The organism is Pontimicrobium aquaticum, from assembly GCF_005047595.1.
Taxonomy (GTDB): domain Bacteria; phylum Bacteroidota; class Bacteroidia; order Flavobacteriales; family Flavobacteriaceae; genus Pontimicrobium; species Pontimicrobium aquaticum.
The window spans coordinates 346,030-403,700 of record NZ_SUPL01000003.1; the positions used below are offsets into that span (position 1 = coordinate 346,030).

Sequence of the window (57,671 nt, forward strand, 5' to 3'; positions counted from 1 at the left end):
TCTAAAATGCGAATCGATAGACACTTCTTCATTTCTATTTATTTTAGAAATAATAGAATTAGCTTGATACGTGGACATTGATTTGTTGACAATGTAAAACAACTTATCAAACTGCTCCTGAAAATTAATTTCAGATTCTGGTGCTTCAAATTGTATGGTATAGGTCGTCCCGAAAACACTTCCTGTAAGGCGTTTATTTTGCACCTCATCTTTACATGACGTTATTACCAATATTATTAATAAATATTTAAATATATTCTTCATCTTAATTAAGATTAGTTTCAATAAACTGTATGCCATTATATTCACACAAATACTCTTCGTTTAAATAAATTGGTAGCTCTTCTCCGTCAGGATTTCCTAAACCTACTCCAGCGTATAACACTTTTGCATCTTTATCTCTAGCATGCTCTTTAAATGTTTCCATCCAAACAACATCATAGTTATTAGGGTTTTCAGGGAGTTTTACAGCACGTACAATGACAAAAAAATATTGGTTTGTTTTATCAATACACACAAATTGTGGATGTTTTTTAAGTTTACTGTTTACTGCAATAAACTCAAAGCCACGTTTTTCTAAGTCTTTCCCTACAAGATTCATTGCCAAATTATGTAATTCTTGCTCATTAAGTGGTTTGCTCATATTGCAAAATTACTATTATTATTTTCTAAGATAAAATTGTTTAACTTTAAATGCTTTAACCAACCAAACTACTCGTTAACAAAACACTGCTTACAATTTTTGTAAGTATATAAATAAGTGCTTTTCAAGCCTTATCAAATCACTGCTTATATTATTAAGGTAAAAATATTTAAATCATGGGCATATTTTGGGATTTAATACAACAAGACAAGCTACAAAAACAAGAAGACAAAGCCAATAGCTTGGAAGATCGTGTTGAACAAATAGAACAAGAATTAGCAATACAAGAACACTACTAAGAAAAACCTTAGTAGCCTTGAAAACTCATCTCACACAAAACATTGATGGTGACGGTAAAAAGGGATAAACAAAAATAAATTATAACAAACAACTAAAATAACAAATGAAAAAACTAGCATTATTATTAACGCTTACTTGCGTTTTTACTCTTACAGGGCAAACCGAAATTGAAAAAGTAACCGAAACAGTTAGCAAAAGTGATATTGAAGGACATATTTACTTTCTAGCAGACGATTTACTTAAAGGACGAGAAACTGGCACACCTGAGCTTAAAATTGCAGCTTCATATCTAGCAAACACCCTTAGAAGCTATGGAGTAAAACCAAACCCTAAAACTGGAAACTATTATCAGGATGTAACATTAAAACAGGTGTCACCTCCAGCAAATGTATCAATGACATTAAATAACACAAAATTAGAAAACCACATACTTATCTCGTCTTCTAAACTTAAAACAGAAGGTGATGCCGTCTTTTTAAACTATGGCATGGCTGAAGACTATGCAGAAAAAAATGTAAAAGGAAAAGTTATTGTAATTCAAGCTGGTAGTGCTAGTGGCAGTGATTTTAGAGCTGCTTACCGCTTACGAAATCAAAAACAAAAATTAGCTAAGGACAATGGAGCACTTGCAATTATAGAGTTAATGGATATGGAGAATCAAATGTGGGAGAATATTAGTCATAATTTTAATGGTTCCAGGCTCTCTGTTGTAACTGGTCAAGAAGACTCTAATAGACAAAATAATGATATGATTCATGCTTGGGTATTAGATAAAGATAATAGCATGCTTAATACCTTTAAAGCATCTAAAACTATAAGTACAAATATTTCTGTAAGTAAAAAACAAGAAGAAATAATAACATCACAAAACATTATTGGTATTGTTGAAGGTACAGATCCTGTTCTTAAAAACGAATACATTATCTATTCGGCACATTACGATCATGTTGGTATTGGCAGTCCAGACGAAACAGGTGATGTTATTTATAATGGTGCTAGAGATAATGCCGTTGGTACGACTACAGTATTAGCAATGGCAGAGAATTTAGCTAAGTATCCAACAAAGCGCTCAGCATTATTTATACTATTTACAGGTGAAGAAAAAGGACTTTTAGGAAGTCGTTACTATGTTGAAAACCCAGTACTCCCTTTAGAGCAAATGGTATATTGCTTTAATAGTGATAATGGAGGTTATAACGACACCTCTTTAGCAACCATAATTGGACTTACTAGAACTACTGCCGAAAAACATATTTTTGATGCTGTAAAAACATTTGGATTGACTGCTATTGAAGATCCTGCTAAAGAACAAGGTTTATTTGATAGAAGTGATAATGTAAACTTTGCAAAAAAGGGCATTCCAGCACCAACATTCTCATTAGGATTTAGATCTTTTGATGGTGAAGTTACCAAGTACTATCACAGACCAGGAGACGAAGCACATACTTTAGATTACGATTATTTATTAAAATTCTTTAGATCATATGTGCTATCTGGCAGAAACATTGCTAACGATTTAGCAACTCCTGTTTGGAATGCTGGTGATAAATATGAAGAAGCATCTAAAAAACTCTATAAAAGAGAAACCATAAAAAACTAAATTCATTTAGAACAATACCAACCAATGAAACATATTTTATTCATCCTTAGCATCAGTTTTTTAACCTTTAGCTGTAATACACAAGAAAAAGGAAATAAACAAAACAACACAGAAACACAAAACTTTACCACAAGTAGTTATGACGACTTAATCGCGCTATTTAAAGGATGGCGAACTTTTGAAAACCCTCCAAAACTAGATGGTGCACCAGATTATACCAAGGCAACTTTCGAAAAACGTTGGCCACAATTTAAAGAACTTCAAAACAAACTAAAAGCTATTGACACCTCTAATTGGACAATTGAAAATCAGGTAGATTGGATGATTGTTTGGGTAGAAATGAATGGCTACGATTTTAACCATAACATATTAAAACCTTGGGCACGCGATCCTGCCTATTACAAAACTATATGGATGAATAGAAGCGATGTACCAGCACACGAAGGACCAACAAATCATGGTATAACAGAAGTGTGGATGTATAACTTTCCGTTATCTCCAGAAGAAAGAGCTAAGTTTATTACTGATTTAAAAGTAATTCGTCCATTAAACACACAGGCAAAACAAAACTTAACTGGCAATGCAAAGGACTTATGGATTGCTGGCATTAGAGATATTAAAAACCAAAGTAATGCATTAAACAGACTTAAAGAAAAAAAAGGCATTAAAGACGATGCTGAAATTGTTTTAATTATTGATGATGCCATTGCTTCAACCAACGACTTTGCTAAGTGGTTAGAAGCTGAATCTAAATCTAAAACTGGTCCATCAGGAATTGGTAAAGACAACTACTCATGGTATATGCATAATGTACATCTTGTGCCATTAACCTGGGAAGACGAAGTGATGATTTTAAAGCGTGAATTAGCACGTGCTTGGACCGCTTTAAAATTAATAGAACATAGAAATAGAAACCTTCCTGAGTTAGTGGACGCTAATTCACCAGAAGCATATAATAAAATGGCTGAAGTTTCTGCTGTTAGCCTCATGAACTTTTTAGAAGACCAAGATATTGTTACAGTAAAACCTTATTTTGATCCAGCATTACGTGAACACTTAGGCTCGTATATTCCAAAAGAGAAACGTAACTTCTTTTCCATTGGACAACATTACGATGCTAGACCTTTGTACTCTCATTTTTATCATTGGTTTGAATTAGCTAGAATGGACAATGAACCTCACAAAAGCGAGATACGCCGTGAACCACTACTCTACAATATTTTTGATTCGCGAAACGAAGGCACTGCTACAGCAGTTGAAGAAATGTTTATGCAAGCTGGTTTATATGATGATAGTCCACGAGTTAAAGAAATTGTCTATATCATGATTGCGCAACGTGCTGCAAGAGGTCTAGGCTCCTTATATGCACATTCTAATGATATGACCATGGAAGAAGCTGGTGGCATACATAGCGAATACACGCCTCGTGGTTGGATGAAAACCGAAAAAGAACTCCTTATTTTCGAGCAGCATTTGTATTTACGTCAACCAGGTTATGGTACAAGTTACATTACTGGAAAATATTTATTAGAAGCGGCTTTAGCTGATTATGCACGCATACAAGAACTAGAAGGAAACGACTTTAAAACTAAAGATTTTTTCGATACGCTAAATAGTATAGGTAGCATACCAACATCGCTTGGTCATTGGCAAATGACAGGAGAAAAGAAGCATTTAGAATCTATAATCAATGATTAAATTCTTTAGAAATATCCAACTTGTCATGTCGAGCGTAGTCGAGAGATCTCAATTAGGTCTCGACCTTACAACAATTTACTATGACTAAATTATTTAGTAAACTAAAAAATAAACAATGAAATTAAAACTAACCATAATTACTATTCTATGCTGTGTATTGCATTTACAAGCCCAAGACTTCTCACAGCAAGTACAACGCTTTATTACTGTAGATGACACACTATTTGCCATAACCAACATTACTGTTATTGATGGCACAGGTAATGCTGCAAAAAGCAATCAAACCATTTTAGTTTCTGAAGGAAACATTATTGCTTTAGCGAATAATAACGAGATTGACTTGTCTCCAAATACAAAAACCATAGATGGTTCAGGTAAAACAATTATGCCTGGTTTAGTAATGTTACATGAGCATATGTTCTACACCATGCCTTTCGAAAATTGGTTTAGTGTAAGTCAAATGACGTTCACCTTTCCTCGCCTTTATTTAGCTGGTGGTGTTACATCCATGCGAACTGGCGGAAGCATACAACCACAAACCGATTTAAATGTGCAAAAATGGATTAACGAAGGAAAAATGACAGGTCCAAAGATGCACGTTACAGGACCTTTTATTGAGCGAGAAGGTCCAAAAGTACCAGAACTTGGCTTTATAGGTAACACTGATGAAGTCGCTAAAATTGTAAATTATTGGGCAGATAAAGGTGTTACCTCTTTTAAAGTATATAATAATATTACTAAAGAAGATTTAAAAATTTGTGTAGAAGAAGCACACAAGCGTGGTCTTAAAGTCACTGGACACTTATGTTCTTTAACCTATAAAGAAGCTTCTAATATTGGTATTGATAATTTAGAACATGGTTTTATGGCAGCTAGTGATTTTGCCAAAAACAAAGAGGAAAACATTTGCAATCCATTTGCTGCTCGCCAAGGATTAACCAATGAAGATGTAGATGGAGAGACTATAAACGCTCTAATAGATTTGCTAATAAAAAACAAAACTACCATTACTACAACACCTAATGTATTTGAACCTTACACAGATAGGGAAATTGTTCCTGGCGGAGGCTTGAATGCTTTAGCACCACAGATACAAGAACGTTTAAAAGCGAGTCACGAGCGTTCACAAGGAAAAGATGCTAGCACACTAGCTCGATTTAATAAAAATCTTACTTGGATTAAACGTTTTTATGACAAAGGAGGTTTACTGGTTGCTGGAACCGATCCTACAGGAGCAGGTAGAACTGTTGCTGGTTTTTCCAACCAACGTACTGTTGAAATTTTAGTGGAAGCAGGTTTTTCTGTAGAAGAAGCTATTAAAGTATGTACTTTAAATGGTGCAATATTTCTTGAACAAGATAAACAGATTGGATCACTTGAAATTGGCAAAAAAGCAGACTTTTTATTTATCAATGGTGACTTAAAAAACAACATTAAAAATATAAGGAATTTGGAATTAGTATTTAAAGATGGTATTGGTTTTAACTCTCAAAAGTTATTCGAATCGGTTAAAGGACAAGTTGGTTTAAACTAAACATCAATGATTAAATTCTTCCGACTTTTACGCAAATCACTCCTTATGGAAAACAAAACTGGTAAATACTTTAAATACGCCATCGGAGAAATTGTACTCGTAGTTATCGGTATTTTGATTGCTTTGCAGATAAATAACTGGAATGAGCAAAGAAAAAATAATAAAAGTAGAAAACAACTCGTACAAGGTTTAATCTCTGAGTTTGAAGCAAATTATAATCAATTAGAAATTGCTATCAAGAAAGACAGTATAAATCTTAAAGCTGGCTTAAAATTGCAACAACTCATGAAAAGTCCCAGAGAAGTTATTCAAGATTCAATCATTATCAACTTATTGACAAAATTAGAAAACTATACATTCAACCCTACAAATGGTGCTTTAAAAAGTGGGATTTCGTCTGGTCATATTCACTTTATCAAAAATAACATCTTAAAAGAAAAGTTATTCGCTTGGGATGATATTGTAAAAGATGCACAAGAAGAAGAGCTCTTATATCGAGCTGATTATATAAATAGGGTAAGTCCTTTTTTGGAAACACACACACAAACTGCCGATCAAATTGAACTCTACAAAAAATATATACCAAAAAGTAAATTTAAATCTAACTTTTTTGAATTAATGAGCAATCCTCAATTTGAAAATCTTTTAGTAAATCGATCTATATTATTATTAGACGCTTTGGTAGAATTAAAACCCATAAGGGAAAGTAATAAATTAATAATCGAACTATTAAAACAAGAACTTACCGATAATTAAATTCTTTCGAAAAATACGCAATTGGTGAAATTATACTTGTAGTTATTGGGATACTTATTGCTTTACAATATTAATAATGAAACTAAAAGGAAAAATTTCTTCATAGACTTTTTATAAACGAAAAAACCCAACACTTTCGTATTGGGTTTAAATTTATTGTAAGATACTGAAACATGTTCAGTATAACTATTTTACTAAATGTCGCTTAGCGACCGACTAACCACCAAAGTCATCAAATCTAATGTGTTCATCAGGAATTCCGAAATCTTCTCCCATTTTTTGAACCGCTTTGTTCATTAATGGAGGCCCACAGAAATATAATTCAATATCTTCTGGTGTTTCATGATGATTTAAATAGTTATCTATTACACAATTATGAATAAAGCCTACAAAACCATCGCCTTCTTCATCATTAATATCTTTCTTTACTTTCCAATTATCTTCTGGTAATGGTTCAGACAAGGCCAAGTAAAACTTAAAGTTAGGGAAATCTCTTTCTAATTCACGGAAATGCTCAATGTAGAACAACTCACGTTTAGAACGTCCTCCATACCAATACGTTACTTTACGACCAGTTTTAATTGTTTTAAATAAGTGGTATAAATGCGAACGCATTGGTGCCATACCAGCTCCACCACCTACATATAACATTTCACTGTCTGACTCATTAATGAAAAATTCTCCATAAGGTCCAGAAATGGTTACTTTGTCTCCTGGTTTTTGAGCAAATATATACGACGATGCTACACCTGGATTTACATCCATCCAGCCATTTTTATTACGATCCCATGGTGGTGTTGCAATACGAACATTTAGCATGATTTCGCGTCCTTCAGCAGGATAAGAAGCCATAGAATAAGCTCTTTCAACCGTGTCGTCATTCTTCATTACTAAAGGCCAAAGACCAAATTTATCCCACTCTGCTTGAAACTTATCTGGTGTTTCGTGTTCTTCAGGATGTGCTGTAATATCAATATCGGAATACTTAATCTCACAAGGTGGAATTTCAATTTGAATATATCCTCCAGCTTTATAACCCATGTCTTCAGGAATTTCTACTACAAACTCCTTAATAAATGAGGCCACATTATAATTACGTACAACGGTAGCCTCCCATTTTTTAATTCCGAAGACTTCTTCAGGAATTGTAATTTCCATGTCTTGCTTTACTTTAACTTGGCAAGACAAACGTGCGCCATGTTGCAACTCTTTTCTAGTAAAATGAGGGGTTTCTGTAGGTAATGCTTCTCCACCACCAGACAATACATGACATTCGCATTGTATACAAGTCCCTCCACCACCACAAGCTGATGGTAAAAATATCTTCTGACTACTTAAAGTCGTTAATAACGTTCCTCCAGAGGCTACTTCAATTTCTTTTTCACCATTAATCTTTATTTTAACAGGACCAGAAGGTGATAATTTTTGTTTTACAAATAATAGCAACCCAACTAACCCTAATGTAAGCACTAAAAATGCGACTACAGTTGCTAAAATTGTTCCTAATGTACTTGCGGCTAATATCATGTTATTCTACTGCTTTTATTGTGTTATCAGCAATTTCTTTTGCATTTTCTTTCTCTATCTCTTCAACTTTCTCTTCGATTACTGCTGCTTTTTTTTCTTCTTGTTTAGGTTCTTCGTCACCTCCTGTTAACATGCCTCCAAAACTCATAAAGCCTATAGCCATAAGTCCTGTTATAATAAATGTTATTCCTAATCCTCTTAAAGCAGGTGGTACGTTTGAGTATCTAATTTTTTCGCGAATGGCAGCTATTGCTAGAATAGCTAAAAACCATCCAATACCAGATCCTAAACCATAAGTTGTTGCTAACCCTAAGGTTGGTATTTCACGAGATTGCATAAATAAAGACCCTCCTAAAATAGCACAGTTTACAGCAATAAGTGGTAAGAAAATACCAAGAGAGTTATATAATGATGGTGAAAACTTTTCAACCACAATTTCTACCAATTGTACCATGGTTGCAATAGTTGCAATAAACATGATAAATGATAAGAAACTTAAATCGTATGAGGCGTACTCTTCACCTAACCATCTTCCTAAAGCCCCAGGTTGTAAAATATATTGGTCCAACAACCAGTTTAATGGTACAGTTACCAATAATACAAAGATTACTGCAGCTCCAAGACCAACTGCTGTCGATACCTTTTTAGATACAGCAAGGTAAGAACACATTCCTAAGAACGTGGCAAATACCATGTTATCTATAAATATTGATTTAAAAAATAATTCTATATGTTCCATAGTTTATCTTATTCTAGTGGTCTTCAACTAATGCTGGGTTTTTACTACGTTGTACCCAAATTATAATTCCTACAACAATCAATGCCATTGGTGCTAACAACATAAATCCGTTGTTTTCATATCCAGTAGCATATAATCCTGTTTTTTCAATTGGGTCTCCAAGAACTTTATATCCTAATAAGGTTCCAGATCCTAATAACTCTCTAAAGAATCCTACAATAATTAATATGATTCCGTATCCTAATGCGTTTCCAATACCATCTAAAAATGAGCGCCATACGCCATTGCCTAAAGCAAAAGCCTCAAAACGTCCCATAATGATACAGTTGGTAATAATTAAACCAATAAAGGCTCCTAATTCTTTACTTAACTGATATGAATATGCTTTTAATACTTGATCTACAATAATTACTAAAGATGCTACTACAGTTAACTGAACTATAATTCTGATTTTTGAAGGAATTATATTTCTAATTAACGACATTACCACGTTACCAACTCCCATTACAAAAATTACAGAAATTGTCATTACAATTGAAGCTTTTAATTGTGCTGTAATTGCTAATGCCGAACAAATACCAAGTACTTGTATGGTAATTGGATTATTATCTGCTAATGGATCTAATATTAACTTACTGTCTTTTTTTGATAATAGTCCCATAAATTAATTCGTTTTTAAAGTGTTAAAATAAGGCACATATAGTCTCAACTCCGACTTAATCATGGCTGCAACACCATCGCCAGTAATTGTTGCTCCTGCAATAGCATCTACCTCATTATCGGTTTTATCATTATTTAATGGATCGCCATTACTTTTCGAAATTGCTATTCCAGTAAAGTTTCCTGAAGCATCTTTTAGGTGCTCTCCAATAAAATCGTCCATAAAATAACGCTCTTTAATGTTGGCTCCTAAACCAGCTGTTTCACCTTTATGGTCAAAGTAAGCACCTTGAACAACCATATTAGCGTCCATTGCTACGTAAGCCCAAACAGCATCCCAAAGCCCTTTACCTCTAATTGGAGCTACATAAAATGTTTTACCATCCTTTTCACCAATAAACAAAGGCAAGCGTCTTTCTTTTCCTTCTTTAGCGTTTGATTGTTCTTTTTTAATATCTATTAAATATGCTTGGTCATCTTCTACTACATTAGTTTCATTAGTAATTATTAATTGCTTAGTAATGTACTTTTGAAACTCTGCGCCTACTTTATCATCAGCAATAAAAACCGCGCTACTTTCTTCGTTTTCGTTAACTCCCATGGCGTATAGAATATTTTGTTGTTTTTCTATACGTTTATTCTCATCAATAGTAGGTTTTAATGTTTGTGCTACAAAGGCTAAAAGAGAACCAACAACTACTACCATGCCTATGGCAAATAGTATTGTGTATATATTTGAATCTGTTTTATTACTCATGACTTAGGCAGTTTTAGCTTTTAAACGTTTCATTCTTCTTTTAACATTACCTTGAACCACATAATGGTCTATCGTTGGTGCAAATACATTCATTAATAGAATAGCTAACATGACACCTTCTGGATACGCAGGGTTAAACACACGAATCATGATTGAAATAAACCCAATAAAGAATCCGTAAATCCATTTTCCTTTATTTGTTTGTGAGGCTGTAACTGGATCGGTTGCCATATACACAGCACCAAAGGCAAATCCACCAATTAATAGGTGATGCCAGAAAGTAGTACTCATTAATCCGTAGAATTTACTGCTCTCAGTAATCCAACCAGAATCAACAACAAAGTTGAAAATTAATCCCATTACTAATGCACCTACAACAGATGACAGCATAATTCTCCAGCTACCAATTTTGGTAAAGATTAAGAATAAGCCTCCTAATAAAATTAATAGTGTTGATGTTTCACCAACAGATCCTGGAATGAATCCGTAGAACATATCCATGATACTATAGCTTACCTCATTATTTTGAGCTAAACTACCTAACATGGTTTCGCCTGAAATAGCATCAGGTGTTCCTGCTCTTTCAACAGCTCCATGCACCCAAACTTTATCACCACTCATCCAAGTTGGATAGGCAAAGAATAAAAAGGCTCTAATTGTTAATGCTGGATTTAAGATGTTCATTCCTGTTCCACCAAACACTTCTTTACCAATTACTACTCCAAATACGACTGCTACTGCTAGCATCCATAATGGTATATCAATAGGTACAATTAATGGCACTAACATCCCTGTTACCAAGTAACCTTCTTCAACTTCGTGACCTTTAATAATTGCGAATATAAATTCAATCCCTAAACCAACACCATATGATACTATTACTAATGGTAATATTTTCCAGAAACCAAGGGTGAAGTTATCTAGTGTCCAAAACTCTGGACTAAAGAATGACATTCCCTCAGTAAAACCATTAATTGCAGCATGATGTTGATAACCTGCATTAAACATACCAAAGATTAAACATGGTATTAATGCCATGATAACCGTATTCATGGTACGCTTTAAATCGTCGGCTGCTTTTATATGAGTTCCACCATGTGTGGTCTCATTTGGCAAAAACAAAAACGTATGGATCGCTGAAAATGCTGGCAACCATTTTTTGTCTTTATTTTTTTCTTTAAAATTATGTAAGTTTTGTTTTAAGCCCATTATCCTATCTCTTTAAGCATTAAGTCTAAACCTTCTCTTATAATTTTTTGATGTGGTTGTTTAGACACACATACAAATTCTGTTAACGCAAAATCTTCAGGAGCTACTTCATACATACCTAGTGCTTCCATTTCATCTAAATCTTTATACATACATGCTTTTAAGATTTGCATTGGAAAAATATCTAATGGAAACACTTCTTCGTAAGTTCCTGTAGTAACAAAAGCACGATGCTCTCCATTAGTATTAGTATTTAAATCGTATTCTTTTTTTGGTGTTAACCAAGAGAATGTTAAAGCTCTAGACGTAGAAATTTTATTAAAAACAGGCTTGTTCCAACCAAAAAATTCGTAATCGTCACCTTCAGGGATGATTGTAATGGTATTACTGTAATAATCTAAATAACCATCTGGCTTAATATGTTTACCACTTAATACATCGCCTGAAATAATTCTAACATTAGCGTCTTTTTCAATACCATAATCATAAATCATTGTTGCTACTTCACTTCCCAACTTAGTTACAAAATATCTTGGTTTTTGAACTGAAGAACCAACAAGTGCTACAACACGTTCTGCATTAAATTTACCCGTTAACAATAACTCTCCAATAATAACAAGATCTTGTGCATTTACTGTCCAAGCAACTTCACCTTTATTAATAGGATCTACCTTGTTAATTAGAGTGCCAACATTTCCTGATGGATGTGGCCCTGACACTTTATGAATTATTGCACCAGACACATTTGCTAAAGGCGAGTTTGTATTTTTTCCAACTGAAATATGAACTGTACCTCCTGTTAGTTTTCCTAGTGCAGTAACTGCTGCTTGTAATTCTTTTTCTTTTCCTTGAAGTGTAAAATCTAAATCAGCCGCCAAAGGTGCACTAGCATACCCAGAAACAAAAATAGCTTTAGGCGATTTGCTAGGTTTTGCAATTACATCGTAAGGACGTTGTTTCACAAAAGCCCAACAACCAGATTCCAGTAATCTAGCTTTTATGGCATCGGCTGTAGCATTATCTAAATTTACAGTTCCAAAGTCTTGGTACGTTTGCTCCTTATCTGCTTGAATTTTAATGGCTAAAATTCTACGTTTTTCTCCACGAGCAATCTCAATGATTTCTCCAGAAACTGGTGATGCAAATTTCACATCTTCATTGGCTTTATCATAAAAAACAGGTTCTCCTGCTTTTACTTTAACACCAACTTTCACTAACATTTTAGGAATAACACCGTGGAAATCTTCTGGTCTAATAGTATAAAAGTTACTAACGATAGCATTTTCTTTTGCTTTTTCGGCAGCTCCTTTAAGTTTTATATCTAGACCTTTTTTAATACGAATGTCGTTTGACATATGTTTGAATATTGAAATTAGTTGTCTAAAAATCCGTGCAAATTTACGGATTTAATCCACAATTTTCATAATAAATCAATTATATTTTTAAGGTCACAATTGTGCAATAAAATTTGGGTATGAAATTTGCTTATCTTTACCCAGATAATTTAATTTTATGAATAAATACACGCTTTTTGCTCTACTTTTAATAGCTTCATTTGCAGGGTTTTCTCAAGCTGAAGATGAGATTAACCCTCCTACTCACATAAAAACTATAAATTTTAAAGGACACACAAAAGAAAGTGAATTGCCTATCATTAAGCTCAACGAAAGGTTGCAATTATCGTTTGATGCTTTAAATGGAAATGAAGACGATTTTTATTACATCATTGATCATTATAATTTCGATTGGACGCCATCACAATTGATGAAATCGGAATATTTGCAAGGTTTCGACAATATTAGAATTACCAATTACGAAAATTCGTTTAACACCTACCAAATTTATTCGCATTACAGGCTTCAAATTCCAAATCAGCAAACCAGAATAAAAAAATCCGGGAACTATATCATTAAAATATTGGATGATTATGGTAATCTCGTTTTTAGCAGAAAATTTATGGTTTACGAACCTTTGGCTAATGTTGGCGTATCAATTAAACGCTCAAGAAATGTAAAGTATATTCAGCAAAAACAGTCGGTTGATTTTAAAATATCATCTCCTACCATATTATTTAACAACCCTAACCAAACGGTAAAGGTAGCAGTTATTCAAAATAACAATTTAAACACAGCCATTACAAACCTAAAACCTCAATACACACTGGGTCGCGAGCTTATTTATAAATACGATAACGAATCTAGTTTTTGGGGAGGCAACGAATACTTATACTTTGAGAATAAAAACGTTAGAGCTGCCAATATTGGTGTGCAATACATAGACCTAAAGGACATCTACGAACATTATTTATTTACAGATATTATTAGAGCAGATAGACCTTACACTTATGCTCCTGATATCAATGGTAATTATTTAATAACCGCTGTTGATACAGATAATTTAGATATTGAAGCCGATTATACAGTTATTCATTTTTCGTTACAGCATCCAGAAATGTTAGAAAACAAGAACATTCATGTGTATGGTAGTTTCAATAATTACGCCATAACAGATGAAACAAAAATGGTTTTTAATCCAGATTCTGGGTTTTATGAAACATCGTTAATTTTAAAACAAGGGTTTTACAATTATAAGTACGTAATGATTGATAGCGATGGAAATTTAGATGAAGGCGCTATAAGCGGAAACTTTGATGTTACCGAAAATAATTATAAAGTTTTAGTTTATTACCGAAATCTTGGTGCACGATACGACCGACTTGTTGGTGTTGGCGAGGGTTCATCAACGACTATTACTAACTGATTATCTATTAAATTGTTAAAATTATATTAGAAACAAGAATTTTGAAGTTTAAAAGCAAATATTTAGTATTTTTGGAATAAGAGAGACATATTTCTCAATCAAAAAAAAGAATGGTACAACAAGTAACAAAAGGTATAAAAATTTCGGTTGAAACAAATTTTGAAGGTACGTTTTATAAAAATTATAAAGTGCATTTTGCGTTTGGCTACAAAGTTACCATTGAAAATCAAAGCAAAGATTCTGTACAGTTAAATTCCAGACACTGGAAAATTTTAGACGCTTTAAACAATGACGAAATTATAGAAGGCGAAGGGGTTATTGGAAAAAAACCAATAATTAAACCTGGAGAGTCACATACTTATAATTCTGGTTGTTTGTTAGCTTCACCTTTTGGTGCTATGCAAGGTCACTACAACATGGTTAATTTTACTGATACTAAAAAATTTAGAGTGGTAATTCCTACTTTTAAACTAAGTGCTCCTTTTGCACTTAACTAAGCCTTTTAATTAAATCAAATCTATAAATTGTTTCTTGCTGTTTTATATGGTAGAATGCGCAATTTGAGTAATGAACAAAGCTGTAATCGTCTTCATATTTAAAACACTCCTTATTTACTTTATACAATCCATCAACATCAATATTCCCATAGGGAGATACTCGTTTAAACCTATACTCATGTACAACATCTGTTACATGTATTTCAAACCAAGCTCCCGCTGCAATACCTTCTAACCATTGAGCATGATGACTTTTTATATCTACATGTTTAGGCTCTAATGTTCCGATGAAATTTGGTGAATAATCTTTTAATCGATCTAAAAAATAACGCCTATTATCCTTTTTTACTGAAGATTGATAGTTTGATATATCTCCTTGCTTACTTACTTCGTAAACACAATCCTCAGTATCTGCAATTACTACGCTTCCAATAGTGCTAGGTGTAAACCATTTTGATTGTTTTAAACGCTTTTTAATCTTATAATTAGTTACCGAAGCAATTAAGCTATCCGTGACAAATCGAGCACAATTACAACCATCTTTTACAAAAGCTGCGTAACGAATAAAATGGCGATTTTGCATTCTGGTAATATGACTTCTGGCTTTATCATAATCTACAGCTTTACAAACCGAAGCTATTAGTTTTCCATCACCATGAGTTAATTTTGGATGCGTTGAAAGAAACTCTAAAATCTCATTTAGATTTTTTATTGCATCATCCTGTATAATAGCTTTAATGGGAAAATTCAGTTCATGATCCGTATCTCTTCCTCTTACACGTCCATTAGGGATAGGTGTAATATAGCGTCCAAAATCGTGGTATTCTAAAACTCCTGTGGTTTTGTCAATCAACACAAGTGCAGCATGACCAGCTCTCACATAATTCTTTGTACCAATACCAAAATATCTCATATATGGTGAGTACCATTCATCAGCTACCATGACAATAGTTTCAGGATATGCTAAAGTTAAAATGATACCAGAATTAGTCATTTACAAATATTTAAAATTTAAATAATTGTTCTGAAAAAGATTTTGTTTGAAGGTTTTCAAAGCTCATATTTATGTCATTATTAGTCTTTATAATTTGTGTAATACTCGTAGTTTTTACAAAAAAACGATCCATAATTACTCCAAAATCTTCATTTTCATTTCCGGCTGTTTTGTGAAACTTCATGATAGAATTTAATGAAAAGTCATCTTTTTCCTTAAAATCATCAAACCATTGCAAGCGTTCTTGTTTCATTTCAGCATTATATAATGAAGAGGACGACCAAATTTTGGGTTCTAAAGGCAAGTTACTAAAATGCTTTGTTGTTCCATCCCAAACCAATTCTTTAAATTCCATTTTAGAATTCCATTCAACGATAACCAAGGTAAAAGGTTCAATATCTTCTAAATTATAATCTTCAATAGCTTTATTTAAATTATCAGCAACCAGCAAGTCCTTTAAAACTATTCCTCTACTCAATCTATAAGACGCTTTACGTTCATGTGCTTTAAATCCGCCATTTAGCACACACAACACCCTTTGTTTGTTGCTTAGACCAATCCATGACCCTCCAGCAACCTCATCCTTAGGGTAAAGCAGTTTGATCTTATTAACTTGGTAAAACTTTGGAGGCAACGTAGTTCTGTTTGGTGCTTCGTCTCTATTTGAAGTGAGCACAAAATCGTTTAATCCTTTTGGAATAAGGGTTACTGTACACATGAATTTTAAAGTCTGTAAACCATTGAGCAACTTACAAAATATCACCAAAAAAATCGTAACTTTGCAGTCATTTTTAATAATTACAAAAAATAAAATATATTATGGGAAAAGGTTTCTTTAACGTACCAATTGCAGTCAACGAACCTGTAAAAGGCTATGCTCCGGGATCTCCAGAACGCAACGCTGTTTTAAAAGCATACAAAGACATGTTTAACAGTAAAACGGATGTACCAATGTACATTAATGGTAAAGATGTAACAACTGGAAATACTAGAACGATGTCTCCTCCTCATGACCACAAACATATTGTTGGTCAATACCATGTAGCAGAACAATCACATATAGAAGAAGCTATTGCTACTGCCTTAGAAGCAAGAAAAGCTTGGTCACAGATGCCTTGGGAACAGCGAGCAGGAATCTTTTTAAAAGCAGCTGAATTAATTGCTGGACCATACAGAGCAAAAATAAATGCTGCAACCATGATTGCACAATCTAAAACAGTTCATCAAGCTGAAATTGATGCTGCTTGTGAGCTGATTGATTTTTTACGTTTCAATGTTCAGTTTATGACTGACATTTACATGGAACAACCTGAAAGCACAAGTGATGCTTGGAATCGTATTGAATACAGACCACTTGAAGGTTTTACCTATGCAGTAACACCATTTAACTTTACTGCTATTGCTGGAAACCTTCCTGCGTGTATGGCATTAATGGGAAATGTAGTAATTTGGAAACCAAGTGACAGTCAAGTATATTCTGCTAAAATCATTATGGATGTATTTAAGGAAGCTGGCGTTCCTGCAGGTGTGATTAACGTTGTGTTTGGTGATCCAGTAATGATTACTAATACTGTGATGTCTAGCCCAGATTTTTCAGGGTTACATTTTACAGGTTCAACATTTGTTTTTAAAGAACTTTGGAAACAAATAGGAAATAACATTCATAATTATAAAACCTACCCAAGAATTGTTGGTGAAACTGGTGGAAAAGATTTCATCGTTGCTCACAAAACAGCAAATGCCAAACAAGTAGCTACTGCTATTTCTAGAGGTGCTTTTGAGTTTCAAGGACAAAAATGTAGTGCAGCTTCAAGAGCTTATATTCCAACAAACTTATGGGCTGATGTCAAGAACTATCTTTTAGAAGACATCAAGTCTTTTAAAATGGGATCTCCAGAAGATTTAAGCAACTTTATTACTGCTGTGATTCACGAAGGTTCTTTTGATAAATTAGCTAAATATATTGACCAAGCTAAAGCTGATAATGATGCTGAAATTATTGCTGGTGGAAATTACGATAAAAGCAAAGGTTACTTTATTGAACCTACAGTTATTGTAACTAAAGATCCTAAATACACAACGATGTGTACTGAGTTATTTGGTCCTGTAATTACGATTTATGTGTATGACGAGAATGACTACTCTGAAACCTTAAAACTTGTTGATGAAACTAGTGAGTATGCTTTAACTGGAGCCATTTTAGCAACTGATAGATATGCAATAGTTGAGGCTACCAAAACACTTCAAAACAGTGCTGGTAACTTCTATATTAACGATAAACCAACAGGAGCAGTTGTAGGTCAGCAACCGTTTGGAGGCGCTAGAGCTTCAGGAACAAACGATAAAGCAGGTTCTGCACAAAATTTATTACGTTGGGTATCTCCAAGAATGATCAAGGAAACGTTTGTAACACCAACCGATTATAGATATCCTTTTTTAGGAGAATAATAAATAACATCTAAGAAAAAAACCTGCAATTACATTGCAGGTTTTTTTACGCTTAATCTAGCCTTTATATTTAATAGGTAAATACACTACTTTTTTGGTGTCGAAAAATTCTTCATTAAAATAATCGCTAAGGTTATATTGAGTTGCTTTAGGAAAATCTTGCAACTCTTCGGTTAGATCGCCTCCTTTTAAGTATAGAATCCCGTTTTTTAATTCATGCCTACTTTTTTTATTTACTTTGTTCTTTACCCAATTAACAAAATTAGGCATTGCAGTAACTGCTCGACTCACAATAAAATCAAACGTTTCATTAATATCTTCAGCACGCTTATGAGATGTCCTTACGTTTGTTAAGCCTAAACTTTCGGCTACACCATTAACCACCTTTAATTTTTTATTAATACTATCAACTAAGTGAAAATCACAGTTTGGATATAATATTGCTAACGGAATTCCTGGAAAACCACCTCCTGTACCTACATCTAATATTGTTGTTCCGTCTTTAAAATCTATCACTTTTGCAATACCAAGAGAATGTAATACGTGGCGTAAATACAACTCATCAATATCTTTTCTAGAAATGACATTGATTTTTGAGTTCCAATTTGAATAAAGCTCAAAAAGCTGACTAAATTTTTCTTTCTGAACATCAGAAAGTTGAGGAAAATATTTTTGTATTAATTTCATTAAATACTATTTTTAAGGCAAAATTAATTATTTAAGAGAATAATAACTCTTTTGTAAAAGATTATCGTTTTAATAATTAATATATTTGCAGCTTATTATATAAAAACGACTAATAATGCGTTATTATATGGATAATAAAACACACATGAATAAACAAGCACTTACTTTCTCAAGAACTGACTCAGCCAAATTTTTCAGAACTTTAAACAAGCGAGTAAATAACTATTTTAAAGAGAACAACATTAAAAAAACAGGTAACTGGAAGCTTTATATTAAAGCCATTGTAATGTTTACTTTGCTCTTAGGCCCTTTAGTACTTCTTTTAACTGTTACCTTACCTACTTGGGCACAAATTTTATGCATGATTACCATAGGTATTGGTATGGCAGGCGTTGGTATGAATGTGATGCACGATGCAAATCATGGATCATTTTCTAGCAAAAAATGGGTTAACAAATTAATGGGAAGTAGCATACATATACTTGCTGGTAATGATTATAATTGGAAAGTTCAGCATAATGTATTACACCATACTTATACAAATATTCAAGGACACGACGAGGATATTGATGCAGGTAGAATTATTCGTTTCTCAAAGCATTCAAAATGGTTAAAAATTCATAAGTACCAAAAATATTACGCTTTCTTTTTGTATGGATTGTTAACTGTTAATTGGGCAATCACTACAGACTTCAAACAAACTTACCAATACTTAAAAAGAAAATTATCGTATGGTAAAATGCCACATCCAGCAACGCAATGGACCAAGCTAATTATTGGCAAAATATTGTATTATACTATTTGGGTTGTTTTACCATTATCATTAGGATATACTTGGTATCAGGTACTAATAGGGTTCTTAATAATGCATTATACTGCTGGAATTATTTTAAGTGTTATTTTCCAATTGGCTCATGTTATGCCAAATACCGAAATGCCTTTACCTGATGAAGAAGGAAATATGAAAAATACTTGGGCAGTTCACCAATTATTCACAACTTCTAATTTTTCTCCTAAGAGTTGGTTAGTCGAATTTTATACAGGTGGACTAAACAGGCAAGTTGAGCATCATTTATTTTCGCATATTAGTCATATTCACTATAAAAACATTGCAAAAATTGTTAAACAAACTGCTAATGAATGTAGTTTACCTTATAATGAATATAATACCATATGGAAAGCTATTGCAGAACACTATAGACAGTTAAAAGTGTTAGGTCAAAAGCCTGCATTAGCTTAGTTCTTTTTTACACTATTTAACAATACATAATAATGAGCCTACTTTCCGAGAGAGTATTAAAAATGTCCACTTCTGCTACTTTAGCCATGGCTGCTAAAGCAAGAGAATTAAAAGCTGAAGGAAAAGATATTATTAGCTTAAGTTTAGGTGAACCAGATTTTAATACACCAGACTTTATTAAGGATGCTGCTATAAAAGCTATTAACGACAACTACAACTCCTACACTCCTGTGGATGGGTATGTAGAACTAAAAGAAGCCATCATTACAAAGTTTAAACGCGATAATAACCTTACTTATACCTTACCTCAAATTGTTGTTTCTACAGGTGCTAAACAATGTTTAGCTAACATAGCTGCAACAATGATTAATCCTGGTGACGAAGTAATTTTACCTTGTCCTTATTGGGTAAGTTACAACGATATTGTAAAGCTGAATGAAGGTGTTCCTGTAGAAGTAAAAACCACTATTGAAAATGATTTTAAAATGACTGCTAGCCAGCTTGAAGCAGCCATTACACCAAAAACGAAAATGCTTTGGTACAGTTCTCCATGCAACCCTAGTGGCTCTGTATATAGCGAACAAGAGTTAAGAGATTTAGCAGACGTACTACAGAAGCATCCAAATATTTATGTTGTTTCAGATGAAATTTATGAACACATTAATTTTGGAGAAGGACATGCAAGTATGGCGCAGTTTGAAGATATGTACAATAGAACCATAACTGTAAATGGTGTTTCTAAAGCATTTGCTATGACTGGTTGGAGAATTGGCTTTATTGGCGCGCCTACCGAAATTGCTAGAGCTTGCAATAAAATGCAAGGGCAAGTTACTAGTGGTGCTAATTGTATTGCTCAACGTGCTGTAATTACAGCTATGGAAGCAGATCCAAGTACCATAAAATATATGGTAGATGAGTTTAAAGTACGTCGCGATTTAGTACTTAATCTTCTAAAAGACATTGAAGGCTTTAAAACCAATACACCAGAAGGCGCTTTTTACGTTTTACCAGATATTTCAAGTTATTTTGGAAAAACATTACGCGGTAAAACCATTAACAATGCTACCGATTTCTCTTTATATTTATTAGAAGAAACACTTGTTGCCACTGTTACAGGTGAAGCCTTTGGCAACGCAAATACTATTAGAATATCCTATGCGGCCTCACAAGAAGAATTAATTGAAGCGATAAAGCGAATAAAGGAAGCTGTAAGTTAAATATTTATTTTACTCTTCAAAAATAAAAAGCCACATACTTATAAAGATGTGGCTTCTTAGCATAACCAACCAAGGTTACTAAACTAACTAAATTAAAATTTATGTTGATGTTGTGATTCTTAACTAAAAACGACAACCATTGCAATTACAAATACCGACAGTTTTAAAATTGCATCAACACCAGAAGTGTATTGGTATTGAAAACTTTTAATGCGTTGCTTTACTCCAAATACTGATTTTGGGTTTGATTGAAAGAAATTATTCTTTATTTCTTCTTTATAAGCCGAACTCAAAATACCTTCGTTATTAAATACAAAAGGTTCTCTTTTTTGTCTGGGTAATGGTTCAAATTCTTGATGTGATAATACTAATTCCATGATTTGATTTTTTTTGATTGATTTACATATATATGACGATAATCAAATAATATTGTTACAAATTATTTTCTGAATTTTATTAAAAACGAATATGAAAAACTCTGAAAAACTCTGAAAAACATTGTAAATATTGAGAAAAACAAACCTTATAAAAAATTTAAAAACTATCTATTCCTCCAGAAAAAAGGTGTTAACAGGATCAATACCGTAAATAATTCTAAACGACCAATAAGCATTAAAAAGGACGCCCACCATTTACCAATAGCTGGCATATCGTAAAAGTTATTTACTGGTCCAAAATCGCCCAATGCTGGGCCTACATTTCCTAAACTTGATGCAGCTACACCTATGGCAGATTTAAAATCAAGTCCTAACATAGAAAACACTAATGCACCTATTATAAACGATAACATATACAGTATAAAAAAAGCCAATATGTTAAATACAATTTTTTCATTAATTGACTTCTTATTATAGCGCACAGGAAGAATGGCATTAGGATGAAGCGTACGTTTAAATTCTATAAATCCATTACGTATCATCAATAAATGGCGTACTACTTTTACACCTCCTGATGTACTTCCAGCAGAACCACCTAAAAACATCAGTCCGAAAAAGAAAACAGTTAAAAATGGCGTCCAAAGTGTAAAATCGGCAGTAACAAAACCTGTAGTTGTTACTATTGCTAACACCTGGAATAATGCATGCCTTAAAGCACTCTCTGCTTCTCCCCAAACCATTGGATGTGTAATTGAAGATAATGTTAAATCGGCTCTAAAATAAATAATTAAAGAAGCTACAACAGTAAAAATGAAAATAAACCGGAAGTACAATTTAAACTCTTCGTCTTGTATAATTTTTTGAACTCGTCCTTTAAACGCAAAGTAACTAAGTACAAAGTTAGTACCAGCCAAAAACATAAATAAAATGACAATGTATTGTATTACTGGTTCATTATTCCAATACGCTAAACTTGCATTTTTTGTAGAAAAACCTCCTGTTGATAATGTACACATGGAATGATTAATAGCATCAAAAAAGGTCATTCCGGCTACCTGAAGCAAAATAGTTTCGGCTGCTGTATAACCAAAATAAATAAGCCATAAACGTTTTGCGGTATCTGTTATTCTTGGATGCAATTTGTCGGCACTTGGCCCAGGAGCTTCAGCAGCAAACAACTGCATACCTCCTATTCCTAATAAAGGGAGAATTGCAATAGCCAAAACAATAATTCCCATACCACCAATCCAATGGGTTAAGCTTCTCCAAAACAAAATACCCTCAGGCAAGGATTCTATATCATTTAAAATTGTTGAACCTGTAGTAGTATAACCAGAAATCGTTTCGAAAAAAGCATTAGTAAAACTAGGAATAGAGTCGGTTAACACGTATGGTAAGGTTCCTGAAAGTGCCATAATAATCCACCCAAAAGTAACAACAATGTAGCCTTCGCGTTTGCTCATTTCTTTTTCATGATTCTTTGTAATAATCATAAAAATAAGCCCAATGACTATTACTGAAATTCCTGAAAGTGTAATATTAAAAGTAGCATTGTCGTTGTAAGCATAACTCATTAAAGCTGCCAATAGCATAAAACCGCCATTAAACAATAATAGCAATCCAAAAAAATGAAAAATTATTTTGTAATTGAGTTTCATTAATTAATAGAAAAAACTTTCCACTTTTTTAATTGATTGGAGTAAAGAGCATACCACCACTCTATCGCCTGCTTCTACCTTAAAGCCTCCTAGTACAATCTTTCCTTCTCCATTTCTAATAACACCTGCTATTATTGCCGAACGCGGAAATTTAATATCTCTTATAAGTTTGTTACAAATTTTTGATTCAGGCTTTACAATAAACTCTAATAATTCGGCATCCATATTATTAAGCTTCGTCATAGCTACAACTTCGCCTTTACGTATATACCTGAAAATATTATTAGCTGCTAAAAGCTTTTTATTTATGAGCGTGTCTATACCTATTGATTGTGACAACTGAAAGTAATCCATATTTTCAACCAAAGCAATTGTTTTTTTAACACCTCTAGATTTGGCCACTAAACAAGACATAATATTAGTTTCGGAATTTCCTGTCACCGAAATAAAGGCATCCATATCTTGGATGTTTTCTTCCTCTAAAAGTTCTGTATTTCTTCCGTCTCCATGAATAATTAACGCTTTTGGTAATTCATCGGCTAAATCGAAGGCTGTTCTCTTATCGTTTTCAATAAGCTTTACATTAATTTTTTTAGCACACAAATCCTTGGTTGTTTTAAGCCCAATTTTACTTCCTCCTAAAATCATGATGTTTTTAACATCGGTTTTAACCTTTCCTGACAGTTTAAATAATTCCTTATCTCCTTCTTTACACGTAATAAATACTACTTTGTCTCCTTCTTTAAATAATGTATCTCCTCTTGGAATAATAGTAAATTGTGTTCCATATCGCTGAATAGCTATTGGTGTAAAATGTAATTCAGACAAAGCCTCAGCTGCTTCTTTTACAGTTTTATCTACAAACGCTGCTGTACGTGACAGTCTTAAACTTAGCATTGTTAAAGCACCTCCTTCAAACTCATAACTATCATTAAAAGCATATTGGTTTAGTAATAATTCAATTTCGGCTGCGGCTAATGCCTCAGGTGAAATTAACTCATCAATACCAAACTTTGTAAAACCAACCTCATCTTTAAAATCCATAAACTCTGTATTAGAAATTCGAGATATGGTTTTTTTTGCGCCTAATTGTTTAGCCAAAACACTAGCTGTAATGTTGGTGGTTTCAGAAGAAGTTACTGCAATAAACAAATCGGCATTGTCAACTCTACACTCTCTTAAAATAGCAATAGAGGTCGCATCGCCTTTAACAACCTTAATATCTAAATGCGTGTCTGCATAAACAAGGCTTTCTTTTTTTGAGTCTATTAATGTAATCTCCTGTGATTCGTAAGATAAAAGTTTCGCTAAATGAAACCCAACTTCGCCTGCTCCTGCAATAATAATCTTCATCTGATGTCTTAAATGTAAAGATGAAGCAAATATAATTTATTTTTAGGGATTTGTATGTGAATTGTATTTCTTTGCAATAAATAATAGATTTAGTAACTCATGTAATTATTTATGTCTAAAAAAATAAACCCATATAAAAACAGTGATTTAAGTAAGAAAGAGCAGGTTACTAAAATGTTTGATACCATTTCTAAGGAATACGATGGCTTAAATCGTGTTATCTCTTTTGGTATTGATGTTAAATGGCGAAAAAAAGTAGTTGCCATTGTTGCAAAAACACAACCAGACACCATACTTGACATCGCCACTGGAACAGGAGATTTAGCCATAAACCTTACAAAAACCAATGCCTCTAAAATAATTGGTTTAGATATTAGTGATGGTATGTTAGAGGTTGGAAGGCAAAAAATTAACAAAAAACAGCTTAATAAAACCATTGAAATGGTTTTAGGGGATTCAGAAAATTTACCATTCAACGACAATACTTTTGACGCCATTACCGTAGCTTTTGGTGTAAGGAATTTTGAAAATTTAGAAAAAGGACTTTCTGAAATTTTAAGAGTATTAAAACCTAATGGCACGTTTGTTATTTTAGAAACCTCAGTTCCTACAAAGTTTCCTTTTAAACAAGGCTACAATATATACACAAAAGGAATTATGCCACTTATTGGGAAACTATTTTCTAGAGATAAAGTTGCGTATTCTTATTTAAGCGAATCTGCCTCTGTTTTTCCTTATGGAGAAGCATTAAACAATATTTTACGGAAAATTGGGTTTATTAATGCGGAAGCATTGCCTCAAACTTTTGGAGTAGCTACCATTTATAAAGCAACAAAGAAATAACTATGAAGCACCTATTTTTTGTTTTAGCCCTTTTAATATGCACGCATACTGCCTCGGCACAATTATTTAGCAAAAATAAAATTCAGAATAACCAAAATATGGATAAGGCTAAATGGTCTTGGGGTTATTTTTTAGGGTTTAATAGCTACGACTTTAATTTTGATTATCACGAAGACTTACCAGATATTCAAACTTTAAAGTCAATAGGTTTTAGTGTTGGCCTAATTGGTAATATGCGAGTTAATGACTATATAGATGTACGTTTAGAACCTGGTTTATTTATAACCAAGAGAGAATTGCATTACCATACCAGTTATTTTAATGGCTTATCTTATAACGACTCGGATCTTTTACGTGAAGTAAATTCAACTTACATACATATTCCGTTACTTTTAAAATTATCTACAAAACGTGTAAATAATATTAAACCGTTTGTGGTTGGTGGGTTTTCAACAGCTGTAAACCTATCGAGTAATGAGAGTAACCCTGATGATAATAGCAACGGACAGTTTAGAACCAAAAGTGGCATGTTGTTTTATGAGCTAGGTGCTGGAATTGATATTTACCTACCTTGGTTTAAATTTACGCCTTCCATTAGAGGTATTTTTGCTATTAATGATGAACTAGTAAGAGATATAGATCCCGATAGTCCTTGGACGAGTAATATTGCAAGCATGAAAACCAGAGGGTTATTTATAAATTTCACCTTTCAATAAATTTAAGTTTCCAGCGCAGTCATACTTTACAATAACCAAGACTGAATAATATACTGTTTATCTTCTCTTAAACTCACTTAATAAAATAGCTGTAGCATTGGCAACATTTAAGCTTTCTGCCATTTGTTGCTCACCAAAACGCGGAATTGAAACACGTTTAGTTACACATTTTTCAATCAAATTACTAATTCCATTAGCTTCGTTTCCTAACACTACTATTCCTAAGTTTGGCAACTCGGTATTATACACGTTTTCTCCATCCATAAAGGCACCAAAAATGTCTGTGTTAGCATTTTTTAGTACCTCCTTTAAATCTACATAACTCACATTAACCCTAGTTATTGAACCCATGGTTGCCTGAATTACTTTTGGATTATAACAATCTACAGTTTCAAGATTACATAATAAGTCCTTTACTCCAAACCAATCGCATAACCTAATAATAGTTCCTAGGTTACCTGGGTCTCTCACATTATCTAGAGCTACAATTAAATTTTTAAAATCTATTGGTTGCTCTTCAGGTATTTTAAAAACCGCTAAAGCCGTATTTGGTGTTTTTAGGAAACTTATTTTCTTTAGTTCACTATCTGAAATTTGGGTAATTAAATTATTTAAAACATCAAACTCTAACGAAGTGGTATAAAGCTGTTCTAGCTCTAAATTTGATTGTAATAACTCGTTAATGGTCTTTTTACCTTCAGCAACAAACAACTTATGCTGTTGACGATATTTTTTTAGCTTTAAACTTGTTATAAGTTTTATTTGATTTTTACTAAGCATTCAACAAAGATTGAATTTTATCGTTTAAATTTATATAAAGAAACAGATTAATTGTAAAGAATAATAACCTCGTTAGTAAATATTTTTTTTCGACGGAAATAATGTATTTTTGAAGTGGTATAGTTTTTGCTTTTTATGAACTCTAATTTTTCCTCTTAATTAATTGAAACACTCCTTTACAAAAATATTAATTCTTGTAATCATTTTAGGCAGTATTACATCTTGTAATGTTGTAAAAAGAGTTGGAGAGAGTGAACATTTACTAACGCAAACTTCGGTTATTGTAAATGATAAAAAAACATCCTCAGAAAACATAAATAATCTTATCAACCAAAGACCTAATAATAAACTCTTAGGTTTTCCATTACGATTACACATTTACAATTTAGCGCGGCCTAATATTGATTCTATCTTAAACGAGAAAATCTACAACAATCCAAAAAAACTTAATAGAAAAATTAGAAGACTATCAAAAAAGCAGTTAGATAAAGATATAGAATCTAGAAAAAAATTAAATAATTGGTTAAAAAAAACTGGCGAACCTCCAATGATTTTAGACAGTTTAAAAACCGAACGCTCTAAAAACAATTTAAGTAGATATTTCTTTGCAAATGGTTGGTTTGATAGAGAAGTAAGTTATACTATTAATAAAACAGAAAACAAACGAGCAACAGTAGATTATCAGGTTAAAACTGGCAACCCCTATTTGTTAGACTCGATTTACAGCACTACACCATCAAAATTATTAGACTCCTTATATGAAAGCGTAAAAGCAAACAGTCTCTTAAAAAAAAATGATCAGTACAAAACAGCTAATATAACAGAAGAAAGAGATAGACTTGCAGAATCTTTTAGAAATTCTGGCCTATATCATTTCTCACAAGATTACATTAGGTTTGAGCCAGATACTATTAATAAAAATCATAAGGTCGATATAAATGTTATCGTACAAAATCGTATAATTCGTAATGAAGACTCGGTAGCAGTAGTACCTTTTAAACCTTATAGAATTAGAAATGTAGATATTATTACTGATGATTCTTATGAAAATGATGGTAGAAGTTATCAAGATAGTGCAAAGTATGGCAATGCTAGATTTTATAGTTATGAAAAATTACGATATCACCCAAAAGCACTTTTACAAGGTATTTTTATTAATCGAGGTGAATTATTTAGCGAATTAAACAGAACCCGAACTTATCGCTATCTATCAAAGTTTGGTATTTTTAAATATCCTGACATCAATTATATTGAACATGAAGAAGACTCATCTTTAACAGCAGTTATTAGATTAGCTCCTAGAAAAAAATATGGTCTAGGGTTCGATGTAAATGTATCACAAAGTAATATCCAATCGGTTGGGCTATCATTCAATACTTCATTACTTATTAGAAATATTTTTAGAGGTGCCGAGACCCTGGAAATTTCTGCATTAGGAGCTATTGGTGCTTCTAAAGATGGATCAAATAGTGACCAATTTTTCGATATTAACGAAGTTGGTGCAGACATAAGATTAACCATACCTAGAATATTTTTTCCTTTTAATATGGAAAATATCATTCCAAAATACATGTCACCTACCACGAGACTTAGCTTAGGTTTTACAAGTCAAACCAACATTGGGCTAGACAAGCAAACAGTTAATGGCATTTTAAATTACAACTGGAACCCATCTAAGGCTGTCACAAACAATCTAGATTTGTTTAATGCTCAATATGTTAGAAATCTAAACCCTGGAAACTACTTTAGAGTTTATCAAAACTCATTTAATCGATTAGAAAATATAGCCTTAAATACCTACAACACACCTCCTGAATTTATTACAAACAATAATGGAACAGATGAATTGGATAAAAACAAGGCAGACAATTTTATTGATGTAGTGTTACAAGATTCAGGGTTTCAAACCACAAATCCAAACGATTATAAAACAGTAAACAATATTAGAGAGCGTAAAGAAAGACTTACTGAAGACAACCTTATTTTTGCTACTAATTTTAGCTATACAAAAGATAAACGTGAAAACTTAATAGACGAAAGCTTTTCTATTTTTCGTTTTAAATTAGAATCAGCCGGAAATTTACTTACTACCACCTCAAAACTATTAGGTTTAAAAAAGACCAATGACGGTAAACATAAAATATTTGGTGTTCCTTACTCACAGTATATAAAAACCGAATTTGACTATATAAAACATTGGGACATTGGTCGAAATAACGTTATTGCTATACGAACGTTTTTTGGAATTGCTATTCCTTATGGAAATTCTAACAGCATTCCTTTTTCTAAAAGTTTCTTTGCTGGTGGCGCCAATGACAATAGAGCCTGGACAGCATATAATTTAGGCCCAGGTAGCTCAGATAGTAATAATGAGTTTAATGAAGCTAACATGAAAATTGCCTTGAGTTTAGAACATCGTTTCAATTTATTTGGCAGTCTTAACGGAGCTCTATTTGTTGACGCAGGAAATATTTGGAATGTTTTAGATAGTGAAGAAGATCCAAATGCCACCTTTACCAGTTTTAACTCCTTAAAAGATATTGCTATTGGTTCAGGATTTGGATTGCGCTATGATTTCGGATTCTTTGTTCTAAGAGGTGATATTGGTTTTAAAACCTACGACCCTTCATACAAAACAGCAAACAGATGGCTTAACGACTACAATTTTGGAAATGCCGTTTACAATATTGGTATTAACTATCCTTTTTAATTGTTTAGTCTGTAATTCACTATAACGTTTACGCTTTAATTTTTTGTTTTTCCATTAATTTACACCCCTATTTTGGTTAAAAATTATGTACTTTTGAATTTTCTAAATCACTGTAAAAAAAATAAAAAATGTCATATAATATAAAAGCTGGAGTAGCTACAGGCAAAGAGGTTCAAGAGATTTTTAAGCTTGCTAAAGAAAAAGGATTTGCATTACCTGCAGTAAATGTTGTTGGTTCAAATAGTATTAATGGCGTTTTAGAAACTGCTAGAGATTTAAATGCACCTGTAATCATACAATTTTCTAATGGTGGTGCACATTTTAATGCTGGAAAAGGTCTATCAAACGAAAATCAAAAAGCTGCCATAGTTGGTTCTGTAGCTGGTGCAAAACATGTGCATTTATTAGCTAAAGAATATGGTGTCCCTGTAATTTTACATACAGATCATTGCGCTAAAAAATTATTACCATGGATTGATGGGCTTCTTGATGCAAGTGAGCAACATTTTGCCGAAACTGGCAAACCACTTTACAGTTCGCATATGATTGACCTGAGTGAAGAACCTATAGAAGAAAACATTGAAATATGTAAGCAGTACCTTAAACGCATGAGTAAAATGGGAATGACTCTAGAAATAGAGTTAGGTATTACAGGTGGTGAAGAAGATGGTGTAGATAACACCGATGTTGATGACTCAAAACTATACACACAACCAGAGGAAGTTGCCTATGCCTTTGAAGAACTAAGCAAAATTAGCGATCAATTTACTATTGCTGCAGCTTTTGGAAATGTGCATGGTGTATATAAGCCAGGAAATGTTAAGCTTACACCTAAAATTTTAAAGAACTCGCAAGAGTATGTGTCAAAAAAATTCAATCTTGGTCATAATTATATCGATTTTGTATTCCATGGAGGCTCAGGTTCTACAGTAGAAGAAATTAGAGAAGCTATAGGTTATGGTGTAATTAAAATGAATATCGACACAGATATGCAATATGCATTTATGAGTGGTGTACGTGATTATTTTAAAAAAAACGAAGGATATTTGCAGTCGCAAATTGGAAATCCAGATGGTGATGACGTTCCAAATAAAAAATATTATGACCCAAGAAAATGGTTACGAGAAGCAGAAAATTCTTTTGTTACTAGACTAAAGAAAGCTTTTGAAGATTTAAATAATGTGAATACATTATAAAAATTATGTAATTTCGCATTTTAACTAACAATATCTTAAATGAGCAATATGGCTTGGTTTAAACGTAAAGATAAAGGTATTCAAACACCTACAGAAGCAAAAAAAGACACACCTAAAGGCTTATGGTACAAATCTCCTACTGGAAAAGTAGTTGACACCGAAGAATTAGAGAAAAACTTTTATGTAAGTCCTGAAGATGGCTATCATGTTAGAATTGGTAGTAAAGAATATTTTGAAATCTTATTTGATGATAATAAATTCAAGGAATTAGACGCTAAATTAGAATCTAAAGATCCTTTAAAGTTTACAGACAATAAAAAATACACAGATCGCTTAAAAGCAGCTAAAGAAAAAACCAAACTTAAAGATGCAGTCCGTACTGCTGTTGGTAAGTCTAAAGGAAAAGATTTAGTTGTAGCATGCATGGATTTTAGCTTTATTGGAGGTTCTATGGGAAGTGTTGTAGGAGAAAAAATTGCTCGTGCTGCCGACTATGCTTTAAAAAAGAAAATACCCTTCATGATTATTTCTAAATCTGGAGGAGCAAGAATGATGGAAGCAGCATTATCTTTAATGCAATTAGCAAAAACCTCAGCAAAATTAGCACAATTAGCTGATGCTAAAATACCTTATATCTCTTTATGTACAGACCCAACTACTGGAGGAACGACAGCATCATTCGCTATGTTAGGAGATATAAATATTAGTGAACCTGGAGCTTTAATTGGATTTGCAGGCCCTCGCGTTGTTAGAGACACCACTGGAAAAGAATTACCAGAAGGTTTCCAAACTGCTGAGTTTTTACAAGAACATGGCTTTTTAGATTTTATATCACACAGAAAACACCTTAAAGACAAAATAAATCTGTATATAGATTTAATAACCAATCAACCTTTAAGAGCATAAAAAAAGCGAACCAAATGGTTCGCTTTTTTTTTAATTATATAATGACTTATTTTTAAACAATGAAATATATAGTAATAATATTCTCTCTAATTTCATCAATAGTAGTATCTCAATCTAAAAATATTGAACAATTAGCTTTCGATTATTTTATTGAAGAAATCTTAGCTAAAGATTATGTTAATGAAAAATCTGTTTATTTTTCTGGTTATACTCAAAATGAGAATAAGTTAGGTATTGGAGGGTTATTTGCCTATTGCTTTGAATCAGAAAAACCTTTTGTTGATTTTATTTATAATTTTAAACCAAAAAAGACTCAACCCAAAATCATAATAAGGGAAAATCATCCAAAAACTAAATTTTTAAAAAAATTTAAAAAAAGAAAGCTTGAAATTGAGGTTTACACATCAGTAAAATATGATGACTATTATTTGGTTTACATTAATGTTTATAAGCAATCACATTTTGTAAATCATTATTTAATTCGCTTAAAAAATCATAAAGTAATCGATTTTTGTTTTGAAGGTGAAGTAATATAAAAAAGCGAACCATTTGGTTCGCTTTTTTATTATAGTACAGTATACTTTATCTAAGTGTAATATCGCGTACCGTTCCATCTTCAAAAGTAAAGGTTGCCTGGTTATCACACTCGCCATCTCCATAATCAAACACACCTGAAAAATGAGTGCGCTGAACATCTACCGATCCACTAACAAAAAATCTACATATCATTTCTCTTCGCAAAGGATTAGTAACTTCATACGCATGCGTATTACCATTTCTAAAAACAGAAGTCCAATTACCAGTAACTTCAAACACATTATCACTCCACACACCACTACCATGACCTTCAACCCATTCTCTAATTTTAGTCCCTGTTCTAGAAGCTTCAGTTCCATCAGGCCAAACTACTGTTAAATCTAGTGTTTTAGTGTATTGTGGATTTTCATTTTCATTGGAACGTTCACGCAAAATGGTTTTAGATCCAATAATACTTTTATCGTTAAAATAGAAGTCTTCAAGTGTTTTAGAAATTAAAACCTCTCTAGCTTCAGGATTACGAGTGTAAGACAAAATAATTTTACCCTTTAAAATATTATTTCTCACTTCACAACCCTCGGTTCCAAAATCAATAGTTAATTCTCTAAAGTTTTGTTCTGCAACAACAGTAATCGTCACACAATCTGGAAGTGTAAAAAATCCGTTTTCATTAGTCGTTCTACTCGTTGAGTTTTCGTTAGCTTCTTGAGCTTCATAAGCATCAATAGCTATGTCGTCCATAGTTTCTAGTGCTACATCCATTTCAGCTGATAATGCTACTTCAGTAGAACTTGGGTCTTGTTCTAAGTTTTCAATAGGTTCATTGTCACTACAACTAAAAACAACTAGTGTTAAACCTAATAATACCATTAACATTTGTTTAGTTACATTTAATTTTTTCATCATTGCAAGTTTTAAGTTTATATATGTTAAGACTTTCTTAAAATAAAAAGGTTTAATTTGGCTAATTATATAAACAGCATATTCTACATTTTATTATTATAAAAACCCTCTAAAAAAGTTGTAAATAGTTAATTTTTACTATCTTTGCGGCTTGAATACGAAAACCGTAATCAAGTACATAAAAATCATTTAAATAATATTGGAATGTATTTAACAAAAGAAGTAAAAGAAGACATCTTTAAAAAATATGCTAAAGATGCAAAAAACACAGGTTCGGCCGAAGGACAAATTGCATTGTTCACTCACCGAATTAATCACTTAACAGAACACTTAAAAAACAATCGTAAAGATTTTAACACTGAGCGTTCTCTAGTGAAACTAGTAGGTAAGCGTCGTGCACTACTAGATTATTTAACTAAGAAAGATATTTTAAGATATCGTGCTATTGTTAAAGAATTAGGATTAAGAAAATAATCATATTAAAGAGGCTTCGCGCCTCTTTTTTATTTATATTACTCAAAAAAGAGTTAAAATTACAATACGTTTCAAAACAGTTTTGAAACAAATAGAAGAAGCTAATTATAGTTTTTCATTGGTCAAGACATTACATGTCGCACAACAACTACAACAACACAACGACCATTGTTTAACATATTCCAGCATATTAGGTGTTGGAAATTAGAATTAAAAATATTTATGATTCCAAAAGTTTTTAGAGAGGTTATAGACCTTGGTGATGGAAGAGAAATTTCCATCGAAACCGGAAAATTAGCAAAACAAGCTCATGGTTCGGTTGTTGTACAATCTGGAAACTGTATGTTATTATGTACAGTCGTTTCCAATTACAAACAGGCAGATGTCGATTTTTTACCCTTAACAGTAGATTATCGTGAAAAATTTGCAGCCGCGGGACGTTATCCTGGAGGCTTCTTTAAAAGAGAAGCGAGACCGAGTGATGGCGAAGTATTAACGATGCGTTTAGTAGATCGTGTATTACGTCCATTATTTCCAAAAGATTACCACAGTGAAACACAAGTCATGATTCAGTTAATGTCTCATGATGATAACGTAATGCCAGATGCTATGGCAGGTTTAGCAGCTTCGGCAGCTATTCAATTATCAGATTTTCCATTTGAATGTCCAATTTCTGAAGTAAGAGTTGGTCGTGTAAATGGTGAATTTATTGTAAACCCAACACGTGCTCAATTAGAAGAGTCTGACATCGATATGATGATTGGAGCTTCTGCTGATTCCGTAATGATGGTTGAAGGTGAAATGGATGAGATTTCTGAAGAAGAAATGACAGAAGCAATTAAGTTTGCTCATGAAGCCATTAAAGTGCAGTGTGAAGCACAAGTAAAATTAGCTGAAGCTTTTGGTAAAAAAGAAGTTCGTGAATACGAACCAGAAAGAGAAGATGAAGAGTTAGCAAAAAAGATTCACGATATGGCATACGACAAAGTGTATGCCATAGCAAAAGCTGGATCAGCAAAACATGAACGTAGTGCTGCTTTTGCAGAAATTAAAGAAGAAATTAAAGCAACATTCACTGAAGAAGAATTAGAAGATATTGGAGGCTTAGTATCTAAATACTACAGCAAAGCTGAAAAAGCTGCTGTTCGTGATTTAACCTTAAATGAAGGATTACGTTTAGACGGTCGTAAAACTGATGAAATCAGACCAATCTGGTGCGAGGTAGATTATTTACCATCTACACATGGATCTTCGATCTTTACACGTGGAGAAACTCAAGCATTAGCTACCGTAACTTTAGGAACTTCTAGAGAAGCCAACCAAATAGATATGCCATCTTTTGAAGGCGAAGAGCGTTTCTATTTACACTATAACTTCCCTCCTTTTTCAACGGGAGAAGCAAGACCAATACGTGGTACTTCACGTCGTGAAGTAGGACATGGTAACTTAGCACAACGTGCATTAAAAGGAATGGTTCCTGAGGATTGTCCTTATACAGTACGTGTGGTTTCAGAAGTATTAGAATCTAACGGTTCGTCATCTATGGCTACGGTTTGCTCTGGTACCATGGCATTAATGGATGCTGGTGTTCAATTAAAGAAACCTGTTTCAGGTATCGCAATGGGATTAATTTCTGATGCAGATTCTGGAAAATACGCTGTATTATCTGATATTTTAGGTGATGAAGATCACTTAGGTGATATGGACTTTAAAGTGACAGGTACAGCCGATGGTATTACAGCTTGCCAAATGGATATTAAAGTAAAAGGATTATCTTATGAGATTCTTGTTAATGCTTTAAAACAAGCTCGCGATGGTCGTTTACATATATTAGAGAAATTGACTGACACAATTGCTGAACCAAATGCAGAGGTTAAGGAGCATGCACCTACAATGGTTACAAGACGTATTCCTAACGAATTTATTGGAGCATTAATTGGTCCTGGTGGAAAAGTAATTCAGGAATTACAGAAGGAAACAGATACTACGATTGTTATTAACGAAGATCCTGTAACAGAAGAAGGTATTGTAGAAGTTCTAGGTGTAGGTAGTAAAGGTATTGATGCTGTCATGGCTAAAATAGATTCTTTATTATTTAAGCCAGAAGTTGGTAGTATTTATGAAGTAAAGGTCGTTAAAATGCTCGACTTTGGGGCAGTGGTTGAATATACTGAAGCTCCAGGAAACGAAGTACTATTACACGTAAGTGAATTAGCATGGGAACGCACTGAAAACGTGAGTGATGTTGTTAACATGGGAGATGTTTTTGATGTAAAATACTTTGGTATTGATAAACGTACAAGAAAAGAAAAAGTATCTCGCAAGGCGATTTTACCTAAACCTGAAGGTTATGTAGAAAGACCTCCAAGAGATAATAACCGTGGGCGTGATAATCGTGGACGTGACAACAGAGGTAGAGATAGTCGTGGGCGTGATAACCGTCGTGACGATAGACGATCTAGAGACGACGATAAGAAAGAAGAATAAAAACCCTTCTATCTACTATAACTATAAAACCTCTCGATTAATTTTGAGAGGTTTTTTTTGTATAATAATGAGTGAATTTAAGTAATAACAAAACGTTAAAGCTTCTTAAAAATTTTGAATTCTGCTTATTTTCCTTATATTGTAGGCTATGACTTTTAACGATAAAGAAGAGTATTCGGATTTTTTAGAGACTTCAGTAAATTACTTACAGAATTTGGGCTACCAAAATATCAAGGCAGATATGGAAGGTTATGAAACACCAAAATCGTATCACAAAAAAGGAAGTGATATTACAATAACACCAGATATTGTAGCCGAAAAAGAAGGTAGAAAGCATATTTTTGATATTAGCTTAAAAACCTCAAAAACTAATTTACTAAAATCAAAGTGGCTTTTTTTAAATACTTTAAGTGTTTTAAAATCTCATCGCTTTAGGCTAATTACTACGCGAGGTCATTACAAATTCACTGATGAAATGTTAAGTGATATTAATTTAACTGACAAAAAATTAATTAAAATTTAATTTTTTGTAACATTTTAGTAAAAGTGTACGTATAACTATATGACGATAGTAATAATCCCATTAAAAATAGGAGACCTTTAAATGAGACAACTTAAAATCACCAAGCAGGTTACTAATAGAGAAACTGCTTCCTTAGATAAATATCTTCAAGAAATTGGTAAAGTTGACTTAATTACAGCAGACGAAGAAGTAGAATTAGCACAACGTATTAAAGCAGGCGATCAAATTGCTTTAGAAAAGTTAACAAAAGCTAACTTACGTTTCGTAGTATCTGTAGCTAAGCAATACCAAAATCAAGGATTAACACTTCCTGATTTAATTAATGAAGGTAATTTAGGGCTTATAAAAGCTGCGCAGCGTTTTGATGAAACCAGAGGTTTTAAATTCATTTCGTATGCCGTATGGTGGATTCGCCAATCGATTCTTCAAGCTTTAGCTGAACAATCACGTATTGTACGCTTACCACTCAACAAAATTGGTTCTATTAACAAGATTAATAAAACCTACGCATTCTTAGAGCAATCTCACGAGCGCCCACCAAGTGCAGAGGAAATTGCTAAAGAGTTAGATATGACAATTAACGACGTTAAAGAATCTATGAAGAATTCTGGACGTCATGTATCCATGGATGCACCTTTAGTTGAAGGTGAAGATTCTAACCTATACGATGTATTGCGTAGTGGCGAATCTCCAAATCCAGATAAAGATTTATTACACGAGTCGTTACGCACAGAGATTGAAAGAGCTCTTGAGACGCTAACACCTCGTGAAGCAGATGTAATTCGTTTATACTTTGGCTTGGGCAACCAACATCCAATGACTTTAGAAGAAATTGGTGAAACTTTTGATCTTACTAGAGAGCGTGTTCGCCAAATTAAAGAAAAGGCAATACGTAGATTAAAACATACTTCTCGCAGTAAAATTTTAAAAACTTACTTAGGATAGTTATATTTATATCCTAATAAACGCAACAAACAGTTACATAACTGTTCGTTTTTTGATTGATGAAGAACCCAGAGCTGATTACTCTGGGTTCATTTTTTTACACTATTTTTGCCAAAAGATTTAAACACAACATGAGTAAACTAATTGCACCTTCAATTTTAGCAGCCGATTTTGCTAACCTTCAACGAGACATAGAAATGGTAAATAAAAGTGATGCCGACTGGTTTCATATTGATATTATGGATGGTGTGTTTGTTCCTAACATCTCTTTTGGAATGCCAGTTTTAGATGCTATTTCTAAACATGCAAATAAAACTATAGATGTACATTTAATGATTGTTGACCCTGATAGGTATATTAAAACTTTTGCGGCATTAGGCAGCAATGTATTAACTGTTCATTATGAAGCCTGCACACATTTACACCGAACACTACAAGCTATAAAAGCTGAAGGCATGAAAGCTGGTGTTGCATTAAATCCGCATACAAACATAAATTTATTAGAAGACACTATTACCGATATAGACCTTGTTTGCCTAATGAGTGTTAACCCTGGGTTTGGAGGTCAAAGCTTTATTGAAAACACCTATAGTAAAGTTGAACAATTAAAAGAGTTAATTACACGTAAAAGCGCTTCAACTTTAATTGAAATTGATGGAGGTGTTACTAATAAAAATGCTAAGCAATTAGTTGATGCTGGAGCAGATGTTTTAGTTGCTGGAAGTTATGTTTTTAAAAGCACTAACCAGATGGATACAATTAAAAACCTTAAAGCTTTAGCTAATTCTTAAAAGTAAAAAAACAATAAAAAGACATCAGTTTTCAAACTGTTCTAATAAATAATTTATTAAATCGGTAGTAGTAACAATTCCTACTAGTTTATTGTCATCTACAACTGGAATAGCGTGAAACTCTTTTTTTGCTAAAATTTCAGCCACCTCTTTTACAGTTGCTTTTGAATTAACACTTACTAAATTTTTAGCCATTACTTGCTCAATAGTAAACATATTATAGACAATCGTATCTACATAATCTTCATTTTCATCAACTGCATCAGCAAAACTAATACGTAATAAATCGGTAAGACTTAACATTCCTTTTATAAACTTTCCGCTAACCACAGGAATATGCCTAATATGGTTTTGTTTAAATAAACGTTCTGCTATTTCTAAGCTATCTGTAGTATTTAATGTAATGACATTTTTGGTCATTATTTCCGAAATTGGTGTTCCTCTTTTCATCACTCTAGGTTTTAAATTGCTCCTTAAAGTTAACTAAGAACTCCTGTTTAAATTATGACAAAAGTCATACAGTAGAAATCATTATATAGCTAATACGATGCATAATTAAAATTAAGCATTTGCTTTACCTTACTATAGATTTTTGGAAACTGGCTTTGAAACTCCTTTGGTGTTTCAAAAAAATATTCTACTAAAACTGCCAGAAACTCAAATTGATTTTCATACGCATACGCTCTAAAATATTTAGATGCAATAAGTTTATCTCTTAAAGATTTATTATTAGAAAGCAGAGTTGTTAATTCATTAAACGAATCTTTAAAAATCGTTGAACTTACATCACGCTCTTTTATGCTATTTAAATGAATAGCATGTGCAAACTCATGAATACCAAGGTTTAAATTATCATCACCTACATTATAGCCATGTTTAAAATCTTCCCAAGAAAAAACTATTGATTTCAATTTAGGATTAAATTCACCCTTATGATGGTTTTTATTAGTGGTGGAATAAAACGGGTTAGGATAAACAAAAACCTTATCAATCAATCCAATATAAAAATCTCTAAATCCAAAAGTAAGCATCACTGCTGTGGCTGAAATTAATACCTTAACCTCGTCAGTCATCAATAAGCCATCTCTTCCAATAAAAGTTTTATCTTTTATAAACTCAGCAACACGATGTTCAAAATATCTTTTTTGTTTATGATTGAGTTTACTAAAAAAGTAGAAATTATTTTTAAGTACAGATTTCTGATTTGGGTTTAACCTCTTTAATTTAAGATAAAAATGATTATACAAAGGTTTTTTATACTTCATTACATAAGCCATTTCGACCATTTTAAAGCCGAAATAAAAAATCATGATTAACAGTGCAATTAAAAATATTGCAATAATGGTATTATTTAAACTAGAATCTTGTAAAGTAAAGCTATTAATCATTAGTTAATGAACGTAAAAGATGTATTTTAATTATTAAGTAGATTTGGTTTAAAGTAGAATAGTAGTCTAACTATCTTTTTTCTTAATTAGGTATGTTGAAACTACTGCTGTTAATACTGCCACTACAAATGTTAAAAGTCTAGAAGACACTATGGCATCCATTCCTGAAACTATCCAAAAAATTGTAAATATTAATCCTACAATTATAGTTAACAACGCTGGAATTCCGTGAAATCGTTTCCAAAATAAGGTTAGTAATATTACAACTGAAAACGTTGACCCAATTCCTGCCCAAACATAACCCACAATAGCATAGACCAGATCACTAGGTGATAAATATGCTAATAATAACGCTACCAAAGATAATATAGCCGTTACTAATCTGGATTGAAATAAAGATTTTTTAGAATCTATTAAAGATGATGTATCACCAGATTTAATAATGTTCTCTGACAACTCTGTAGCCGATAGAATTAGTAAGGAATTGGCAGTAGAAATAATGGCTGCTAATACTCCAGTAATTAAAATACCTGAAACCACTGGATTAAAAACTGTTGTTAAAACTTCTGGCATTACCGTTTCTTGATCTTGTAATCCTTCTGGTCCAAACAATGCTATACCAATCCATCCAACCAGTAGTGCTCCTGTATAAGCTATAATGGTCCAAATGACACCAATATTTCTAGCTATTTTAGCATTTTTTTCATCTTTAATAGCCATAAAACGCATGGTTAATTGAGGCTGACCACCCAAATACCCAAAAAACCATGAAAATGCTCCAGCAATTATAATACCAGTTCCTAACCCTTTTACAATGCTCAATGAATTAGGAAATATATTGGATAAAAATCCGAACAAAGCAGAATCATTTTTAACAACAGCACCTCCTGTCATGGTCGAATATGATTCGCCTGATTTTATTAATGCATCAGAAATAGTGTGAGCGAAGACAGTCCCTTCAGGAAGATTTGATAAATATATAAGCCCAGCTATTGGAGTTATAATAAGCGTAATAATCATTATTATAGCTTGAATTACATCAGTATAAGTCACCGACCTAAAACCACCATAAATTGTATAGGGTATAACAAGTATTACAATAATAATCATTGCAAGGTCTTGATTGACTCCAAACAAGCTGTTTAAAGTTTTTCCTCCTCCAATAAATTGAGCTCCTACATAAAAGAAAAAGAAAAAAACAATAGTTAAACTACCAACAATTCTAATCAATTTTCCTACTTCGCCATGTCTTTTCGCTATATAATCGGTAAACGTATCGACTTCATATTTTTCAGCTTCGTTGCGCAATCTAGATGCTAATAATACCCAAGCTACAATAATTCCAGACACACAACCTACTGCTGTCCAAATTTCCATTAAACCTGTGGCATAAGCTGCTCCAGGGAGTCCTAATAGTGCCCAAGACGATTCACCAGTGGCTCTTTCAGATAAGGCAGCTACCCAACCAGGTAACTTGCGTCCAGCAATAGCAAAATCTGAACCCGTTTTAACTTTTTTGCCTTGATAAATACCCCAAGTAATGAGCAATATCATATAAACAGACATAACAATTAAAATAATAGTTTGATTTTCCATATTGTCTTATTTCAAGAGACTACTATACCTAATAATTAATCACTCACTTCAAAAATAGCTTCTACCTCAACCGCCCAATCAGATGGTAATTGCATTCCAACAGCTGACCTAGCATGCATTCCTTTTTCTTCAAATACATTTATAAAGAATTCGCTTGCTCCATTAATAACTGAAGATGTATTATTGAATTTTTCGCCACAGTTTACCATACCAAATACTTTTACAACTTTTGAAATTGATTCTATATCACAAACAGATCCTGCAGCTCTTATACAGTTAAATGCACATATTTCAGCTGCTTTTTTGGCCTCCTCCATATTAATTTCTGAACCTACTTTACCTTGTATTTTGTAGTCTTCCCAAAAAGGTACTTGACCAGATGTAAACACTAAATTTCCAACTCTAACAGCAGAATTAAAAGGAAAACCTTCTGGCTTTAATGGTGCTGGAGAGTAAGCATATCCAAGCTCTTTTAATTTTTTAATAATCATTTTTGTTCTATTTTATGTTATATGCTACAATGCATGAAAGTTATTTTACAATAAAAATAATAGTTGTTTAAGCAATAATTAATCATTTATTAAATGTTTAAGTTTATTTTAATTGACCCACAAACAAAACTTTAAAGAAATTATTAAACTACGAATTAATAGATTGAAATAAAATTGCATTAGTGACTGCGATAGGAGTCGAACCTACAACCGCTGGAGCCGAAATCCAGTGCTCTATCCAATTGAGCTACGCAGCCATAATTTTACATTAATTTTGACTTAACAATAGTAGATATTGTTTTACCATCAGCTTGTCCTGCAAGTTGTTTACTTACCATTCCCATGACTTTACCCATGTCTTTCATTCCACTTGCTCCAACATTTTTTATAACTTGAACCACTATCTTTTCGATGTCTTCTTCGCTCATAGCTTCAGGGAGAAATTGCGCAATTACCTCTGCTTCAGCCAACTCAGGAGCTGCTAAATCCTCACGACCTTGCTCAATGAAAATAGCTGCACTATCCTTACGTTGTTTTACTTGCTTTTGAAGTAATTTTAGCTCTTGCTCTTCTGTAAGTTCACTAGCAGCTCCACTTTCTGTTTTTGCTAATAAAATAGCTGATTTTACTGCTCTTAAAGCTGTTAATGCTGTTTGATTTTTTGCTTTCATAGCCTCTTTCATAGAAACCATAATTTGGTCTTGTAAACTCATAAAATAATAATTTTGATGTTGCGAAGATACTAAAAAGTAAGCAGCAAGTACTTAATATAAAGCAAATGAAAAACCCTAAAAACTTGAGGGAAATTTTTAGGGTTTTTGAAGTAAATACTAAAATAAGTGCTATTAATTAATCGACATTGTCATGTAAAAAAGAATTGTTACTTCTTAATTGAATATCATCATTATCATCTAAACCAACAGACATTCTTGAAGCGTTACTCTCAGATGAATGTTGTACTTCATTTAAATCAACTCCTTGCCTTTTATAAGCTGGTTCTTTTTCGATATCGTCAATTTTTGAGTTTTTAAACTTATAATTAAACTCTTTCATTTTTTTTCGACGTTCGCTAGCTCGTTCTTTTAAAAGTTGTGAAATTGGACTGTTAAGAGGATCTAATTCATCCCCTAAATCTTCTTCTTGAGTCTCTTCTTGAATTACTTTCTTTTCGAATACGATGTCTTCTTCTATTTCTAAGACAACTTCTTGTTGTTGCTCTTTTTCGTTTAAAGCAGATTCTACAACAATATAATCATCTAAAGCATAACGCTTTTCTCCTTCTTCATTTGCCTCAGTTACTGGAATTAACTCTACATAATCGTTAACTGATATGTCTTTAACTTCCTCGTCTAGCTCAAAAGTAATTTTCTCGTTTGCTTTAGGAGTTTCTTCTATTTCTTTCTCTTCTTTTGAAGATAATGGAAGATCAAAGGTGAGCATTATTTGCTCTTCTTGCACAGATTCTTCTTCAATAGTTTCCTCTATTTTTACTTCATTTATTATAAACTCTGTTTCGTTAACATTAGCAAGTACCTCATCATACACTACGTCAATATTCTTAATAATTTCGGTTGTTGGAATTAAGGTCATGTTTGTATCAACTTCATCTTCTTCTTCCATCAAAGTATGAACCACTTTTCCTTCCTTAACTTCTTTTTCCAAAATGATATCAGGAGTAATAATAGCAGGGTCTTTTTCTTTAGACAAATCCTGCTCCATAGACTTATCTTCTTCTAAAGAATGTATGACCTTTTTCGCTTCAGTATTAGAAATTTCATTTTGTTGTTCTACATTAAAGCCAGTTGCAATGATTGTTACCGAAATGGCTTCGCCTAAATCGTCGTCTTCACCAACTCCCATAATAATATTCGCGCCATAACCAGCTTCGGCTTGAATATGATCATTTATTTCTCCAATCTCGTCAATAGTGATTTCCTGTGAACCAGAAACGATAAGCAACAATACGTTTTTAGCTCCTGTAATTTTATTATCATTTAACAATGGGGAATCTAGAGCTTTCATTATTGCTTCTTGTGCACGATTAGAACCTGAAGCATTTGAAGATCCCATAATTGCAGTACCACTATTACTTAACACTGTTTTGGCATCACGTAAATCGATATTTTGTGTGTAATGGTGTGTAATTACTTCGGCAATACCTCTAGATGCCGTTGACAATACTTCATCTGCCTTTGAGAAACCTGCTTTGAAACCTAAATTACCATAAACCTCTCTTAATTTATTGTTATTAATAACCACAAGCGAATCTACATGAGCTCTAAGGGTTTCAACCCCTTTTTGCGCTTGAGCATTACGAATTTTACCTTCGAACTGAAAAGGCATAGTTACAATACCTACGGTTAAAATACCTAGCTCTTTGGCCATTTTTGCAATTATAGGCGCAGCTCCTGTTCCTGTTCCACCTCCCATTCCAGCAGTTATAAATACCATTTTTGTATTGGTATCTAACATACACTTAATATCTTCTAAGCTTTCAACAGCTGCTTGCTCTCCAATTTCAGGATTTGCTCCTGCCCCTAATCCTTCGGTTAGACTCACGCCTAATTGAATTTTATTTGGGACTCCGCTGTTGTTTAGGGCTTGCGCATCTGTATTACAAATTACAAAATCCACACCTTTAATTCCTTGTTGGAACATGTGGTTGATAGCATTGCTACCTCCACCTCCAACACCAATTACTTTAATGACGTTGGATTGATTTTTTGGTAAGTCGAATGTAATGTCCCCAATGTCTTTGTTGCTACTCATAAAATTAGTTTTACTGGTTTTTCTTTAGTTTACTCAGCGTTATCTAAAAAATCTTTAACGCGTTCGGTTAATTTATCTAGAAAAGTTTTTCGTTCTTTTCTAGGTTGTTCAATGGTTTGTTCTTGTTCGTTTTCTTCTAATTCTTCATTTGCTTCAAGGGCAGCTTCTGCAGCACTTTCTGCTCTTTTCTTATCTTGACGTTTTAGTCCATCCATTACTAATCCAACTGCTGTTGCAAATAATGGACTTGTTACTTCATCATCACTATTTCCTGCCAAGTGTTCGTTAGGATATCCTATTCTGGTATCCATTCCTGTAATATATTCTACCAACTGCTTTAAGTGCTTTAATTGGCTTCCTCCTCCAGTTAAAACGATGCCAGCAATAAGTTTCTTTTTTTGTTCTTCATGACCGTAGTTTTTAATTTCAACATATACTTGTTCAATAATTTCTACGACCCTTGCATGAATAATTTTAGAAAGGTTTTTTAAAGTGATTTCTTTTGGTTCTCTACCTCTTAAGCCTGGAATAGATACTATTTCGTTGTCTTTATTTTCTCCTGGCCATGCCGAACCAAATTTTATTTTAAGTAATTCGGCTTGTTTTTCTATAATTGAGCAACCTTCCTTGATATCTTCTGTAATGACATTTCCTCCAAAAGGAATGACTGCTGTATGGCGAATAATTCCATCTCTAAAAATGGCTAAATCCGTGGTTCCTCCTCCTATATCAATTAATGCTACTCCTGCATCTTTTTCATCTTCACTTAATACCGCATTAGCTGAAGCTAAAGGCTCAAGTGTAATACCTTCAAGCTCTAATCCTGCGCTTTTTACACAACGTCCAATATTTCTAATTGAGGATACCTGACCAACAACTACATGGAAATTTGCTTCTAGTCTGCCACCATACATGCCTATTGGCTCTTTTATTTCGGCTTGCCCATCAACTTTATACTCTTGTGGCAATACATGGATAATTTCCTCTCCAGGTAACATTACCAATTTGTGTACTTGGTTGATTAATCGATCTATATCATCTTCGTCAATTACTACTTCTGAATTTTCTCTGGTTATATAGTCACTATGTTGAAGACTTCTAATATGTTGTCCTGCAATACCTACTGTTACCTCATTAATTTTCATGCCTGAAGCAGCCTCAGCTTCTTGTACTGCTTGTTGTATTGATTGGGTAGTTTGTGTAATATTATTTACTACTCCTCGATGAACACCTAAACTCTTAGCTTTGCCTATTCCAAGAATTTCCATCTTCCCATACTCATTCTTGCGTCCAATCATTGCCACAATTTTTGTGGTTCCGATATCAAGTCCAACTGAAATATTATTGTTCTCCTCCATATTTTACTTTTTAGTACATACAACTTGATTATCAAACTGCAAATTCACAATGCTATAGTTAGTTAGTTCATTATCTTTTTTTGCCTTTTGATAAAATGCTTTCAAATTGTTTATCTTTTTCTCCAGATTATCTAGATTACCTAACCATATTTCAAAATCAAATGCTCTTGTTTTCAAAACAAATGTTTCGTTTTCCTTTTGATGTATTTCCACAACATGCATTTTTAAAAATGCATCGTTAAAAACTTTTTCAGCTAGTTTATATACTTTTTCTAGTTTATTTTTTTTTACATGGCCTGTTACTAAAGGCACACGCGCTGAATGAAACGTAGATAAAGGCATAAACGTGCCTTCATCATCTATGTAATATGACACATTTGTGCTTACTCTAGCAATTGGTTTTCGCTGTAAAACATCAGCTCTAACCTCTCCATTTACAGTAAGATGCACTTCTGCGGTTTTGATCATTGGATTAGATTTTAGGACATTTTCTAATTCATTCAAATCTAAAATTTCTTTAGTCATATTTGATAGGCTGTTAACTTTTTGTATTAACAATTTATTAACCGATGCTTCTGTCATGAATAAATTATTATCACCTAGAAAATTCACCTTAATATCTTCTATTCTTCTTTCTCTATTTCTAAATGAAGAAAACACAAATACAAAGCTCACTAAAGCTATTAATAAAAGTCCTTTTATGTAATTCCAATTAACTTGCAATACTCAATTGTTCTTTAATTTTATCTACTTCAACTCCTATATCTCCAGCACCAAGAGTAACTACTATTTGAGCATTACTCTTTTTAATCTCTAAAGCAATATTTTTTTTCTCAATCAAAGCTTTGTTTTGATTGTTAATTTTGCTTAGTAACCAACTTGAGGTTACACCATCTATAGGCATTTCTCTTGCTGGATAAATATCTAGCAACAACACCTTATCAAATTGTGATAAACTTGCTGCAAATTCATCTATAAAATCTCTTGTGCGACTGAATAAATGTGGCTGAAAAACCACTACTACTTCTTTGTTAGGATACATTTCTCTAACCGCTTGATGAACCGCATTTATTTCTTCTGGATGATGTGCATAATCATCAATATAAACAAGGCTGTTTGTTTTAATTTTGTATGTAAACCTGCGTTTAACACCTTTAAAAGATGCTAATGCACTGACAAGGCTATAAGGAGCGCAACCGAATTCTATAGCCATTGCCAGTGCTATTAATGCATTCGACAAATTATGTCTACCTGGTAGGTTAAATAAAATATCTTTAATATGTTGGCTAGGTGTTTTTACATCAAACACATAGCTTCCGTTTTCAATTCTAATGTTTGTGGCATAGTAATCTGCTTTTTCGTCAACAGCATAAGTAATGCCTTTAAGCGGAAGTCCTTTTTTTACAAACAACTTTCCGTTTGGTTTTATTTTTTTAGAGAAATCTTTAAATGATTCTTCTAGAGCTTCTTTCTTTTCATAAATATCTAAATGGTCGGCATCCATTGAAGTAATGCAAGCCAAATTTGGGGACAAGGTTAAAAAAGAACGGTCAAATTCATCAGCTTCTACAACTGACACCTTGCTTCCTTTTAAAATAAGATTGGAATTGTAATTTTCTGAAATCCCACCTAAAAATGCTGTCACCTCCACACCACACTCTGCTAACAAATGACCTAAAATACTTGATGTAGTAGTTTTACCATGAGTTCCTGCAACAGCTAAACAAAATGTATTTTGAGTTATTAAACCTAAAACTTTGGAGCGCTTTAAAATTTGAAACCCGTTTTCTTTAAAATAGTGTAACTCACTATGAGCTTCTGGAATAGCTGGCGTGTAAACCACAAGCGTTTTTTCAGCATTTAAAAAGTTTTTAGATACATTATCTATACTATCTTTAAAATGGACTTCTATTCCTAGAGCTTCTAACTCATTAGTTAGCTCTGTTTGTGTTTTATCGTAACCAGCAACTTGCTTTCCATTAGCTACAAAATATCTTGCAAGCGCGCTCATACCAATGCCACCAATGCCAATAAAATAGATATTATGTACGCTATTTAAATTCATTTAACACTTAATAGTTTTTCTACTTCGTCTGCTATATCTTTTGTTGCACTTATTAATGCCAATTCTTTAATATTCCTTCCTAACTCGTCTTGCTTCTCTTTTGAGTTGGCTATTTGTGAAAACTTATTCTCAAAATCCACATCGAGATCTTCTTCTTTAATTAATACTGCTCCGTTTTTTTCAACAATAGCATTAGCATTTTTAGTTTGATGATCTTCTGCTACATTAGGAGATGGTATAAAGATGACTGGTTTACCTACGATACATAACTCTGACACTGAGCTTGCCCCAGCTCTAGAAATAATAATATCTGCAGCAGCGTAAGCCATGTCCATTCTATTTAAAAATGTATGAACTTGTACATCTTTAATATCATCATAAATTTTATATGCTTGATAATACAGCTTTCCGCATTGCCAAATAATTTGAACATTTTGCTCTTGAAAAAAATCAAGTTCTTTTACTATTAACTCGTTAATTCGTTTAGCTCCTAAACTTCCACCTAAAACAAGTAGTGTAATTTTATTGTGCTTTAAACCAAAAAAATCTTTAGCTTCAATAGATTTATTATCTAAACTGAGTAAATCTTGCCTTACTGGATTCCCTGTTTTTACAATTTTTTCTTTTGGAAAAAATCGTTCCAAACCATCGTATGCCACACAAATTTTGTTAGCTTTTTTAGACAGTATTTTATTGGTAATTCCAGGGTAAGAATTTTGTTCTTGTATTAAACTTGGAATTCCTTTAGAAATAGCGACTTGTAAAAGTGGACCACTAGCAAAACCTCCTGTACCTATTACCACATCTGGCTTAAATTGTTTAATTATTTTTTGAGATCTTAATAAACTAGCAATTAGTTTAAAAGGGAATGATAGGTTTTTTAAAGTCAATTTTCTTTGAATCCCCGAAATCCATAACCCTTCAATGTCGTATCCTGCTTGTGGTACTTTTTCCATTTCCATTTTATCTTTTGCTCCAACAAATAAAAATTCAGCATTAGGGAAACGCTGCTTTAGCTCGTTAGCAATTGAAATGGCAGGATAAATATGTCCTCCTGTTCCTCCTCCAGATAATATTATTTTATAATTACTCATTTAAATGGTTTCACTTAAAATTTCAAGCGGATTGTCTTCTCTTTCCTTTTGTTCTTTAATTTCTTGTCTTCTTGCACTTACACTAAGAATAATTCCAATCGCCAAACAGGTTATCCAAATAGACGTTCCTCCACTACTTATTAATGGCAATGTTTGTCCTGTTACAGGAAATAATTCTACTGCAACAGCCATATTTATTAATGCTTGGAATACTATAGGAATTCCAACACCTATTACTAAGAGTTTTCCAAAAATGGTGTCGGCTTTATGGGATGCTATTACTATTCTAAAAAGCAGTAACAAGTATAGTGTCATTAAAAATAGTCCGCCAATTAAACCATATTCTTCGATGATAATTGCAAAAATAAAATCGGATGACGATTGTGGTAAAAAATTCTTTTGAATACTTTTTCCTGGACCAACACCCTTAATGTATCCTGATGCGATTGCTATTTTTGCCTTTTCTATTTGATAATCTGCTTCGGTATCTTCACCATTAGCAAAATTTTCTATTCTACTTGCCCAAGTATCAATACGATTTGGCATAGCGTCTGGAAATGCTTTTGCAATTAAAATAAATAACGAAAAAGCCACTACACCTGATAGTAAAATTAGCAATAGATATTTAATAGGATAGCCTCCTAAAAAGGCTAATACCATTACCATTGTAAAAATAATAGCTGTAGTTGAAAAATTTGCAGGCAGTATTAAGACCAAAACCAAAAACACTGGCAGCCATAATGGTAAGATTGTTTCCTTAAATGTGACTGTTTTATCCTTAATTTTAGATAAATATCGAGCCACATATACCATTAAAACCACTGAGGCTAAAGTTGATGGTTGAAACGTAAAACCTACTATTGGTACTTTTATCCAACGTCTTGTATTTGTTAAACTTTCGGAGGTTTCAGGTTGAAACATTGTAGCAGCCAACAACACTAAAACTACAGGAATCATAACCATAGAAAGTCCGCGAAAATATCTATATGGCACCTTGTGCACACCATACATTATTGCAAAACCTAGAAATAAATGCACAAAATGTTTAACAAAATAATTAAAGGTATCGCCATCACCACTTATATACGCTAAATTACTTGCAGCGCTATATACAGGAAGAAATGAGAATATTGCAAGTAATGCTGCAATAGCCCAAATTAATCGATCTCCTTTTAAGTTGTTAAACAATAATTGCATTATAGTTTTCTTACTGAATCTTTAAATTGACGACCTCTATCTTCATAACTCTCAAACAAATCAAAACTTGCGCAAGCTGGAGATAACAAAACGTTGTCTCCTGCTTCGGCAATCTTGTAGGCTATTTTAACTGCTTCACTCATAAATTGAGTTTCAACTATAATATCTACCATGTTTTCAAATGTTTCGAAAAGCTTTTTATTATCAACGCCCAAACAAATAATAGCCTTCACATTTTCGTTTACAAACGGAAACAATTGTTTATAATCGTTGCCTTTATCTACGCCTCCAACAATCCAAACGGTTGGCGCTTCCATACTCTCTAAAGCAAAATATGTTGCGTTAACATTAGTTGCTTTTGAATCGTTTATGTATTGTACTTTGTTAATACGTAGCACATTTTCTAAACGATGTTCGGCACCTTGAAAGTTTTCAAGGCTTTCACGTAATGTGTGGTTTCTAATTTTAAGCAAATGTGCAACTGTTGATGCTGCCATTGCGTTTTTAATATTGTGTTTTCCCTCTAAAGCTAAGTTTGCTGTTGACATAATTATTTGGCTATTATCAATTGTTATTTTTATATTATTATTTTCTAAATAAGCTCCTTGTTCCAATTTCTTTGTTAAAGAAAATGGCAATAATGTTGATTGAACAGAATGTGATTTTAGATAACTTGTAATAGCATCATCATCGGCATCATAAATCAAGTAATCATCTTTTGTTTGGTTCATCACTATTCTAAATTTTGAAGCAATATAGTTTTCAAACTTGTAATCGTATCTATCTAAATGATCAGGAGAAATGTTTGTAATAATAGCAATGTGCGGTTTAAATGTTTTTATTCCATCTAATTGAAAACTACTCAACTCTAAAACAAAATGTTCATAATTTGAGTCTAACACTTGCTTTGCAAAACTATCACCTATGTTTCCACCCATGGCTACTTTTAAACCTCCTTGCTTAAGGATGTGATGTGTCCACATACTAGTAGTTGTTTTACCATTGCTTCCTGTGATACCAATAATATTTGCTTTAGTAAATTGTGATGCAAATTCAATCTCGGAAATAATCGAAACATTATTAGCAATTAACTTTTGTACTAAAGTTACTTTATCCGGAATTCCAGGGCTTTTCATTACAACATCAGCATTTAGAATTTTAGATTCTGTATGCCTTCCTTCTTCCCATTCAATCTCATTATGTATAAGAACTTCTTTATATTTCTCTTTTATGCTTCCTTTATCAGAAACAAACACTTTAAATCCTTTCTCCTTCCCTAAAAGTGCTGTACCAACACCACTTTCACCTGCACCTAATATTACCAGCCTTTTCATTAGCGAATTTTTAAGGTCACTATTGAAAGGATGGCTAGCAGAATACCAATAATCCAAAACCGTGTTACAATCTTGCTTTCATGATATCCTGATTTTTGATAATGGTGATGCAAAGGCGACATCTTAAAAATGCGCTTGCCTTCACCAAATTTTTTCTTTGTGTATTTAAAGTAGCTTACTTGCATGACCACCGATAAGTTTTCTGCCAAAAAGATGCCGCATAACAGAGGAATTAACCATTCCTTACGAACTGCAATAGCAATTACAGCTATAATACCTCCAATGGTTAGACTCCCTGTATCACCCATAAACACTTGTGCTGGATAAGTGTTATACCATAAAAACCCAATAAGAGCACCAACAAAAGCCGCGATATAAATAGTAATTTCCTCAACACGTGGTATGTACATAATATTTAGGTAATCTGAAAAAATGATATTACCAGAAACCCAAGCAAAAATTCCAAGTGTCAAAACAATGATTGCTGATGTTCCTGCTGCGAGTCCGTCAATACCATCTGTTAGATTTGCACCATTTGACACTGCTGTAATAATAAAAATAGCAGCTAGAATAAATATTACCCAAGCATAAGGTTTTAAACTAGGGCTTAGCCAAGTAATTAAACTTGCATAATCAAACTCATTTCCTTTTACAAAAGGAATGGTTGTTTTGGTTGATTTAATTTCTTCTTCAAATAATTTTGAAGGTGCAATGTTTGGATTTTCAGCAAGTAATTCCTGCTGTTGAGCGATAGGCAGTTTTTCCTTTATAGTAACATCATCACTAAAATATAATGTTGCACCAACGATAAGGCCCAATCCTACTTGACCCAATATTTTAAACCTACCTTTAAGTCCCTCTTTATCATTTTTGAATTTTTTAATGTAATCATCAATAAATCCAATAATCCCCATCCAAACTGTAGTAATTAATAATAAGATGATATAAATATTATCAAGTTTTGCTAAAAGAAATACAGGAATTAAAGTAGCCAGAATAATGATAATTCCACCCATGGTTGGTGTTCCGGCTTTTTCAGCTTGTCCTTCTAAACCTAAATCTCTAACCGTTTCTCCTACTTGCTTTTTTTGTAAGAATCTTATAATGCGCTTCCCATAAATAGTAGAAATTAACAATGATAAAATTATAGCCATAGCTGCTCTAAAGGATAAAAACCCAAACAAGGATGCTCCAGGAAACTGAAATTCTTTTTCTAAATATTCAAATAAATAATACAGCATCTATTTTTGCAATTGTTTTAAAAATTCTTCAACTATTTTATAATCATCAAAATTGGTTCTCACACCATTTATTTCTTGATATGTCTCGTGCCCTTTTCCAGCTATTAAAATGATATCGTTTGCATTTGCTAACTGACACGCTGTTTTAATTGCTTGATTTCTATCTACTATCGACATTGTTTTTTTAAAGTTTTGTGGCTGTACACCAACTTCCATGTCGTCAATAATTTGTTCAGGATTTTCAGTTCTTGGGTTATCGCTGGTAAAAATGACTTTATCACTTAACGCTGATGCTATATGTGCCATTTTTGGGCGCTTGGTTTTATCTCTATCACCTCCACAACCAACAACCGTTATAAGCGCTTCGTTTTTAGTACGAATACTATTGATGGTTTCCAATACATTTTTTAAAGCATCTGGTGTGTGTGCATAATCAACAATAGCTGTGATTTTTTCGTCTGAAATTAAATACTGAAACCTTCCACTAACACTATCCAATTCACTTATTAGACGAAGAATTTCAACACTTTCTAAACCTAATAAATCTGCTGCTCCATATATTGCCAGCAAATTATAAGCATTAAAATTGCCTATTAATCTTGCCCATACTTCATTGCCGTTGATTTTTAAGAACAAACCATTTAACTGGTTCTCTAAAATTTGAGCTCTATAATCAGCATAGCTTTTTAGAGCGTAGGTATATTTCTTAGAAACTGTATTTTGCAGCATTACTACTCCATTCTTATCATCAATATTAACCAATGAAAATGCTGATTTTGGTAGCTTATCAAAGAATGACTTTTTTACATCACGATATTCAGCAAAGGTGTCGTGATAGTCTAAATGATCATGAGTAAGATTGGTGAAAATTCCGCCTTCAAAATGAAGCCCCTCAGTACGTGATTGATGAATACCATGAGAACTTACTTCCATGAAGCAAAACTCAACGCCTTCATCATTCATTTCACTTAAATACTTATTTATAGTTAACGAATCTGGAGTTGTGTGTGTGGCTTTATATTCTTTTTCATCCACTAAAATTTTCACTGTAGATAATAAGCCTACTTTATAACCAGCTTTCTTAAAAAGCTGATATAATAATGATGCAATTGTAGTTTTACCGTTAGTTCCAGTAACTCCAACCAAACGTAAATTCTCGGATGGCACTCCGTAATAATTAGATGCCATTATTGCTAATGCTTTTGATGTGTTATCAACTTTTACATACGTAACACCTTCAATCGTAATTTCAGGAATTTGTTCACAAACAACAGTATTAACACCTTTTTCTATGACTTGTTCAATAAAATCATGACCATCTACCACTGTTCCTTTTATTGCTACAAATGCATCATTTTTAGACACTTTTCTTGAATCGAACTGAATGTTGTTTATAGACACACTAGTATCTCCCACAACAACATCGAGGGTTACTTTATACAGTATGTTTTTTAACTCCATCATGATAATTCCAGAACTATTGTTTGTTTTGGTTTTAATTTTGATCCAGATGTGACAGATTGCTTCACCACTTTTCCCATACCTTGCAATCGTACTTTCATTCCCATATTTTCCAGTAACACCAAGGCGTCCATTGCTGGCATTCCTTTTAAGTCTGGCATTATTGTTTTATAGGTCTTAGCTACATCATAATAAGTCTCATAACTTCTTTCTACCGACACATGCTTTTCTTCTAAATCTTCAATAGCATCAATTATTGGTGTATCTGTATATATTTTTTGAGCAATTTTTTTAAAAACAGGACCAGATACATCAGCACCATAATAACCTACACTTACATCTGGTTTATGAATAACTACAATGCATGAGTATTTAGGGTTTTCCGCAGGAAAATACCCTGTAAAAGATGATATATAGCGCTTATTCTCATCCCAATCCGGCATCCAATATTCGGTTTGCGCTGTTCCAGTTTTTCCAGCCATTGAAAAATTTTCGGCGTACAATCCATTTCCTGTGCCATGTTCTTTTTCAACAACATTTGTTAACAGTTTTTGCAACTTGGCTACCGTTTCTTTAGAGCAAATATTTTTATTAATGACTTGTTTATCAAAAAATTCTATTGTATTTCCAAACTCTTTTACTTCTCTCAAAAATCGAGGTCTAACCATTTCACCATCATTAGCAATAGCATTATAAAATGTTAAAGCTTGTAATGGCGTTACTTTTACATTATAACCGTAAGCCATCCACTCTAAGGCAATACCACTCCACAGTCCATTTTTAATTCTTGGATCAGGAATCACAGGCTTTCCTTCGCCGATTATTGGTAAATCCAAAGTATTTTGCAGATTCATATCATACAAACCATCTACAAATTTTTTGGGATTATCTTTATAGCTATTATGAATTGCCTTTACAATACCTGTATTTGAAGACACCTCAAATGCTTTTGCTACAGAGATTTTACCATAACCCCCTCTTTTAGAATCCCTAACTTTTTTTCCATAAAATGTTAAAATGCCATTTTCGGTATCAACAACAGTAGAGGTATCAACTACCTTATCTTCCAAAGCTACTGCCAACGCCATAAGCTTAAATGTAGATCCTGGTTCGTGCGATTCACCAACAGCATAGTTTAAACGCTCATAATATTTGCCTTTAGTATTTCTTCCAAGGTTTGATATAGCTTTAATTTCACCTGTTTTGGTTTCCATAACCACTACTGTGCCATGATCTGCCTTGTATTTTTCTAATTGCTCTAGTAAAGCATGATGTGCGATATCTTGAATATTTACATCAATAGTTGTATAAACATCGTAACCATCTTGTGGCTCAACTTCGTTAGCATCACTTACAGGTTTCCATTGTCCTTTTCCAATTTGCTGCTTTAATCGTCTGCCATTAGCACCACGTAAATATTGTTCTCCAAAAGCACCATCTATTCCAGCTCTAGTCACATTACCATCTTCATCAAATCTTTCATATCCTATTGAGCGTTCAGCAATACCACCCATTGGATGCTCTCGCTTTGTTTTTTGCTCCACAATCAACCCTCCCTTAAATGCTCCTAAATTGAGCATAGGAAACCCTCTAAATCTTAAATATTCAGAATACCCAAGATTTCGAGCCAATAAAAAGTATCTATTTTTATCTTGTCTTGCCTTTCTGATTGCTTTTTGATAATGACCAGACGTTTTTCCATGAAATTTTGCAAGCGAATCACATAAAGGCTTTAAGTATTTTTTGAAATTTTTAGCAGTAGGTGTTAATGCATCAATCCTAATGTCATACTTAGGAACTGAAGTTGCCAATAAGCTTCCATCAGCCGAATACACATTACCTCTGTTAGCTGGAATATCAACCGTTTTTAAAGTTCTTTTCTCAGCCAAACCTCTATATTGCTCTCCTTGTACAAACTGAATATTAACAAGTTTAAACACCACTAGTAGAGCGAAGATGAACATACATCCTGCTACAAAATACAATCGTTTTAATATGTTCTTCTCGGTTACTGCCAAAATTGAACTTTTAATCTTGTGATTTAACTTTTATCTTTTTTGGTGGCTCTGCAGAAGGCAACACCCCTTTATTTGCTAGTTTTTGCCTAATGGTAGATTCCATTTTTAACTCCATATGTGTTTTCTTGACCTCAGCCATTATAGACTTATACGCTTTAACCTCCTCATTAAGTCTTGCAATTTCATGCACTTTTCTATCTGCACTATGCGAGCTTGCAATCATCACAACAGCCAAAAACGACAAGAAGATGATCATTCGCCAATTTTTAAACGAATCATCACTTACTAAAAAAGTTCCTTTTAATATGTTATAAAACTTCTTTTTTGCCATTAGATCTTTTCTGCTATTCTAAGTTTAGCACTTCTTGCTCTGTTATTTATTTCTATTTCTTCTTGTGTTGGCACAATTAACTTTCCTATTCTCTTTAAAGGCACCTCAAAATTCCCAAACACATCTTTTTCCGGTTCCCCTTCAAACATCCCATTTCTAATAAATCGTTTTACCAATCTATCCTCGAGTGAGTGATAAGAGATAAAACTTAAACGACCTCCTGGATTTAATAATTCTGGAACTTGTGTTAAAAATTCCTTTAAAGCCTCAATCTCTTGATTCACTTCTATTCTTATAGCTTGATAGATTTGGGCTAGAATTTTATTTTCCTTTCTTGGTGGTAAATATTTTTTCAATACGTTTTTAAGCTGCTCTGTTGTTTCTATTTGACCTTGCTTTCTCTCTGCTACAATTGTTCTTGCCAACCCTGGAGCTTGTCTTAACTCACCATATTCCCAGAATATTTTCCGCAAAACCACTTCATCATATTCATTGATTACATGAAATGCTGACAACTCATCTTGCTGATTCATTCGCATATCTAGCTTTGCATCAAAACGAATTGAAAACCCACGACCTGCTTCATCAAATTGATGCGACGACACACCAAAGTCCGCCAAAATCCCATCCACTTTCTTTACGCCATGAAACCTCAGAAACCTCTTGAGATACCTGAAGTTTTCATTTATAAGCGTAAATCTGCTATCAACTATTATATTTAAAAGAGCGTCTTGATCTTGATCAAATGCTATTAACTTTCCTTTGTCACCTAAACGACTTAAAATTTCACGACTATGTCCACCTCCACCGAATGTAACATCGACATAAACACCATCTTCTCTAATATTTAAACCGTCAACTGT

54 protein-coding genes and 1 tRNA gene (2 of these 55 only partly in view) are annotated in these 57,671 nt (G+C 33.0%); 21 read left to right on the forward strand and 34 right to left on the reverse strand.

Annotated features, from left to right (window positions below; translation table 11 throughout):
• Both E5167_RS07290 and E5167_RS07295 read right to left on the reverse strand, forming a co-directional pair.
• A protein-coding gene (locus E5167_RS07290) for an FAD:protein FMN transferase (RefSeq protein ID WP_136842598.1) crosses the window boundary here: on the reverse strand, positions 1-264 show its beginning. It extends 726 nt beyond the left edge of the window; only the first 264 of its 990 coding nucleotides appear in the window; its start codon is at positions 262-264; the stop codon falls past the left edge of the window.
• 1 nt (position 265) lies between these two features.
• The gene (locus E5167_RS07295) at positions 266-643 is read right to left on the reverse strand and encodes a Na(+)-translocating NADH-quinone reductase subunit F (RefSeq protein ID WP_136842600.1); all 378 of its coding nucleotides are present in this window, start codon (positions 641-643) and stop codon (positions 266-268) included.
• A 176-nt stretch (positions 644-819) separates the two neighbouring features.
• Between E5167_RS07295 and E5167_RS15560 the strand changes: the two genes are divergently transcribed.
• From E5167_RS15560 to E5167_RS07315, 5 genes are all read left to right on the forward strand, one after another.
• Positions 820-942, forward strand: a complete 123-nt coding sequence (locus E5167_RS15560) for a hypothetical protein (RefSeq protein ID WP_262709579.1) — start codon at positions 820-822, stop codon at positions 940-942.
• A gap of 104 nt (positions 943-1,046) precedes the next feature.
• Positions 1,047-2,543, forward strand: a complete 1,497-nt coding sequence (locus E5167_RS07300; RefSeq protein WP_136842602.1) for a M28 family peptidase — start codon at positions 1,047-1,049, stop codon at positions 2,541-2,543.
• A gap of 24 nt (positions 2,544-2,567) precedes the next feature.
• Positions 2,568-4,241 (forward strand): hypothetical protein, encoded by a 1,674-nt coding sequence (locus E5167_RS07305; protein WP_136842603.1) that lies wholly within the window; start codon positions 2,568-2,570, stop codon positions 4,239-4,241.
• 115 nt (positions 4,242-4,356) lie between these two features.
• Positions 4,357-5,775, forward strand: coding sequence for an amidohydrolase family protein (locus E5167_RS07310; protein WP_136842605.1), 1,419 nt, complete (start codon positions 4,357-4,359; stop codon positions 5,773-5,775).
• A gap of 45 nt (positions 5,776-5,820) precedes the next feature.
• A complete protein-coding gene (locus E5167_RS07315; RefSeq protein WP_136842607.1) occupies positions 5,821-6,531 on the forward strand; it encodes a DUF6090 family protein in 711 nt (236 codons plus the stop codon).
• Between the two features lie 216 nt (positions 6,532-6,747).
• On the opposite strand, the gene nqrF is transcribed toward E5167_RS07315, so the two are convergent.
• From nqrF to E5167_RS07345, 6 genes are read right to left on the reverse strand one after another with little or no spacing between them, the layout of a single operon-like run.
• Positions 6,748-8,058, reverse strand: coding sequence for an NADH:ubiquinone reductase (Na(+)-transporting) subunit F (gene nqrF / locus E5167_RS07320; protein WP_136842609.1), 1,311 nt, complete (start codon positions 8,056-8,058; stop codon positions 6,748-6,750).
• A gap of 1 nt (position 8,059) precedes the next feature.
• Positions 8,060-8,797 carry an NADH:ubiquinone reductase (Na(+)-transporting) subunit E gene (gene nqrE / locus E5167_RS07325; RefSeq protein ID WP_136842611.1) on the reverse strand — a complete coding sequence of 246 codons (738 nt, stop codon included), beginning with the start codon at positions 8,795-8,797 and terminating at the stop codon, positions 8,060-8,062.
• A 13-nt stretch (positions 8,798-8,810) separates the two neighbouring features.
• Positions 8,811-9,458: an NADH:ubiquinone reductase (Na(+)-transporting) subunit D gene (locus tag E5167_RS07330; protein ID WP_136842613.1), complete on the reverse strand. Its 648-nt coding sequence runs from the start codon at positions 9,456-9,458 to the stop codon at positions 8,811-8,813.
• 3 nt (positions 9,459-9,461) lie between these two features.
• Positions 9,462-10,214: a Na(+)-translocating NADH-quinone reductase subunit C gene (locus E5167_RS07335; protein WP_136842615.1), complete on the reverse strand. Its 753-nt coding sequence runs from the start codon at positions 10,212-10,214 to the stop codon at positions 9,462-9,464.
• A gap of 3 nt (positions 10,215-10,217) precedes the next feature.
• Positions 10,218-11,423: an NADH:ubiquinone reductase (Na(+)-transporting) subunit B gene (locus tag E5167_RS07340; RefSeq protein ID WP_136842617.1), complete on the reverse strand. Its 1,206-nt coding sequence runs from the start codon at positions 11,421-11,423 to the stop codon at positions 10,218-10,220.
• Positions 11,423-12,778, reverse strand: coding sequence for a Na(+)-translocating NADH-quinone reductase subunit A (locus E5167_RS07345; RefSeq protein ID WP_136842619.1), 1,356 nt, complete (start codon positions 12,776-12,778; stop codon positions 11,423-11,425). Before E5167_RS07345 ends, E5167_RS07340 begins: the two co-directional genes overlap by 1 nt.
• Before the next feature lie 157 nt (positions 12,779-12,935).
• Here E5167_RS07345 and E5167_RS07350 point away from each other — a divergent pair, with 157 nt between their 5' ends.
• Positions 12,936-14,183 (forward strand): type IX secretion system plug protein, encoded by a 1,248-nt coding sequence (locus E5167_RS07350; RefSeq protein WP_136842620.1) that lies wholly within the window; start codon positions 12,936-12,938, stop codon positions 14,181-14,183.
• A gap of 110 nt (positions 14,184-14,293) precedes the next feature.
• The gene (gene apaG, locus E5167_RS07355; RefSeq protein ID WP_136842622.1) at positions 14,294-14,680 is read left to right on the forward strand and encodes a Co2+/Mg2+ efflux protein ApaG; all 387 of its coding nucleotides are present in this window, start codon (positions 14,294-14,296) and stop codon (positions 14,678-14,680) included.
• Here apaG and E5167_RS07360 read toward each other — a convergent pair.
• Together E5167_RS07360 and E5167_RS07365 are read right to left on the reverse strand one after the other, a co-directional pair.
• On the reverse strand, positions 14,673-15,674 hold the full coding sequence (locus tag E5167_RS07360) for a DUF6695 family protein (RefSeq protein ID WP_136842624.1): 1,002 nt from the start codon (positions 15,672-15,674) through the stop codon (positions 14,673-14,675). The two genes, apaG and E5167_RS07360, sit on opposite strands and share 8 nt — an antisense overlap.
• Before the next feature lie 10 nt (positions 15,675-15,684).
• Positions 15,685-16,392 (reverse strand): NRDE family protein, encoded by a 708-nt coding sequence (locus E5167_RS07365; RefSeq protein ID WP_136842626.1) that lies wholly within the window; start codon positions 16,390-16,392, stop codon positions 15,685-15,687.
• Positions 16,393-16,493: 101 nt separating this feature from the next.
• Here E5167_RS07365 and pruA point away from each other — a divergent pair, with 101 nt between their 5' ends.
• Complete coding sequence (gene pruA, locus E5167_RS07370; protein ID WP_136842629.1) at positions 16,494-18,122, forward strand: L-glutamate gamma-semialdehyde dehydrogenase; 1,629 nt, start codon at positions 16,494-16,496, stop codon at positions 18,120-18,122.
• A 57-nt stretch (positions 18,123-18,179) separates the two neighbouring features.
• On the opposite strand, the gene rsmG is transcribed toward pruA, so the two are convergent.
• Entirely contained in the window at positions 18,180-18,809 is a 630-nt protein-coding gene (gene rsmG / locus E5167_RS07375) for a 16S rRNA (guanine(527)-N(7))-methyltransferase RsmG (protein WP_136842631.1), read from the reverse strand.
• A 145-nt stretch (positions 18,810-18,954) separates the two neighbouring features.
• Here rsmG and E5167_RS07380 point away from each other — a divergent pair, with 145 nt between their 5' ends.
• Complete coding sequence (locus E5167_RS07380) at positions 18,955-20,049, forward strand: fatty acid desaturase family protein (RefSeq protein ID WP_136842633.1); 1,095 nt, start codon at positions 18,955-18,957, stop codon at positions 20,047-20,049.
• Positions 20,050-20,081: 32 nt separating this feature from the next.
• The gene (locus E5167_RS07385; RefSeq protein WP_136842634.1) at positions 20,082-21,266 is read left to right on the forward strand and encodes a pyridoxal phosphate-dependent aminotransferase; all 1,185 of its coding nucleotides are present in this window, start codon (positions 20,082-20,084) and stop codon (positions 21,264-21,266) included.
• 119 nt (positions 21,267-21,385) lie between these two features.
• Here the strand turns inward: E5167_RS07385 and E5167_RS07390 are convergent, their stop codons facing one another.
• From E5167_RS07390 to trkA, 3 genes are all read right to left on the reverse strand, one after another.
• Complete coding sequence (locus E5167_RS07390; RefSeq protein ID WP_136842636.1) at positions 21,386-21,643, reverse strand: hypothetical protein; 258 nt, start codon at positions 21,641-21,643, stop codon at positions 21,386-21,388.
• Between the two features lie 164 nt (positions 21,644-21,807).
• The gene (locus E5167_RS07395) at positions 21,808-23,301 is read right to left on the reverse strand and encodes a TrkH family potassium uptake protein (RefSeq protein ID WP_136842638.1); all 1,494 of its coding nucleotides are present in this window, start codon (positions 23,299-23,301) and stop codon (positions 21,808-21,810) included.
• 3 nt (positions 23,302-23,304) lie between these two features.
• Positions 23,305-24,654: a Trk system potassium transporter TrkA gene (trkA, locus tag E5167_RS07400; RefSeq protein WP_136842640.1), complete on the reverse strand. Its 1,350-nt coding sequence runs from the start codon at positions 24,652-24,654 to the stop codon at positions 23,305-23,307.
• Positions 24,655-24,765: 111 nt separating this feature from the next.
• Here trkA and ubiE point away from each other — a divergent pair, with 111 nt between their 5' ends.
• A complete protein-coding gene (gene ubiE / locus E5167_RS07405) occupies positions 24,766-25,497 on the forward strand; it encodes a bifunctional demethylmenaquinone methyltransferase/2-methoxy-6-polyprenyl-1,4-benzoquinol methylase UbiE (RefSeq protein WP_136842642.1) in 732 nt (243 codons plus the stop codon).
• A 2-nt stretch (positions 25,498-25,499) separates the two neighbouring features.
• Positions 25,500-26,213: a type IX secretion/gliding motility protein PorT/SprT gene (porT, locus tag E5167_RS07410; RefSeq protein WP_136842644.1), complete on the forward strand. Its 714-nt coding sequence runs from the start codon at positions 25,500-25,502 to the stop codon at positions 26,211-26,213.
• 57 nt (positions 26,214-26,270) lie between these two features.
• Here porT and E5167_RS07415 read toward each other — a convergent pair whose 3' ends face one another.
• The gene (locus E5167_RS07415) at positions 26,271-26,993 is read right to left on the reverse strand and encodes a TrmH family RNA methyltransferase (RefSeq protein WP_136842647.1); all 723 of its coding nucleotides are present in this window, start codon (positions 26,991-26,993) and stop codon (positions 26,271-26,273) included.
• 163 nt (positions 26,994-27,156) lie between these two features.
• Between E5167_RS07415 and tamL the strand changes: the two genes are divergently transcribed.
• From tamL to E5167_RS07435, 4 genes are all read left to right on the forward strand, one after another.
• Complete coding sequence (gene tamL / locus E5167_RS07420) at positions 27,157-29,703, forward strand: translocation and assembly module lipoprotein TamL (RefSeq protein WP_136842649.1); 2,547 nt, start codon at positions 27,157-27,159, stop codon at positions 29,701-29,703.
• Between the two features lie 128 nt (positions 29,704-29,831).
• Entirely contained in the window at positions 29,832-30,899 is a 1,068-nt protein-coding gene (fbaA, locus tag E5167_RS07425) for a class II fructose-bisphosphate aldolase (protein ID WP_136842650.1), read from the forward strand.
• 48 nt (positions 30,900-30,947) lie between these two features.
• On the forward strand, positions 30,948-31,805 hold the full coding sequence (accD, locus tag E5167_RS07430) for an acetyl-CoA carboxylase, carboxyltransferase subunit beta (protein ID WP_136842652.1): 858 nt from the start codon (positions 30,948-30,950) through the stop codon (positions 31,803-31,805).
• 59 nt (positions 31,806-31,864) lie between these two features.
• On the forward strand, positions 31,865-32,341 hold the full coding sequence (locus E5167_RS07435; RefSeq protein WP_136842655.1) for a hypothetical protein: 477 nt from the start codon (positions 31,865-31,867) through the stop codon (positions 32,339-32,341).
• A 46-nt stretch (positions 32,342-32,387) separates the two neighbouring features.
• Here E5167_RS07435 and E5167_RS07440 read toward each other — a convergent pair whose 3' ends face one another.
• The gene (locus E5167_RS07440; protein WP_136842656.1) at positions 32,388-33,245 is read right to left on the reverse strand and encodes a hypothetical protein; all 858 of its coding nucleotides are present in this window, start codon (positions 33,243-33,245) and stop codon (positions 32,388-32,390) included.
• Between the two features lie 204 nt (positions 33,246-33,449).
• Between E5167_RS07440 and rpsO the strand changes: the two genes are divergently transcribed.
• From rpsO to rpe, 5 genes are all read left to right on the forward strand, one after another.
• Entirely contained in the window at positions 33,450-33,719 is a 270-nt protein-coding gene (gene rpsO / locus E5167_RS07445) for a 30S ribosomal protein S15 (RefSeq protein WP_136842658.1), read from the forward strand.
• Between the two features lie 222 nt (positions 33,720-33,941).
• Positions 33,942-36,206 carry a polyribonucleotide nucleotidyltransferase gene (locus E5167_RS07450; protein WP_136842660.1) on the forward strand — a complete coding sequence of 755 codons (2,265 nt, stop codon included), beginning with the start codon at positions 33,942-33,944 and terminating at the stop codon, positions 36,204-36,206.
• 148 nt (positions 36,207-36,354) lie between these two features.
• Complete coding sequence (locus E5167_RS07455; RefSeq protein WP_136842662.1) at positions 36,355-36,729, forward strand: hypothetical protein; 375 nt, start codon at positions 36,355-36,357, stop codon at positions 36,727-36,729.
• A gap of 81 nt (positions 36,730-36,810) precedes the next feature.
• Positions 36,811-37,674 (forward strand): sigma-70 family RNA polymerase sigma factor, encoded by an 864-nt coding sequence (locus tag E5167_RS07460; protein WP_136842664.1) that lies wholly within the window; start codon positions 36,811-36,813, stop codon positions 37,672-37,674.
• A 131-nt stretch (positions 37,675-37,805) separates the two neighbouring features.
• Positions 37,806-38,465 carry a ribulose-phosphate 3-epimerase gene (gene rpe / locus E5167_RS07465; RefSeq protein WP_136842665.1) on the forward strand — a complete coding sequence of 220 codons (660 nt, stop codon included), beginning with the start codon at positions 37,806-37,808 and terminating at the stop codon, positions 38,463-38,465.
• 24 nt (positions 38,466-38,489) lie between these two features.
• On the opposite strand, the gene E5167_RS07470 is transcribed toward rpe, so the two are convergent.
• The 18 genes from E5167_RS07470 to rsmH form a co-directional block, all read right to left on the reverse strand.
• Positions 38,490-38,915, reverse strand: coding sequence for a CBS domain-containing protein (locus tag E5167_RS07470; protein ID WP_136842667.1), 426 nt, complete (start codon positions 38,913-38,915; stop codon positions 38,490-38,492).
• Positions 38,916-39,004: 89 nt separating this feature from the next.
• Positions 39,005-39,775, reverse strand: a complete 771-nt coding sequence (locus E5167_RS07475) for a zinc-dependent peptidase (RefSeq protein WP_239021961.1) — start codon at positions 39,773-39,775, stop codon at positions 39,005-39,007.
• A 144-nt stretch (positions 39,776-39,919) separates the two neighbouring features.
• Entirely contained in the window at positions 39,920-41,449 is a 1,530-nt protein-coding gene (locus E5167_RS07480; protein WP_136842671.1) for a sodium/proline symporter, read from the reverse strand.
• A 35-nt stretch (positions 41,450-41,484) separates the two neighbouring features.
• The gene (locus E5167_RS07485; protein ID WP_136842673.1) at positions 41,485-41,940 is read right to left on the reverse strand and encodes a RidA family protein; all 456 of its coding nucleotides are present in this window, start codon (positions 41,938-41,940) and stop codon (positions 41,485-41,487) included.
• A gap of 183 nt (positions 41,941-42,123) precedes the next feature.
• Positions 42,124-42,197: transfer RNA gene (locus E5167_RS07490), tRNA-Arg, on the reverse strand.
• Positions 42,198-42,203: 6 nt separating this feature from the next.
• Positions 42,204-42,653: a GatB/YqeY domain-containing protein gene (locus E5167_RS07495; RefSeq protein WP_136842675.1), complete on the reverse strand. Its 450-nt coding sequence runs from the start codon at positions 42,651-42,653 to the stop codon at positions 42,204-42,206.
• A 136-nt stretch (positions 42,654-42,789) separates the two neighbouring features.
• Complete coding sequence (gene ftsZ / locus E5167_RS07500; protein WP_136842676.1) at positions 42,790-44,709, reverse strand: cell division protein FtsZ; 1,920 nt, start codon at positions 44,707-44,709, stop codon at positions 42,790-42,792.
• A gap of 29 nt (positions 44,710-44,738) precedes the next feature.
• Positions 44,739-46,067 carry a cell division protein FtsA gene (ftsA, locus tag E5167_RS07505; protein ID WP_136842679.1) on the reverse strand — a complete coding sequence of 443 codons (1,329 nt, stop codon included), beginning with the start codon at positions 46,065-46,067 and terminating at the stop codon, positions 44,739-44,741.
• 3 nt (positions 46,068-46,070) lie between these two features.
• A complete protein-coding gene (locus tag E5167_RS07510) occupies positions 46,071-46,742 on the reverse strand; it encodes a cell division protein FtsQ/DivIB (RefSeq protein ID WP_239021962.1) in 672 nt (223 codons plus the stop codon).
• 37 nt (positions 46,743-46,779) lie between these two features.
• Complete coding sequence (murC, locus tag E5167_RS07515; RefSeq protein WP_136842683.1) at positions 46,780-48,132, reverse strand: UDP-N-acetylmuramate--L-alanine ligase; 1,353 nt, start codon at positions 48,130-48,132, stop codon at positions 46,780-46,782.
• A complete protein-coding gene (murG, locus tag E5167_RS07520; protein WP_136842685.1) occupies positions 48,129-49,226 on the reverse strand; it encodes an undecaprenyldiphospho-muramoylpentapeptide beta-N-acetylglucosaminyltransferase in 1,098 nt (365 codons plus the stop codon). The genes murC and murG overlap by 4 nt, the downstream gene beginning before the upstream one ends.
• A complete protein-coding gene (locus tag E5167_RS07525; RefSeq protein WP_136842687.1) occupies positions 49,227-50,423 on the reverse strand; it encodes an FtsW/RodA/SpoVE family cell cycle protein in 1,197 nt (398 codons plus the stop codon). It abuts the gene before it with no gap.
• Positions 50,423-51,757 (reverse strand): UDP-N-acetylmuramoyl-L-alanine--D-glutamate ligase, encoded by a 1,335-nt coding sequence (gene murD, locus E5167_RS07530; protein WP_136842688.1) that lies wholly within the window; start codon positions 51,755-51,757, stop codon positions 50,423-50,425. Before murD ends, E5167_RS07525 begins: the two co-directional genes overlap by 1 nt.
• Positions 51,757-52,998: a phospho-N-acetylmuramoyl-pentapeptide-transferase gene (gene mraY / locus E5167_RS07535; RefSeq protein ID WP_136842690.1), complete on the reverse strand. Its 1,242-nt coding sequence runs from the start codon at positions 52,996-52,998 to the stop codon at positions 51,757-51,759. Before mraY ends, murD begins: the two co-directional genes overlap by 1 nt.
• Positions 52,999-54,462, reverse strand: coding sequence for a UDP-N-acetylmuramoyl-L-alanyl-D-glutamate--2,6-diaminopimelate ligase (locus E5167_RS07540; RefSeq protein ID WP_136842692.1), 1,464 nt, complete (start codon positions 54,460-54,462; stop codon positions 52,999-53,001).
• Complete coding sequence (locus E5167_RS07545; RefSeq protein ID WP_136842779.1) at positions 54,459-56,423, reverse strand: penicillin-binding protein; 1,965 nt, start codon at positions 56,421-56,423, stop codon at positions 54,459-54,461. The genes E5167_RS07540 and E5167_RS07545 overlap by 4 nt, the downstream gene beginning before the upstream one ends.
• A gap of 64 nt (positions 56,424-56,487) precedes the next feature.
• A complete protein-coding gene (locus tag E5167_RS07550; RefSeq protein ID WP_136842694.1) occupies positions 56,488-56,808 on the reverse strand; it encodes an FtsL-like putative cell division protein in 321 nt (106 codons plus the stop codon).
• Positions 56,808-57,671: the 3' portion of a 16S rRNA (cytosine(1402)-N(4))-methyltransferase RsmH gene (gene rsmH, locus E5167_RS07555; protein ID WP_136842696.1), read on the reverse strand. Its footprint extends 33 nt past the window's final position; the window shows 864 of its 897 coding nt (coding positions 34-897); its start codon lies beyond the right edge, outside the window — the gene reads right to left on this strand; its stop codon occupies positions 56,808-56,810. The genes E5167_RS07550 and rsmH overlap by 1 nt, the downstream gene beginning before the upstream one ends.

Coding starts and splice junctions, on each gene's coding strand:
- E5167_RS07385 (WP_136842634.1), top strand. CDS start 20,082: ATGAGCCTACTTTCCGAGAGAGTATTAAAAATGTCCACTTCTGCTACT.
- nqrE (WP_136842611.1), bottom strand. CDS start 8,797: ATGGAACATATAGAATTATTTTTTAAATCAATATTTATAGATAACATG.
- E5167_RS07550 (WP_136842694.1), bottom strand. CDS start 56,808: ATGGCAAAAAAGAAGTTTTATAACATATTAAAAGGAACTTTTTTAGTA.
- E5167_RS07480 (WP_136842671.1), bottom strand. CDS start 41,449: ATGGAAAATCAAACTATTATTTTAATTGTTATGTCTGTTTATATGATA.
- E5167_RS07415 (WP_136842647.1), bottom strand. CDS start 26,993: ATGCTTAGTAAAAATCAAATAAAACTTATAACAAGTTTAAAGCTAAAA.
- E5167_RS07310 (WP_136842605.1), top strand. CDS start 4,357: ATGAAATTAAAACTAACCATAATTACTATTCTATGCTGTGTATTGCAT.
- E5167_RS15560 (WP_262709579.1), top strand. CDS start 820: ATGGGCATATTTTGGGATTTAATACAACAAGACAAGCTACAAAAACAA.
- rsmG (WP_136842631.1), bottom strand. CDS start 18,809: ATGAAATTAATACAAAAATATTTTCCTCAACTTTCTGATGTTCAGAAA.
- E5167_RS07350 (WP_136842620.1), top strand. CDS start 12,936: ATGAATAAATACACGCTTTTTGCTCTACTTTTAATAGCTTCATTTGCA.
- E5167_RS07525 (WP_136842687.1), bottom strand. CDS start 50,423: ATGCAATTATTGTTTAACAACTTAAAAGGAGATCGATTAATTTGGGCT.
- trkA (WP_136842640.1), bottom strand. CDS start 24,654: ATGAAGATTATTATTGCAGGAGCAGGCGAAGTTGGGTTTCATTTAGCG.
- murD (WP_136842688.1), bottom strand. CDS start 51,757: ATGAAAAGGCTGGTAATATTAGGTGCAGGTGAAAGTGGTGTTGGTACA.
- E5167_RS07345 (WP_136842619.1), bottom strand. CDS start 12,778: ATGTCAAACGACATTCGTATTAAAAAAGGTCTAGATATAAAACTTAAA.
- mraY (WP_136842690.1), bottom strand. CDS start 52,998: ATGCTGTATTATTTATTTGAATATTTAGAAAAAGAATTTCAGTTTCCT.
- E5167_RS07340 (WP_136842617.1), bottom strand. CDS start 11,423: ATGGGCTTAAAACAAAACTTACATAATTTTAAAGAAAAAAATAAAGAC.
- porT (WP_136842644.1), top strand. CDS start 25,500: ATGAAGCACCTATTTTTTGTTTTAGCCCTTTTAATATGCACGCATACT.
- E5167_RS07305 (WP_136842603.1), top strand. CDS start 2,568: ATGAAACATATTTTATTCATCCTTAGCATCAGTTTTTTAACCTTTAGC.
- E5167_RS07475 (WP_239021961.1), bottom strand. CDS start 39,775: ATGATTTTTTATTTCGGCTTTAAAATGGTCGAAATGGCTTATGTAATG.
- E5167_RS07395 (WP_136842638.1), bottom strand. CDS start 23,301: ATGAAACTCAATTACAAAATAATTTTTCATTTTTTTGGATTGCTATTA.
- E5167_RS07365 (WP_136842626.1), bottom strand. CDS start 16,392: ATGTGTACAGTAACCCTTATTCCAAAAGGATTAAACGATTTTGTGCTC.
- E5167_RS07315 (WP_136842607.1), top strand. CDS start 5,821: ATGGAAAACAAAACTGGTAAATACTTTAAATACGCCATCGGAGAAATT.
- E5167_RS07335 (WP_136842615.1), bottom strand. CDS start 10,214: ATGAGTAATAAAACAGATTCAAATATATACACAATACTATTTGCCATA.
- rpsO (WP_136842658.1), top strand. CDS start 33,450: ATGTATTTAACAAAAGAAGTAAAAGAAGACATCTTTAAAAAATATGCT.
- murC (WP_136842683.1), bottom strand. CDS start 48,132: ATGAATTTAAATAGCGTACATAATATCTATTTTATTGGCATTGGTGGC.
- accD (WP_136842652.1), top strand. CDS start 30,948: ATGGCTTGGTTTAAACGTAAAGATAAAGGTATTCAAACACCTACAGAA.
- E5167_RS07360 (WP_136842624.1), bottom strand. CDS start 15,674: ATGACTAATTCTGGTATCATTTTAACTTTAGCATATCCTGAAACTATT.
- E5167_RS07300 (WP_136842602.1), top strand. CDS start 1,047: ATGAAAAAACTAGCATTATTATTAACGCTTACTTGCGTTTTTACTCTT.
- E5167_RS07380 (WP_136842633.1), top strand. CDS start 18,955: ATGAATAAACAAGCACTTACTTTCTCAAGAACTGACTCAGCCAAATTT.
- rpe (WP_136842665.1), top strand. CDS start 37,806: ATGAGTAAACTAATTGCACCTTCAATTTTAGCAGCCGATTTTGCTAAC.
- E5167_RS07545 (WP_136842779.1), bottom strand. CDS start 56,423: ATGTTCATCTTCGCTCTACTAGTGGTGTTTAAACTTGTTAATATTCAG.
- murG (WP_136842685.1), bottom strand. CDS start 49,226: ATGAGTAATTATAAAATAATATTATCTGGAGGAGGAACAGGAGGACAT.
- pruA (WP_136842629.1), top strand. CDS start 16,494: ATGGGAAAAGGTTTCTTTAACGTACCAATTGCAGTCAACGAACCTGTA.
- E5167_RS07435 (WP_136842655.1), top strand. CDS start 31,865: ATGAAATATATAGTAATAATATTCTCTCTAATTTCATCAATAGTAGTA.
- E5167_RS07485 (WP_136842673.1), bottom strand. CDS start 41,940: ATGATTATTAAAAAATTAAAAGAGCTTGGATATGCTTACTCTCCAGCA.
- nqrF (WP_136842609.1), bottom strand. CDS start 8,058: ATGATATTAGCCGCAAGTACATTAGGAACAATTTTAGCAACTGTAGTC.
- fbaA (WP_136842650.1), top strand. CDS start 29,832: ATGTCATATAATATAAAAGCTGGAGTAGCTACAGGCAAAGAGGTTCAA.
- E5167_RS07540 (WP_136842692.1), bottom strand. CDS start 54,462: ATGATGGAGTTAAAAAACATACTGTATAAAGTAACCCTCGATGTTGTT.
- ftsA (WP_136842679.1), bottom strand. CDS start 46,067: ATGGAGGAGAACAATAATATTTCAGTTGGACTTGATATCGGAACCACA.
- E5167_RS07470 (WP_136842667.1), bottom strand. CDS start 38,915: ATGAAAAGAGGAACACCAATTTCGGAAATAATGACCAAAAATGTCATT.
- ubiE (WP_136842642.1), top strand. CDS start 24,766: ATGTCTAAAAAAATAAACCCATATAAAAACAGTGATTTAAGTAAGAAA.
- E5167_RS07455 (WP_136842662.1), top strand. CDS start 36,355: ATGACTTTTAACGATAAAGAAGAGTATTCGGATTTTTTAGAGACTTCA.
- E5167_RS07295 (WP_136842600.1), bottom strand. CDS start 643: ATGAGCAAACCACTTAATGAGCAAGAATTACATAATTTGGCAATGAAT.
- apaG (WP_136842622.1), top strand. CDS start 14,294: ATGGTACAACAAGTAACAAAAGGTATAAAAATTTCGGTTGAAACAAAT.
- E5167_RS07460 (WP_136842664.1), top strand. CDS start 36,811: ATGAGACAACTTAAAATCACCAAGCAGGTTACTAATAGAGAAACTGCT.
- ftsZ (WP_136842676.1), bottom strand. CDS start 44,709: ATGAGTAGCAACAAAGACATTGGGGACATTACATTCGACTTACCAAAA.
- E5167_RS07495 (WP_136842675.1), bottom strand. CDS start 42,653: ATGAGTTTACAAGACCAAATTATGGTTTCTATGAAAGAGGCTATGAAA.
- E5167_RS07450 (WP_136842660.1), top strand. CDS start 33,942: ATGATTCCAAAAGTTTTTAGAGAGGTTATAGACCTTGGTGATGGAAGA.
- E5167_RS07440 (WP_136842656.1), bottom strand. CDS start 33,245: ATGAAAAAATTAAATGTAACTAAACAAATGTTAATGGTATTATTAGGT.
- E5167_RS07390 (WP_136842636.1), bottom strand. CDS start 21,643: ATGGAATTAGTATTATCACATCAAGAATTTGAACCATTACCCAGACAA.
- E5167_RS07330 (WP_136842613.1), bottom strand. CDS start 9,458: ATGGGACTATTATCAAAAAAAGACAGTAAGTTAATATTAGATCCATTA.